The sequence below is a fragment of the Vreelandella hamiltonii genome (assembly GCF_014651775.1).
Lineage (GTDB): Bacteria > Pseudomonadota > Gammaproteobacteria > Pseudomonadales > Halomonadaceae > Vreelandella > Vreelandella hamiltonii.
Genome location: NZ_BMXN01000003.1, coordinates 171,608 through 229,278 on the forward strand (window position 1 = coordinate 171,608; position 57,671 = coordinate 229,278).

Sequence of the window (57,671 nt, forward strand, 5' to 3'; positions counted from 1 at the left end):
CTTGCCCAAGGGCTACCAGACCAGCCAGATGTATCACCCCATCGTGGGCGCTGGCGAGGTGGAAATCACCCTGGACGACGACACCACCAAGCGCATCCGCATCCACCATGCTCACCTGGAAGAAGATGCAGGCAAGTCGCTGCATGAAGACTTCCACGGCATGACCGGCATCGACCTGAACCGCGCAGGCACCCCGCTGCTGGAGATCGTCTCCGAACCGGACATGCGCAACGCCAAGGAAGCGGCGGCCTATCTGAAGGCCATCCACTCCATCGTGACCTACCTGGGCATTTCCGACGGCAACATGGCCGAAGGCTCGATGCGCTGTGATGTCAACGTCTCGGTGCGCCCCAAAGGCCAGGAAGCGTTCGGCACGCGCGCGGAAATCAAGAACGTCAACTCGTTCCGCTTCGTGGAGCGCGCCATCGCCTTCGAAGTCGAGCGTCAGATCGAGCTGATCGAAGATGGCGGCAGCGTGGTGCAGGAAACCCGCCTGTACGACCCTGAGCGCGATGAGACCCGCAGCATGCGCACCAAGGAAGAAGCCAACGATTACCGCTACTTCCCCTGCCCCGACCTGCTGCCCGTGGTCCTCGATGAAGCGTACCTGGAGCATCTGCGCAGCCAGTTGCCGGAACTGCCAGCCGACAAGCGCGCTCGTTTCCAGGACGCGCTGGGGCTATCGGCTTACGATGCCAGCGTACTCTCGGCCAGCCGCGAAATGGCGGAGTTCTTCGAGGAAGTCCACCGGGTGTGCGGCGATGCCAAACAGGCGGCCAACTGGGTTCAGGGCGAGCTGTCCGGTGCATTGAACCGGGAAAACCTGAGCATTCAGAACAGCCCCGTCTCGGCCCAGCAGCTGGGCGAAGTGGTACGCCGCGTGCTCGATGGCACCATCAACGGCAAGGCCGCCAAGCAGGTCTTCCAGGCGCTGTGGAATGGCCAGGGGGAGAGCGCCGACGCCATCATCGATGCCAAAGGACTGAAGCAGGTGACCGATACTGGCGCCATCGAAGGCATGATCGATCAGGTCATCGCCGAGAGCCCGGCCCAGGTCGCTCAGTACCGCGATTCGGAGCCCGAGAAGCGCGGCAAGATGATCGGCTACTTCGTTGGCCAGGTCATGAAGGCCTCTCGCGGCACCGCCAACCCCCAGCAGGTGAACGACCTGCTCAAGACCAAGCTGGACGCTTTGCTGTAACGCGCCCCCAGTGCCAGTGCATCACCATGAGCGGCTGCTTCGGCAGCCGCTTTGCGTGGTGGGGGACTCGCTCAGCTATTTTCAACAGCTACTCTCTACAGCTATTCTCTACAGCTACTTTCTACAACTAGCCTCTACAACCAGCCGCTACAGCTGGCTGGGCTGGGTGAAGCGCTGCAGCTGAGCGCACCCTGCTGCCCAGACGTCGGCCTCCAGCTCGGCAATGGCCGCCGTGGGGAAACCCAGCCCTTGGCTCGGCGAGCCTTCGATCAACAACCCTGCCAACTCGCCCACCAGCGGCATATGGCTGACCAGCATGATGGGACCTTGGGGCTGTTGTGCCATCAGCCACTCGGCCACGTCGCTGGCGGGATCGTCTGGCGTGATGAACGGCAAGGTATTCAAGGGAATGCCCAAGGCATCACGGATATGCTCAGCGGTTTGCTGCGCACGCACATACGGGCTGGCATACAGCACGGGGGTGGCAAGCTCTCCTTCACTGACCCGCGCGGCCAGCCAGCGCGCCATGGCGCCCGCCTCCTGTTCGCCGCGGCGAGTCAGCGCACGCACCGGGTCTGGAAAGCCGGGAGCGGCTTCACCATGCCGCATGATCAGCAGTGGGCTCGCACCACCATGGCGCAGCGCCTGATTTCCCTGGTCACTCATGAACATCTCCTTTGCTGACCGCCACTCGAGGGGGCGATGTCTGTTCCCGATGCGCCTGCTGTACGGCCTCACGGGGCAGAATGAATTCGACGTCGCTGCTTTGCTCACCCAGCATCAGCGTGCGCGCCATTTCCTGGGCGGGCACGCCATCGAACAGCACCCGCTTCAGCCCTTCCGCCAGCGGCATGTAAACGCCCAACTCCTCAGCCTTGGCGCACACCAGCTTGACAGTATTGACCCCTTCCGCGACCTGCCCCAACGCTTCTACCGCAGCTTCCAGGTCACGCCCCTCGCCCAGCGCATACCCCACCCGATAGTTACGCGACAGGTTCGAGGAGCAGGTCACGATCAAGTCACCTACTCCCGCCAACCCCAGAAACGTCATCGGATTGGCCCCCTGGGCCACGGCAAACCGGCTCATCTCCGCCAGAGCACGGGTCATCAGCATGCTGCGGGTGTTTTCACCCATGCCCAGTGCCGCTGCCATGCCTGCGGCGATGGCATAGATATTCTTGAGTGCCCCGCCCAATTCGACGCCGTGCCGGTCATTACTGGCGTAAACGCGGAAATAGCGACACCCCAGCACCTGCTGCACCCTGGTACGCGTCAGGGCATCGGCGCTGGCAATCACGGTCGCGGTCAGCTGTTTATCGGCAATCTCGGAGGCCAGGTTAGGGCCCGCAATCACGCCAATATGGCTAAAGCCGGTCTCCTGCTCCAGCACCTGGCTCATCAGCAGAAAACTCTCCTGCTCGATCCCCTTGGTGGTGCTGACGAGAATCTGCTGGGCGGTCAGCCACGGTTTGGCCGCCTGCACCACGCTGCGAAACGCCTTGGAGGGAATGGCGATCAGCACCAGCTCCGCGCCCACCAGGACGGCTTCCAGGTCAGTGGACGCCTCGACGGCAGGGTTGATCGGATAATCGGGCAGGTAGCGGCCATTACGGTGCTCCTGATTGATCTGCGCCACCAGCGCTTCGTCACGCATCCACTGGCGCACCTGGGCACCGTTGTCTGCCGCAATGCTGGCCAAGGCGGTACCAAAACTCCCCCCGCCCAGCACGGCGACCTTAATCTGTTGCTCATCCGCCATGATGACATCCTGATCGTTTAGCATTCATAGTGATCACCTACTTTATCACCAACGGCCGCCTTCGCCGTTCAAAACAGGCCGAAAAACAAACGGCCCGCCTGGCAGGCCAGGCGGGCCGCATCCCTCAACGGATGGGGATCACGCGGTCAGCACGCTGTTCAGCCGCTTCACGTAAGCCGCCGGGTCGTCCAGGTGGCCACCTTCGGCAATGATCGCCTGATCGAGCAGAATATGCGCCAGCTGGGCAAACAGCTCGCCTTCGCTGCCTTCGAGCCTCGCCACCAGCGCATGATCGGGGTTGAGCTCGAGAATGGGCTTCACTTCGGGCAGTTTCTGCCCCGCGGCCTCCATGATGCGTCGCATCTGATAGCCCATCTCATGCTCCGGCAGCACCACACAGGCAGGCGAGTCGGTCAGGCGGTGAGTGACCTTCACCGACTGCACGTGCTCGCCCAGCGCTTCCTGAACGCGCTTGACCAACGCCTCTTTTGCCTTGGCGGTCTCTTCTTGAGCCTGCTTTTCGGCTTCGTCTTCGACATCGCCCAGGTCCAGCTCGCCTTTGGCCACGTCGGCGAAAGACTTGCCATCGAACTCGGTCAGGTGGCTCATCAGCCACTCGTCGATACGATCGGAAAGTAGCAGCACCTCGATACCTTTCTTGCGGAAGATCTCCAGGTGAGGGCTGTTCTTCGCGGCATTGAAGCTGTCGGCCACCACGTAGTAGATCTTCTTCTGACCTTCCTTCATGCGCTCGACGTATTCGGCCAGAGAATGCTCTTGGGCGGACGTATCGGTATGCGTGGAAGCAAAGCGCAGCAGACCGGCGATTTTCTCGCGGTTGGCGAAGTCTTCACCCGGCCCTTCTTTCAGCACGCTGCCAAAGGTGTTCCAGAACGTCTGGTACTGTTCGCTATCCTTGGAAAGCTTCTTGAGCATGTCCAGGGCACGCTTGGTCAAGGCACCCTTGATCTTGTCGACCTTGGGGTCCTGCTGCAGCAGCTCACGAGAGACGTTCAGCGACAAATCGCGGGTGTCCAGCACGCCCTTGATGAAACGCAGGTAGAGCGGCAGGAACTGTTCGGCGTCATCCATGATGAATACCCGCTGAACGTACAGCTTGACGCCTCGGGAACCGTCACGGTCGAACATGTCGAACGGTGCACGGCCCGGCACGTAGAGCAGGCTGGTGTACTCCAGCTTGCCCTCGACCTTGTTGTGGCTCCAGGTCAGCGGGTCGCTGAAGTCATGGGCCACGTGCTTGTAGAACGCCTTGTATTCGTCGTCCGACACATCGCTCTTGGGACGTGCCCACAGCGCCGTCGCTTCGTTGACGGTTTCCCAGGTGGTGACTTCACTGCCTTCGATCTCGTTGCCCTCGTCGTCACGGGCGGTCTCGACCTTGGGCATGCGCACCGGCACTTCGATGTGATCGGAGTACTTGCGCACCAGGCTTTGCAGGCGATAGTCGTCGGCAAACTCCTTGGCATCTTCTTTCAGGTGCAGAGTGATCTCGGTGCCGTGCACCTCGCGCTCGATATCGGCCACGGTGAACTCACCTTCGCCCCTCGAGCGCCACTCGACGCCTTCCGACGCGGCGGTGCCCGCCTTGCGAGTGCGCACGGCGACTTCGTCTGCCACAATGAAGCCAGAATAGAAACCGACACCGAACTGACCGATCAGCTTGGCATCCTTCTGCTGTTCACCGGAAAGCTGCTTGAGAAACTCGGCGGTGCCTGAACGCGCGATGGTCCCCAGGTTGGCGATGACATCTTCGCGATTCATGCCGATACCGTTGTCACGCAAGGTAATGGTGTTGGCATCACGGTCGTGCTCGATTTCGATGCGCAGCTCGCTGTCACCTTCGTACAGGGCGTCGTTGTCCAGGGCTGCATAGCGCAGCTTGTCGCAGGCATCCGCCGCGTTGGAAATCAGCTCACGCAGGAATATCTCCCGGTTGGAGTACAGGGAGTGGATCATCAGGTTCAGAAGCTGCTTGACTTCGGTTTGAAAGCCAAGGGTTTCTTCGTGGTTCGCCGTGGTCATGCGCTTAGCCCTCATCTATTTCGTGTGGCGTGTCGCCTCTGCCAGCCAGGCAGAGGCGTCAAACAGGATGAAGGCAATATGGGGATAAGTGATGGGATTTCAAGCGCTAGCCAACCAGCCGCGCCGATCAGGCAGCCGTCGACGCTGCCTCGTTCTCGGCCTTCCAGGCGCGATATTCGGCCAGGTGGCGATCCACACGGTTCAACAGCCAACCGACGATCAGCACATCGTCGACCAGGCCAATGATGACCAGGAAATCAGGGATGAGATCAAAGGGCATGACCAGATAGGCCAGTGCCAGAGCCATGGTACCGAAGGCGGCCCAAGGCACCGGCCTGAAACTGCCACGCAGTACGTCGCGGGTCATGGGCAGGAAAAGCGTGAGCGCACGGGCTACTCGTTTGATGGCCCAGGCCCGACCTTTCAAGCGACGAAACAACCACCAGCTAGATAATCGTGCCATCGTCAGGGAATCCTCTCAGGGTACAATGGTCAGAACGTCATTTGGCCAAATAGTTCATGATCGCGACGACCACGCGACGGTGGCCATCACCTACTCGACCGTCATATCAGCCAGTTCCAGTTAAAGAGGGAGTGCCATGCAGGCAACGCCATTTCGTTCTACCCTTCGCACGCTGTGTGCCGCGGCACTGATCGGCCTGCCATCTGCGTCCTGGGCCGCCTCGGACGAGGCCATGCGCGATGCATTGAACGCCGCCCGCCAGCAGCAGTGGCAACAAATCGACCAGAGCGCCATCGACGGGCATATCCTCAGCGGCTATGTGGAGTATCACCGGCTACGCCAGCAGTTGCCCAACGTCTCTGTCAGCCAGGTACTGCAGTTCATCGAGCAGCACGGTGACTCCCCCCTAGGTGAGTGGCTGCGCGGCCAGGCCATTGCCAACTACGGCTATGCGGGCCGTTTCAGCGACCTGCTGGCCGTCGCCGATGGCGAACCCGCCGGTACGGCACGGCAGTGCTACTACTACACGGCACTCCTCGACCGCGCCCCCGAACAGGCACGCACGGCGGGCCTGGCGCTGTGGCGCGTGGGCAGCTCACAGCCCGACGCCTGCAACGCCCTGTTCAGCCGCCTGCGCGCGGATGGCACCATCGATGCCACCGCCATCTGGGAGCGCAAGATGCTGGCTTGGCAAGCAGGCGAGCAGCGCCTGAGCACTTACCTGGGAGGATTGCTCAGCGGCCAGTGGCAAACGGCCATCGATACGGCGGAGCGGGCCAACACAAGCCTCAACAGCCTGACCACGGCCCCCACTTGCCTGGGGCCTGAATGCGCCGCCACGGCAGCGTTCTATCAGGCGGCCATGCAGCGCTATACCCGCGAAGACACGCCCCGTGCCTTTGCCGCCTGGCAACAGATCGCCCCGCGCCTGACGCTGGCGCCCAGCGACCAGCAGGTCATCGAGGAGGAGCTGGCCTTCTACGCCCTGGTGCGCGACGTGCCCGGCACGCTGAGCTGGGTAGACAGCGTGCTGCCTTCCTTGCAGAGCGAACGGGTGCTGGAGCTTCGGGTGCGCCGCGCCCTGGCGGAGCGCCAATGGACCGATGTCATCCATTGGATTGCAGAGATGCCCGCCAGCCAGCAGGAGAGCAGCCGCTGGCAGTACTGGCTGGGACGCGCCAACGAACAGCTGGGTAATCAGGAAGCTGCTCAGGCGCGCTACCAGCAGGCCGCTCTGGACCGTAGCTTCTATGGCTTTGCCGCCGCTGAAAAAATCGGCCAGCCGTACCGACTCAACCACGAGCGCCACCACTTCGACGAAGCCACCCGCGAGGATATCGCGCGACTGCCCGCCGTACAGCGCACGCAAGCGCTGCTGCGCATTGGTGAAGAGGGCCTGGCCAACAGCGAGTGGCTGCATGCCGTGCGCGAAGCGTCGCCTTACCAGGCTCGCGCCCTCGCCGACTACGCTGCCCGGCAGCAGTGGCATGCCCGGCTGGTACAAACCACGATTGCCGGTGAGATGTGGGATGCCCTGGAGTGGCGCTTCCCACCCGCCTACCGGGACAGTTTTCTGCATTGGGGCCGCATGACCGGGGTAGACCCCTTCCTGCTGATGGCGATCACCCGTCGGGAGAGCGCTTACAACCCCGTGGCGCTGTCACCGGCTGGCGCACGCGGCCTGATGCAGCTGATGCCCGGCACCGCCACGCAGGTCAGTCGCCAACTGGGACTCAGCGACCCCGGGCCTTACGGCGTACTCGACCCCGAACTGAACATTCGCCTGGGCAGCACCTACCTGCGTGACAAGCTCGACCGTTACCGTGGCAACCGCCTTGCCGCGACGGCAGCTTACAATGCCGGCCCTGGTCGCGTAGACCAGTGGCTGGGCAGTAACAGCATGGAGTCGTTCGACCTGTTCGTGGAGAGCATCCCCTTCCGCGAAACCCGCGATTACGTGCAGGCCGTGCTGAGCTATCGAGTCATCTTCGAGAGCCTGGCCAACGGCGGTAGCAGCGAAGGCGTCTCGCTATTGAACGACAGCGAGCAGAGCGTTCGCTACGACCGCGCGCTGGTTCAACGCTAAGCCTGTCTCCGCTCCCCTCCCGCGCCCGGTCACACCGGGCGCTGCTCCAGCGCCAGCCGCAGCCCGAACATGACCAGCACCGCCCCCGTGGCCGCATTCAAGGTTTGTGCAAAGCGCGCGCTGGCCAGCCATTTGCTGGCGCCCCCGATCATCAACACCACGCTGATCTGCCACACATTGGCAATCACGAAGTGAATGCTTGCCAGCCACAGCGACTTCAGCAGGGCGGGGTCGGTGGGCGCGATGAACTGCGGCAGGAAGGCCATGTAAAACACCACGGTCTTGGGGTTCAGCACGTTCGACAGCAACCCTTCCTTGATGGGCTGCCAGAGCGGGACAGGCGCAGCGTTCTGCATGACGCCTTTGACGGGCAGCGGCGTTCCTCTACGGGCGGCCATCAAACTGGAAACCCCCAGCCAGATCAGATAGGCCGCACCGGCCAGCTTGAGCGCATTGAATGCCCAAGCCGATTGCAGAAGAATCAGCGAAATGCCCAGTGCCGACACCGTTGCGTGCACGAAGAGGCCGCAGCAGATGGCCACGCTGGTGGCAATACCGTCGCGCAGGCCACCGCGTGCCGTATTGCGGATCACCAGCAGGGTATCCACCCCGGGGCTGACAGAGAGCAGCGTGATAGCCACCAGAAACGGGATGAACTGCGCGTCGATCAAGGTAAAAGGCATGCGTATCAGGCTCGCAAAAGGCGTTGACGGGAAGGTTTTCGGGGCCACTGGACGACCCGGCTATTTGCTTCTAAAGTGAATTTCGCGGGCAAACACCGTGAATGCCCGTCTAATCATCAAGCACGTTAAGGATATGAATGATGGCAACTGGTACTGTCAAGTGGTTCAACGATACGAAAGGTTACGGCTTCATCTCTCCCGATGACGGCGGTGACGATCTCTTTGCCCACTTCTCCGAAATTCAGGCGGAAGGCTTCAAGACCCTGCAGGATGGTCAAAAAGTCAGCTTCGAAGTGACTCAGGGTAAAAAAGGCCTTCAGGCATCCAACATTCGCCCGGTATGACCCAGGCCAATGTAGAAGGCCCGCTCTGGCGGGCCTTCTTTTTTCGCTCTCGCATGACGCTAGCGTTTCAAGAGGTCATGCGATCAGGGGGACGTCGTCCCGTTGCGCGCCCCTGAGTTTTCCAGCCGTTCCCGCTCCAGCTCTTCGAACTGCTCTTCCAGGCGTCGCTGGGCTTCCTCGAAACGGCGCTCGGTGTCCTCGATCAGGGCGTCCACGTCAGTGGCTTCCAGGCCATCGTCCAGACGGGCGCCATTCGTGATGGCGCTATCCGTTTCCCAGTCGCCCGACAAGCGATCGCTCTCCATGGGTTCCAGCTCGGGGCGCTGCTGCTCCACTTCCTGAAACTGCTCTTCGAGCTGGCGCTGGGCCTCTTCGAAGCGGCGCTCGGTTTCGGCAATCACGTCATCCACATCAGAGCGCGTGGTTTCACCTGGCATGGCACTGGCCTCGTCCAGAGCTTCTTCAGGGTCTGCCCCCAGCGTCTCTTCCCCGGCCTGCAGCTCGCTGGCTTCCGGCGCGCCGGGTTCGCTCGCATCACCTTCGCGCATCGCCTCGGCAGCTTCCAACTGCTCGGCGGCCTGGCGCGCTTCAATATCGTCTTCCACTTCCTCCGGGTCCGGCACCTCGTTTTGCAGGTCGTCCTGCGCCGCTGCCGAGGTCGCCGTTCCCTCTTCGTCAGTCACCGTGGCAGGGGGCTCTTCCGGGGCAACGTTGGCTTCTTCCTGGCTGTCGCCACAGGCACTGAGTAACAGCGCCAAGCTGGCCAGCACAGGGATCCAGAGTCGATTCACCATCGCGTATAGCTCCTTAAAAATCGTATTCAATGACTCAATAATGACCGGCTAGTGGCGTTCATTGGCCGACAACAGTGCACACCCTTCGGGCAGCAGTACCTGGAGCGCCAACGGCACTACCTCGGCCGTGAAGCGCTCGTAGCGCTTCGCTTCGCCATCCAGGGTCAGCGGCCAGGGGTCATCGTCCGGCCTGGTGGTCACGGTCAATTGGCTGGCCGTGAAGTAGCGCACGTAGCGCCCATCCGGTGGAAAATGCTGCAGCTCGCCTAACAAGGCAGGCAGTTCCAGCACCGAACGGAAATCCTTGACCAGCAGGACATCCAGGCGCCCATCATCCAACCGGGCCCTGGGTGCCAGTACCTGACCGCCCCCCGATTGACGCCCATTGCCCAGCGCCAGCAGCAGCAGCGAAGCGGCCTGTTCGCTGTCGGCCCAATGCAGCGTGCCGCGATAACTGCGGTGTCGCCACGCCTTGAGCGCGCCCATCAGCGAGTAGGCACCCCCGCCCAACATGCGTTTGAGGGTTTTCGGGGTCGAAGAGGTAATTTCGGCCCCAAAGCCCCCCGTCGTCATGTTGACGTAGTAGCTGATCGACTGCTCACCGTTGGCTTCCGCCGTCATGCGAATCACATCGATGGGCGCCGCCGCGAGCGAGACAGCCGCTTGCAGCGCAGGCCCGGGCTCCAGGGGCAGCCCTACCGACGTGGCGAAATCATTGGCACTGCCCAGAGGAACGATACCCAGCGGGGGGCGGTGGTCATGGGGCAGGCGCATCAATCCATTGACCACCTCGTTGACCGTGCCATCACCGCCACAGGCCACCACGTGGGTCGCCCCCAAAGCCTCTGCGTCGGCCGCAAAGTCGGCGGCATCGCCCCCTTCCCAGGTCGCGCGTACCGTGATGGCAACCCCTGCCTTGCGCTGGGCGGCTACCGCCTCGCGCAGCTCAGGGTTGCCCGCTGATTTTCCGTTGATGATCAGTAGATAGTGCTTGTTCGGATCTGTCACTGGCGCGTTTCCTTTCCCTGGTTAAACCGCAAGAACGATCTTAAGCCAACGCTTTTTCGACCACTTCGTAGACGTTCGCCGAGAGCGGCTCCTGGCGAATGCGCATCAGTTCCTGGCGCATCAGCTGCTGGCGAGCCTCGTCAAAGCGCTGCCAGCGGGTCAACGGCGTGACCAGCCGCGCAGCAATTTCCGGGTTGAGTCGATTCAACTCGATCACCACATCGGCCAGCAATGCATAGCCCTGCCCGTCCAGGCGATGGAAGTTCACTCGGTTCTGAGCAAATGCCCCCACCAGCGCACGCACCTTGTTGGGGTTCTTGATCGAGAAGGCCGGGTGCTGCATCAAGTAGCGTACCCGCTCCAGCACATCCGCCTGAGGCCGGGTAACCTGGATGGTAAACCACTGGTCCATGACCAGCGGGTCGTGGGCCCACTTTTCGCCAAACGTTTTCAGCGCAGGCGCCGCCAGGTCGTCACGGTCGCTGTGCGCCAGCAGCGTCAGGGCGTGCCGCACATCAGTCATGTTGTGTCCCGCGGCAAACTGCGCTTCGCACAGCGCCACGGCCTCGTCATCCTCGATCGACATCAGATAGGAGAGCGCCACGTTTTTGAGGCTGCGCTGGGCAATTTGTTCAGCCGAAGGTGCATAGGCCGCATCACTGAGATTATCCTGATAGACCGCCAGGAACTCCTCACGAAGGGCCAGTGCCAACGACTGGCGAACGAATTCTCGCGCCGCATGGATGGCATCCACATCGACGATCGGCTGCAGCTCGGCAATGTAGGCCTCGGAGGGCAGCGTCAGCATCTCGGCCAGCACGGCCTTGTCCTGCATGGGGCCAGTCAACAGGGTTCTGAAAGCCTCCACCACGCGGCCGTCCATGACCTTTTCGACCCCGTTGCGATGAGCAGCGATCAGATCGTCCAGCGCCAGCATGGCCAGCCGCTGACCAGCATCCCAACGATTGAAGCCATCGCTGTCGTGGGTCAGCAAGAACGCCAGCTCTTCCCGTGAATAGGGGAAGTGCAGCTTCACCGGTGCCGAGAAATCGCGCAACAGCGAAGGTACTGGCGCTTCCGGAACGTCGGTGAACACAAACGTCTGCTCATCGTCGGTCAAGTGCACCACGGCATCCTTGCCCAACGACTCGCCATTCAGCGTCAGGGTCAGGTCGTGGCCCGACTTGGTACCTACCAACCCCATACGCACGGGGATGTGCAGCGGCTGCTTCACCGGCTGGCCGGGCGTCGCCGGGGTACGCTGGCGCAGCGTCAGGCGGTACACGGCATTGGCATAGTCGTATTCGCCGTTGGCGTCTATCTCGGGGGTGCCCGCCTGGGCGTACCAGCGCATGAACTGCTCCAGATCCAGCCCCGATACCTCGGCCATGCAGCCGACGAAGTCTTCGATGGTCACGGCCTGACCGTCGAAGCGCTCGAAGTAGCGGTCGGCACCGAGACGGAACGCCTCCCAGCCCAGCAGGTTGCGCAGCATCCGTACGATTTCAGCACCCTTTTCGTAAATGGTCAGGGTGTAGAAATTGGTGATTTCGATATAGTGGTCTGGGCGTACGGGGTGAGCCGTGGGGCCAGCATCTTCGGCAAACTGCGCCGTGCGGAAAAACGATACGTCCTGAATACGCTTGACCGGCGCCGAGTTGACGTCTGCCGAGAAACACTGGTCCCGGAAGACCGTGAAGCCCTCTTTCAGCGACAGCTGAAACCAGTCCCGGCAGGTAACCCGGTTGCCCGACCAGTTGTGGAAGTATTCGTGGGCCACGATGCCTTCCACGTTCTGGAAAGCCGCATCGGTGGCGGTATCCGGGTGGGTCAACACGGCTGCCGAATTGAAGATGTTCAGCCCCTTGTTCTCCATGGCCCCCATGTTGAAATCGTTCACCGCCACGATCATGAACAGATCCAGGTCATACTCACGCCCGTAGGTCTGCTCATCCCAGGCCATGGAGCGCTTCAGCGATGCCATGGCGTGATCGGTCTTGTTCAGGTTTTCCTGCTCTACCCACAGCTGAAGGGTCACGCGACGACCGCTCAGGGTCGTGAAGTGATCCTCGACCTTGTGCAGATTGCCTGCCACCAGGGCAAACAGGTAGCAGGGTTTGGGATGCGGGTCTTCCCAGGTGACGAAGTGACGCCCGCCAGGCAGCTCGCCACGCTCGACGGGGTTGCCGTTGGCCAGCAGCACCGGCTCGCTTTCGGCATCGCCCACCACCGTGACTCTGTAAGTGGCCATGACGTCGGGGCGGTCAGGATAAAAGGTGATACGCCGAAACCCCTCGGCCTCGCACTGGGTACAGTACATGCCGTTGGATTGATAGAGCCCTTCCAGGGCGGTGTTGGTGCTGGGTGAAATCTCGACCTCACTCTCCAGCACGAACGCCTCGGGCACCTCACCAATGGTGAGCTGGGTATCGCTCAACTGGTACTCGCTCTCTGCCAGCGAGCGACCGTCGAGCTCGAGCGAGCGCAGGGTCAAATGCTCGCCATTGAGCACTAGCGGCGCCTGCGGCGCGGCCTGGGCATGGCGCTCAATGGTCAAACGTGCCTTGACACGGGTCGCGGTGGGGTCAAGATCAAACGTCAGCTCGGTATGGGTGACCTGATAGTCGGGCGGCTGGTAGTCGCTTAAATAGACCGGCTGCGGATCAGACATGATTCGTGACTCCTGTGGGCAATAAAATGAACGCGCCGTGGCAGCCTTCGGCTGCACGACGCGGCTATGCGGTTGTGATCAGTCGCGGAAATTATCGAACTGAAGCGGCAGGTCGGGCCCCTCTTCGCCTCGCAGCAGGGCCATCACGCTTTGCAGGTCGTCGCGCTTCTTGCCCGTCACGCGCACCTTTTCACCCTGAATCTGGGCCTGCACCTTGAGTTTGCTGGCCTTGATACGCTTGACGACGTCCTTGGCTTCGGCCTGGTCGAGCCCCTGCTTGAGCACTACTTCCTGGCGAGCTTTCACTCCGGAAAGCACCGGGTCCTTGACGTCCATGCAGCGCGCATCGATACCCCGTGCGATCAGCCGACTGCGCATCACATCGAGCATCTGCTTGAGCTGAAAGTCGACTTCGGCTTCCAACTGTACCTTGTCGCCTTCCAGTGCAAAACTGGCATCCACGCCTTTAAAATCAAAGCGCGACTGCACTTCGCGGTTCGCCTGATCCACCGCATTGGCGGCTTCGTGTTGATCGAACTCTGACACAATATCAAAAGATGGCATGACCTGTTTCCTATCGAGACATAGCCTCCTATTCTAGAGCAGCAAGGCACTCAGCGGCCAATTCTGTTACCCGAAGTTTTTACCCAGCGTAAATTCGACAGGGCACGACACCCCATCACGAGGAGATTCGATGAGCGATCGCGAGACGCGTCACAAGGCAGCCATGGAAAAACTCAAGGCCCACGTGGACGAGAAAGTCGCCAAGGCCACCGAGCAGCGTGGCCTGCTGCTGGTCAATACGGGCAACGGCAAAGGCAAGACCACGGCTGCCTGGGGCACCGTGACCCGGGCGCTGGGCTACGGCTATAAAGTCGGCGTCGTGCAGTTCATCAAGGGGCTATGGGAGTGTGGCGAGCGCAGTCGCCTGGAAGAAGACCCGCACTTGAGCGTTGCCATCATGGCCACCGGCTTCACCTGGGATACCCAAAACCGCGAGGCCGACACCGCTGCCTGCCAGGCCGTATGGCAGCAGGCCGAGGCCATGCTGAGCGACCCCGACACCTACCTGGTGGTGCTCGATGAAATCACCTACATGCTCAAGTTCGGCTATCTCGACATCGCCACGGTCAAACAGGCCTTGGCCAATCGACCGAGGGAGCAAACCGTCATCATCACGGGGCGCAACGCCCATCGCGAGCTGGTGGCCATGGCCGACACGGTGACAGAAATGCAGGAGGTGCGTCACGCCTTCAATAACGGCCTGCAGGCGCGGCGCGGCATCGACTTTTGAGTGCGCGCCAGGGCTGCAAACAAAACGGGGCGACGTCACCGTCGCCCCGTTTGGCTGGCATCGGCAGGTATTAGCTGTCGAAGGGATTGCGCAGCACGATGGTTTCCACGCGGTCAGGGCCGGTAGAGATGATATCGATGCTAGTGCCTACCTGCTCTTCCAGGTAGCTGATGTAGGCACGGGCGTTGGCGGGAAGATCTTCGACCTTCTTGGCGCCCAGGGTCGACTCTTTCCAACCCGGCAGGTCGTGATAGACCGGCTCGACGGCTTCGTAGCCCTCTGAGTCCACCGGATTGTCGAGCACTTCACCGTCCTTGCTGCGATAGCCGACACAGACGCGAATGTTCTCCAGGCCATCGAGCACATCCAGCTTGGTCAAGCAGATACCCGAGACCGAGTTGATCTGCACGGCGTGGCGCAGGGCCACGGCGTCGAACCAGCCACAGCGACGCGGACGCCCGGTGGTAGCGCCGAACTCATGGCCGCGCTCGGCCAGGTGGCGGCCGTGGTCGTCGAACAGCTCGGTGGGGAACGGGCCAGAGCCTACACGCGTGGTGTACGCCTTGGTGATACCCAGCACGTAATCCAGGTACAGCGGACCCACGCCAGAGCCGGTGGCGGTACCACCGGCCGTGGTGTTGGAGCTGGTCACGTAGGGGTAGGTACCGTGGTCGATATCCAGCAGCGAGCCTTGAGCACCTTCGAACAGAATGTTCTCACCGGCCTTGCGCAGGTCGTGGACCATGCTGACGGTATCGCTGACCATGGGGCGCAGCTCTTCGGCCATCTGCATGGCGCTGTCGAGCACTTCCTGGAAATCCACCGCCGGTTCGCCGTGGTAATTCACCAGTACGAAGTTGTGGTAATCGAGGACTTCGCCCAGCTTGGAGGCAAAACGCTCGCGATGCAGCATATCGCCCAGGCGCAGGCCACGACGGGCAACCTTGTCTTCATAAGCCGGGCCGATACCACGACCGGTAGTGCCGATCTTGGCCACGCCACGGGCCTTTTCACGCGCCTGATCCAGGCGCACGTGGTACGGCAGGATCAGCGGACAGGCTGGCGACAGGCGCAGACGCTCACGCACCGGCACGCCCTTGGCTTCCAGCTCGCGAATCTCCTTGATCAAGGCTTCCGGAGAGAGCACGACGCCATTGCCGATGACGCAGGTCTTGCCCGGACGCAGCACGCCGGACGGAATCAGGTGAAGAACGGTTTTCTCACCATCGATGACCAGCGTGTGGCCAGCATTGTGGCCCCCTTGAAAGCGAACCACGGCAGAAGCGGATTCGGTCAACAGATCGACGATCTTGCCTTTGCCTTCATCGCCCCACTGAGTCCCCAGGACTACGACATTCTTACCCATTATGCACTCGTCTCTTGTGTCAGGGCCGCTGTCTGCCAACGGCCGTCGATAAACTCAAGACGGCGGTCACAGTTGTGCTCCGCCGGCCCAGTACGCTGCCCAGGCAGCGCTTGAATAACGCGTTCACCCTGCTCGCGCAGTGCCACGATGGCAGCATTGAGCGACTCATCCTCCTGGGCTGGCGCCCACACCGCTTTGCGGTCAGGAGACGCTGGCGCCAGGGAGGCCAGCTGTTTCAGATCCATCGAGAAGCCCGTCGCCGGGCGGGCACGCCCAAAGGCACGCCCAGTATCATCATAGCGCCCCCCTTTGGCCAATGCGTAGCCATAACCGGGAACGTAAGCCGCAAACATCATGCCGGTGTGGTACTGATAGCCACGCAGCTCGGCCAGGTCGAAGTACAGGGCCACGTCGAAACGCGCCAACACCCCTTTATACAGCGCTTCCAGCTGATCCAGCGCGGCATTGACCGGCGCCGGTGCGCCCGCAAACCGCTCACGCGCTTCGCTCAGCACCTCGGCATTGCCGTGCAGTTCGCCAAGCGCCATCAGCATCTCCGCCAATACCGGGTCCTTGACGCTGACCGCCACTTGCTCGGCCAACTGGCCAGGCGATTTGAGCGCCAGCGCCTCGAACAGCGCACGCTCCTGCTCTTCGCTGAGCGCAGCGGCTTCGACCAGGCTGCGATAGATACCGATATGCCCCAGCGCCAGGTGGATCTCACTGGCACCGGCGGCATGCAGGCTGGCAAGCGCCAGGTGAATGATTTCGCTGTCGGCTTCGAGCCCCGCATGACCAAACAGCTCGACACCCACCTGCACGGGGCTGCGTCCCCCCTGATGCTGGTCGGCCTTGGCACGCAGCACGTTGGTGCAGTAGCACAGGCGTACCGGCCCCTGACGTTTCAGCGAGTGCGCATCCATTCGCGCCACCTGGGGCGTGACGTCTGCCGAGGCGCCCATCATGCGCCCCGTCAACTGGTCGGTCAGCTTGAAGGTTTGGAGGTCGAGGTCGGTGCCGGTACCGGTCAGCAGCGAGTCGAGAAACTCTACCGGTGGCGGCATTACCTGGTCATAGCCCCAGGCGTGATAAAGATCGAGTAGCGCACGGCGCAGCTCTTCCATGCGGCTTGCCTGAGGCGGCAGCACCTCATCCATGCCGTCAGGCAGTAGCCAGCGGTCAGCGATGGTCATGTGAACAATCCTGCGAGACGATGAAGGCCCGGCCGACGACACCAGGAGGGCATCTTGACCTGCCCGGCCTGATAACGCACGTGAAATGGGGCCACAAAAAAACCGGGCGACGCCCGGTTGATAAAGTCTACCACGTTTGGAGCCCAGTTGAACCCCGCCGGGCGTATCGCCCAGCGGGAAACGAGCCCGCTTCGCTTACTCGTCGCTGTCCGGCATGGCGCTGCGCAGGTAGCGGAAGAAGTCGCTGTCTGGCTCCAGTACCAGCAGGTTGCCGTCGCCAGAGAAGCTCTGACGGTAGGCATTCAGGCTACGCCAGAAGGCGAAGAATTCCTGATCCTGGCTGTAAGCCTGGGAGAAGATCGCGGCGGCTTCGGCATCCCCTTCACCACGCAGGGTCTCGGAGCGCTCGTTGGCTTGCGCCAGCAAGACCTGACGACGACGGTCGGCGTTGGCGCGAATACGCTCGGCCTCTTCCTGACCCTGGGCACGCCACTCGCGCGCTTCACGCTCACGCTCGGAGCGCATCCGCTCGAAAACGGCAGCGGATACGTCTTCCGGCAGGTCGATCCGCTTGATACGAATATCACGAATCGCCACGCCCAGCTCTTCACGCATCAGCTCGTCGAGTTCGCCGGTAGGCCCGGTCATCAGGTCATCACGGCGCTCGGCGATGATTTCCTGAAGATTGAGGCGACCAAACTCGTTACGCAGGCTTTCGTCGACTCGGGGCTGAATCAGGCGTACCGCCATCATCTCGTCACCCGCAGTGGCCTCGTAGTAACGGGTGGGGTTGACCACCTGCCACTTGACGTAGGAGTCGACGATGACCGCTTTCTGCTCGAGGGTCAGATAACGACTGGTATCGGTATCGAGGGTCAGCAGACGCACATCGAACTTGCGCACGGTCTGGGCAATCGGAATCTTGACGTGAAGCCCAGGCTGAATGTTTTCTTCGATGACTTCACCAAAGCGCAGCTTGACGGCACGCTCGGTCTCATCCACCACGTACAGGCTGTTGCTGGCCAGCCAGGCAACTGCGGCCAGGCCACCCACGATCAGCAGGGAACGGTTATTAATCATTTAGCGACCCTCCCTGCGAATGGGCGAATTACTGGACGATGACGAAGCACCACCCTGACTGGTACGCAGCGAATCGAGCACGCGCGGGTCGATGGCGTCACTGCTGTTACCGCTGCTGTCGCTGCTGCTGGAGCTGCTCGAACCACTGCTGCTTCCACTGCGCATCTGATCCAGCGGCAGGTACATCAAGGGCGCATTGTCGCTGATATCCAGCAGCACCTTGGGCGTGTTCCCAAAGACTTCTTCGATGGCATCCAGGTACATACGCTCGCGCATCACTTCCGGTGAGTTCTGGTATTCGGTCAACAGCGCATTGAAGCGGTTGGCCTGACCCTGTGCTTCGGCAACGACCGATTCACGGTAACCCTGCCCCTGCTCTACCACACGCTGAGCCTGACCTTGTGCAGCCGGGATGATCGCGTTGGCATAGGCCATACCTTCGTTGATGGTCCGCTGGCGATCTTCGCGGGCACGGATAACGTCATCGAAAGCATCGATCACCGGCGCGGGCGCCGAGGTGGACTCGATGTTGATCGTCTGCAGACGAATACCGGCACCATAGGCATCCAGATAGGTCTGCAGGCGGCTGGCCACCGAGCTACCGAGAATTTCACGACCAGAGGTCAGAATATCGATCATGTCGGTGCCACCCACCACGTGGCGCAGAGCCGAGTCCAGCGCATTCTCGATGGAGAGTGCCGGGTCGCGCACGTTCAGTACGAAATCACGTGGATTGGCCACCTGATACTGGGCCGAGATTTCGACTTCGACGATGTTTTCGTCTCGGGTCAGCATCGACTGGGTCTGTGCAACGGAACGAACGCGCGTGACGTTCACCATACGCACATCGTCGATCAGCGGCGGATTCCACTGCAGACCGGGACTGACGATGCCCTGGAACTCACCAAAGCGCAGCACGACACCACGCTCGGACTGGTCGACCAGATAGAAGCCGGACGCACCCCAGATGGCCAGCGCCACGATCAGCAGCAGCCCGGGCAGTGCAAACGAATTGCGCGGCTTGCCGCCGCCCTTGTTGCCACCGCTACCGCCACCGCTCTTCTTGCCGCCGCCCAGCATGCCGTTCAGCTTGTCTTGAAACTTCTTGAGCGCTTCATCAAGATCGGGAGGCCCCTGATTGTTACCGCCGTTCCCACCATTGCCTCCGCCGTTGTTGCCGCCGTTATTACCACCGCGGTCACCGCCGTTATTGCTACCACGACGCCCCCCACTGCTCCAGGGGTCGTGCTGGTTGCCACCACCGGGCTCATTCCAGGCCATACTTCGTCTCCACTAAGGTGTTCACCTGCACCGTACCTTACGCTCAGGCAAGGCCGAGTGCTTTTGATATTATTGCTATATCAATCTTGTACCATACTCCCACAACACTGCACCATGGGCAGCTGGGGAGTCGGCACTTGAAGGGCTACCATTCGTCAGATTCGCGTAATGCTTCTGGTAAATAGGTATTGGCGCGCTCGCCCAGCTGCGCCATCAGCTGGTTGAAATCACGCCGCGGCAGGCGCACGTCCAGCACGGAGCGCCCCTGCTCGTCGAAACTCTCTTCGCGGACGGCATTCAGCTCATGCAGGCCAGCGCGCAGCCTGCCCTGCTCTGGCGCCAGGGTCAGCGAGAAACCGATCACGTCATTGGCCAGACGCTCTGACAGCGCTTCGTGCAACAGTTCCAGACCCTGCCCCTGCTGAGCAGATAGCCATACCACGCTCGGCACGCCGTGACCGTCGTACTCGATGCGCGGTGCGCTATCCAGCTTGTCGATCTTGTTCATGACCTTGAGCACCGGCACGCTGTCGGCACCAATTTCCTTGAGCACCTCGTCCACCTGCGCCACGTTCAATTCGCGGTCCGGGTCGGCGGCGTCGATGACGTGGACCAGCAACGTGGCTTCGGAAGCCTCTTGCAGGGTCGCCTGGAACGCCTCCACCAGCTTGTGCGGCAGGTGACGGATGAAACCTACGGTATCGGCCAGCACGACGGGGCCGACATCTTCTATTTCCAACCGTCTGAGCGTCGGATCCAGCGTCGCGAACAGCTGATCGGCGGCATAGACTTCAGCGCTGGTCAGCGCGTTGAATAGCGTCGACTTGCCAGCGTTGGTGTACCCCACCAGCGATACGCTGTGGATCTCGGCTCTGGCCCGAGCGCGGCGATTCTGCTCGCGCTGGCTGCGCACCTTGTCCAGACGCTTGTGGATGGACTTGATGCGGGCACGCAGCAATCGCCGATCGGTCTCCAGCTGTGTTTCGCCGGGACCGCGCAGGCCAATGCCGCCTTTTTGCCGCTCAAGGTGGGTCCATCCACGAATCAGACGGGTAGACATGTATTCGAGCTGGGCAAGCTCGACTTGCAGCTTGCCCTCATGAGTTCGTGCCCGCTGCGCAAAAATATCGAGAATCAGACCGGTGCGATCCAAGACACGACACTTGAGTTCCTTCTCAAGATTACGCTGCTGGGAAGGGCTTAAACTGTGGTTGAAGATCACCAGTTCCGCTTCATGGGCTGCGAGCATCGCCCGCAGCTCCTCCAGCTTCCCGCTCCCGATGAACGTTCGGGAATCGGGTCGCTGGCGGCTAGCTGTGAGCAACGTCGCGGGCTCTGCACCGGCAGAGCGCACAAGCTCCAAGAACTCACCCGGGTCTTCTCGTGCCTGCTCATCATAGAAATCTACGTGAACAAGGACTGCCGTTTCACCGGCTTCAGGGCGTTCAAAAAACAATCAATACCTCGTGGACTCTCTTGCCATCCAGCCGTCTCAGATGTCAGCGTCAGCCGCTGAGGGATCCTGTGCTGGCAGGCGCACATTGCGCGAGGGCACGACGGTGGAAATGGCGTGTTTGTAAACCATCTGACTGACGGTATTGCGCAACAAGATGACAAACTGGTCAAACGATTCAATCTGGCCCTGCAGCTTAATGCCGTTTACCAGGAAAATAGAGACCGGAATGCGCTCCTTGCGCAAAATATTCAGGTACGGGTCTTGAAGGGACTGCCCTTTGGACATGTTGCTCTCCCTAAACTGTCGTTGGGGTTGGTTATCAAATGGCGCGCCCTACTGGTGCTGCGCCGCAATCTTGTTGCCCGAAAGGCCTAGTGTCGATTCGAGCGCCAAAGGCCACTCTAAAACACTCACTCTAAAACACTTGTTACGAAATCACTATCTTACGCTAAGCACCGCTTTCACGCACGAATTTCAGCAGCTTATCCAGCGTATCCGGCTGCTGCGTATCTATCCAGCGCAGCGCTGACCAGCTACGCAGCCACGTCAGCTGCCGCTTGGCCAGTTGACGTGTAGCGATCACTCCCCGGGACACCAGCTCGTCCCGGTCATACTCACCATCCAGATATTCCCATACTTGACGGTAGCCAACACTTTTCATCGAGGGCAAGCCAGCATGAATATCTTTACGCTTTTTGAGGGCGGCGACCTCATCAATCAAGCCCTCATCCAGCATGGCGTCAAATCGCTGGGCAATACGCCGGTGCAATACCGAGCGATCGAGCGGTGACAAGGCTATCGACAGCACCCGCCAGGGAAAGGTTTCCGCTTCCTGCTCAGCCCACAGTTCACTCATCGGCCTGCCACTGGCATGGAACACTTCCAGAGCACGCATCAGCCGCTGCGGGTCGTTGGGGTGAATGCGCGCCGCCGAGACCGGATCCACGCTGGCCAGTTCGCGATGCAGCGCTGCCAGCCCTTGCTCTGCCTGCATGGCCGCCAGCCGCTCACGAATGAGTGGGTCTGCGGCGGGCAGATTGGCCACCCCTTCCACCAGGCGCTTGAAGTAGAGCATGGTACCGCCCACCAACAGGGGGACTTTGCCTGCCGCGCTGATTTGCCGCATCTCGCGCAGCGCATCTTCACGAAAATCAGCGGCGGAATAGGGGTCTGCCGGGTCCCGCAGGTCGATCAGTCGATGGGGGGCGCGGGCCAGCTCGGCAGCACTCGGTTTGGCGCTGCCGACATCCATGCCACGGTACACCATGGCCGAATCGACGCTGATCAGTTCGTGCCCCAGGGTTTCGTGCAGCGCAATGGCCGCATCGGTCTTGCCTGCCGCGGTAGGCCCCATCAAGAAAATCGCCAAAGGGCGCTGGTCAACCATCGGTCTGGCCTGCTTCACGGAATAGGTTCATAGGGGGTGTCTCAAGGCTACTGGCCACGCAAGAACAGACGATCGAGCGCCTTCATGTTCATTTGCGTCCAGGTGGGGCGACCATGGTTACACTGGTCGCTACGCTCGGTGCGCTCCATGTCGCGCAGCAGCGCATTCATTTCATCCAGGGTCAGGCGGCGATTGGCGCGCACGCTGCCATGGCAAGCCATGGTGGAGAGCAGCTCGTGAATGCGCGCCTCTACCTGATGGGTGCGGCCAAAGCGCGACAGCTCCTCCAGCATTTCACGCACCAGTGCCTCGGGGTCTGCCTGGGCCAGCAGGGCTGGCAACTGGCGAACCAGCAGCGTTTCCGGCCCTGCCACGTCCAGCTCGATACCTAGCTGCGCAATGGCCTCGCGCTCGCTTTCGGCCGTCGCCACTTCGCTGCGGCTGGCGGCCAGCGACACCGGCACCAGCAGCGGCTGAGCATCGATCCCCTGCGCGGCAGACCACTGCTGCTTCATGCGCTCATAGACGATACGCTCATGGGCCGCATGCATATCCACCAGCACCAGCCCCTGGGCGTTCTGAGCCAGAATATAAACACCATGCAGCTGACCCAGCGCGAATCCGAGCGGCGGTGCGGCCGTGGCATCCTCCTGGGGCATGACGGGCGGCGCCTCGCGCACCTGATGGGCTTCAGGCATCGTGGCCGTTGGCGGGCTGGGCTGAGGCGTCAGCAGCGTCTCTTCATGGTCGGGGTGAAGCGCCTGATAGCCCTGCATGAACCGCCGCACCCGCTCGGCTCCTGGGTGGCGACCCTCACTCTCCGCCAACGCCATGCCCTGCTGCTGCCAGCGTGGCGCCGGGGCCGCAGGCGGCTCGGCATCAGACGTAATCGACTCGGCTTGCGGGGCTTGGTCAACCTCGGGCTCGGCACCTTCACTGGGCCGAGACACCGCCAGGCAGTGATGCAGGCTGGAGTAGAGAAAATCGTGCACCATGCGCCCATCGCGAAAGCGCACTTCATGCTTGGTGGGGTGAACGTTGACGTCGACCACGTCCGGGTCCAGCTCCAGGTAGAGCACGAAGACCGGATGCCGACCGTTGTAGAGCACGTCTCGGTAGGCCTGACGCACCGCGTGGGCCACCAGCCGGTCGCGCACGACGCGCCCATTGACGAAGAAGTACTGCTGGTCCGCCTGGGAGCGCGAGTGCGTCGGCAGGCCCACCCAGCCACTGAGCCTTAGCCCACCGGCTTCCCGCTCGATGTAGCGGGCATGCTCGATGAAGTTCTTGCCCAGCAGCGAAGCGATGCGCCGCTCTCGCGCGGCGGCGGTATCGCCGGGCGGCAGTTGATGCACCACTTTCTGATTATGGCGCAGCACCCAGCCAATATCGTAACGCGACAAGGCCTGGCGGCGGAACGCTTCTTCCACATGGGCGAATTCGGTCTTCTCGGTGCGCAGGAACTTGCGTCTGGCTGGCGTATTGAAGAACAAATCACGCACCGCCACGCTGGTGCCACGCGGGTGCGGCGCAGGCGTCACTTTGGCCTCCATGCCACGCCCTTCCGCCACTACCCGCCACCCTTGGCGGGGATCGTCTTCAGCATTGGATACCAGCTCCAACCGGGAGACCGAGCTGATGGAGGCCAGCGCCTCCCCACGAAACCCCAGCGAACTGACGCCTTCGAGATCTTCCAGGCTGGTGATCTTGCTGGTGGCATGACGCGCCAGGGCCAGCGGCAGGTCCTGCTCGCCGATACCGATGCCGTCGTCGCGGATCTTGATCAAACGGGCGCCGCCCTGCTCGATATCCACCTCGATGCGCTGGCTGCCCGCATCGATGGCGTTTTCGATCAACTCCTTGGCCACCGACGAAGGCCGCTCGACTACTTCTCCGGCCGCAATCTGGTTCGCCAGACGGGGGTCCAGTACCTGTATCCGCCCAGCGGCAGAAGTCAATTCAGCCAACCTTCACCTCACCTGTTTCCGTTGCTTCGTTTCCATAGCGCCGTTGTCTCGGCCTGCTCGTCATCCGTTTCAAGAGCTGGGAATGCGCAGCACCTGACCCACACGAATCACGTCGCCGTTCAGGTCATTGGCCTGCTTGAGCTGGTTCACCGGCACGCCGTGGCGAATCGCGATGGCCGACAAGGTATCGCCAGACTGGATACGGTATTCGTTGCCCGTGGGGCGGCGCTGATTGTCGCGCTGCCAGGCCAGCAGGCTGGCCGGTGGCGGGTTGCTCTGAAAATGCTCGCGCAGGCCGCTGAAAATCGCCGTCGACAGGCCTTGCTGATGCACCGGGTCGCGTAGCCGTCGCTCTTCGTCGGGATTGGAAATGAAGCCCACCTCGATCAGCAGCGACGGAATGTCCGGCGACTTGAGCACCATGAAACCAGCCTGTTCCACGCGACTCTTGTGGAGGCGGTTCACCCGACCCAACTGCTCCAGCACCTGCCCACCGATGGAGAGCGAGTCGTTGAGCGTGGCCGTCATGGTCAGGTCGAGCAGTACGCCACGCAGCACCTGGTCCTTGTCTCGCAGCGACAGACTGCCGTCGACACCGCCTATCAGGTCAGCGCGGTTTTCGCTGTCGGCCAGCCACTGAGCGGTTTCCGAGGTGGCACCCCGCTGGGAGAGCGCATACACCGAGCTGCCTTGCGGCCGGGGGCTGGTGAAGGCATCCGCATGGATGGAGACGAAGAAATCGGCTTTCTGCTCTCGAGCCAGCTGGGTACGCTGGCGCAGGCCAAGATAGTAGTCACCGTCACGAATCAGCACGGCCTTGAAGCCTTCGGTTCGATTGACATCGGCGGCCAGGCGACGGGCTATCTCCAGCACCACGTCCTTCTCCCGAGTACCGGCAGGCCCGATGGCACCAGGGTCTTCCCCTCCGTGCCCGGCATCGATGGCGATGATGATGTCGCGGCGCGGGTGGGGCTGCGCAGGCTGAACCTCCACCGGCTGGGTGGGTGCTTCTGGCACATCGGCCACCGCACTGGGCACATCTGCCTGCTGGGCCTGGGCACTACGCTGCGCCATGATCTCCTGGTCGCGGATCATCGCCTCGATGGGGTCGATGGGGTTTTCGACGGCACTTTCACCGGGGTACTCCAGATCCACCACCAGCCGATGACCGTACTGGTCGTTGGGCGGCAGGGTAAAATGACGCGGGGAAATATCGCGATTGAGCTCCAGCACCACGCGCAGGCCGCCACCATCTCGGGAGCCCGTGCGCACGGCGGAAATCGCGCTGCCCTCCAGGGGCAGCGTCGAGACATCGGTATCGAGCTGGCTGTCGTCGAGGTCGATGACCAGCCGCGCCGGATTGTCCAGGGTAAACACATTGGCCTGCGCGGCGGCGGTCAAATCGAACACCAGCCGCGCATGATCGGGGGCCGCCCACAGGCGCATGCTCTCGATGGTCGCTGCCTGCAACGATGCACTACTCATCAAGAGCAGCGCGCACCCGGTGGCCAACCTGCCTGCCCAGGCAACCAATGACTGTCTCATGTCCATTGAACCACACCACACTCCTGTTGCTGTTCAGCCGCCAGCGTTTCGAGCTGAGCCAACACCGCAACTCCATGCGGCGTCTCGGCACTTAATGACAGCAGGCGGCCGGGTGACGCCACCTGCAAGCGTATCCACAGATCGGGCGCGGGCAGCCAACCAGCGCCCTGGCTGGGCCACTCCACCAGGCACAAGGCCTGGTCGGACAGCACCTCTCGGCCGCCGATGAACTCCAGCTCTTCCGGGTCGGCAAGGCGGTAAAGATCCAGGTGATAAATCCGCTGCTCGCCTAGCTCGTAGGGCTCCACCAGGGTATACGTGGGACTTTTGACCGCCCCCTGATAACCATAGGCACGCAAGATGCCTCGCGTCAGCGTCGTCTTGCCTGCCCCCAGGTCGCCTTCGAGATACACTCGCCCGCGACCTTCCAGCGCCTTGCCCAACGCTTCTCCAAAGGCAACGTGGGCCATTTCGTCACTTGATTGCACCTGCATGTGGGCTGCCTTCACGGGTTGATAAACGCTCGTGCATAGGATGCCAGATCACTTGCCAACAGGCCACGCTCTCCGCTGGCTTTCGCGGCGGCATCGCCCGCCAGGCCGTGTACCATCACGCCCAGCCAGGCGCTCCACTCCAGGCGATCATGCTGGCCTGCCAAGGCTCCCAGCATGCCGCTCAGCACGTCACCCATGCCGCCGCTGGCCATGCCGGGATTCCCGTATGGGCATACCACCAGCCCACTGGGGCCGACGATCAAACTGCCTGCCCCTTTCAAGATCACCACGCCGCCACGGGCACGCTGCAAGGCCCGCGCCGCCTCGGGGCGATCCGCCTGTACCTCGGCCACCGTGCACCCCAGCAGTCGCGCGGCTTCCCCCGGATGCGGGGTCAGTATCCAGTCATCGCGGCGCACGTCAGGCCAGCGGCTGGCCAGCAGGTTCAGGGCATCGGCATCCACTACTAGCGGCGTCGCCCCCTGCAGTGCACTTTGCAACAGCGCCTGCCCCCAGGCGCCCTGCCCCAGGCCTGGGCCAATCACTACCACATCGGCGGTGTCCGGCAGTCCGGCGGCCTCCGCCCCGCCACGCACGGCTCGGGCCATGACTTCCGGGCAGCGTACCAAACTCGCGGTAATGTGCTCCTCGGCCGTCGCCAGGGTGACCTTGCCCGCGCCTAGCCGCGCCGCGGCCTGGGCGGCCAGCAAGGCGGCCCCACCAAAGCCGGGCGCGCCACCCATGACCAGTACATGCCCCAGGTTGCCCTTGTGGCTGATTCGCGAACGCGGTGCAAAGGCGTCGGCCAGCAGCGCTTCATCCAGCCGCCAGGCCGTGGGCGGGATATCGAAAAAGGCCTGAGCCTTTACGCCCAGCGGGCGAAAATCGATCTCGCCGGTATAGGCTGGCGCGTCGCCGGTATGCAGCCCGATCTTGTCGCCAATGAAGGTAACGGTGCCATCCGCCACCACCGCACTGCCCAGCACGGCCCCGCTATCCGCCGATAGACCCGAGGGAATGTCCAGCGCCAGCACCGGCTGGTGCGCACCATTGATGGCCTCGATGGCCTGGCGGATGTTGCCTTGGGGCTCACCGGCAAGCCCGGTACCCAGCAGGGCATCGACGATCACTTCCCCCACCAGCGTCGTGGCGGGCTGCCACTCGTCGAATCCCACCCCGGCGGCCGATGCCAGCCCTGCCGCCTTGGCAACGTCCCCCGTGAGCGCTTCCAGGGGTTTGCTCGAAAGCCGCTGAACCTTGAGCCCTGCCTGCATGGCCAGAGCCGCCAGCACGTGGCCATCGCCCCCGTTGTTGCCGCTTCCACACAGCACCGTGACGCTGCGGGCCTGGGGCCAGCGCGAGCGAAAACTGTGCCAGGCACTGGAAGCCGCGCGCTGCATCAGTGCGAAGCTGTCGATGCCACTGGCAATGGTGCGTCGATCCAGCTCACGCACCTGGGCCGCCTTGTACAAAGGGCGTAGCGATGAGGTACTCAGTGTGGACACGGTCTCTCCTTAGCGGTTGCCATGCGCCGGGGCGCTGCCGTCGTGGTGACACGGCAGCACCGTGCATGTCGTATGAAAGCGTAATGGGTTAGCATAGCGCGCCTGTCGCGCCAACGTTGATCAACCATGCCACCTTCCTCTGATTTTTCACTCTCTGCCGAGCAACTCCAGCAACTCGCCGAGCGGATCAAGCGCTGGGGGCGCGAGCTGGGCTTTCAGCAGGTCGGCATCACCGACACCGATCTTGCCGTCCACGAGCGCCATCTCGAGCGCTGGCTGGAACAGGGCTATCACGGCGACATGGGCTTCATGGCCAAGCACGGCACCAAGCGCACCCGCCCGGCCGAGCTGGAACCCGGCACACAGCGGGTGATCAGCGTGCGCATGGACTACCTGCCCGCCGACGTTGCCACCACCAAAGTACTGGGGCAGCCCCAGCGTGCCTATGTATCGCGCTATGCCCTGGGGCGCGACTACCACAAACTGATGCGCAAACGGCTGGCCCAGCTGGCGCGGCAGATCGAGCAAGAGGTGGGCACCTTTGGCTTTCGCGCCTTCGTCGACTCGGCCCCGGTCATGGAGCGTGCCCTGGCCCAGAAGGCAGGGCTTGGCTGGTTCGGCAAGAACGCCATGCTGCTCAACCCCCAGGCTGGCTCGCTGTTCTTTCTCGGCGAGCTGTATACCGACCTGCCCCTGCCCGTGGACCCGCCCTTCGAGCGAGAGCACTGCGGCAGCTGCAGCGCCTGCCGCACGGCCTGCCCCACCGGCGCCATCGTCGATGACAAGGTGGTCGATTCGCGCAAATGCGTCTCCTACCTGACCATCGAACTGCACGGCGCGATCCCCGTGGAGTACCGCCGGGCCATGGGCAACCGTGTCTATGGGTGCGATGACTGCCAGCTGGTCTGCCCGTTTACCCGCTTCACACGCCCGACCCAGGAGCAGGATTTTGCCCCGCGCCACGATCTCGACCGCGCCTCGCTCGTCACTCTGTTCGGCTGGAGCGAGGCGGAGTTTCTCGACAAGACTGCCGGGAGCCCGATACGCCGCATCGGCTACGAGCGCTGGCTACGCAACCTGGCGGTGGGCCTGGGCAATGCGCCCTGGAGCCGTGACGTCGAAGCCGCCCTGTGGGCACGCCGCGCCTACCCCAGCGCGCTGGTCCGCGAGCACGTGGTCTGGGCACTGGCAGAGCAGCACCAGAAGCGTGGAGCGCGCATCGCGACGCAAGGCTGAACGTCAGCGCGGATCAACGCTGCTCGTCGCTGCCGGGCGCCACGCGCAGGAAGGTGCTGCGATAGTGGGCAAGCTCGGCAATCGACTCCTTGATGTCGTCCATCGCCAAATGCACGTTGCGCTTCTTGAACCCTTCCAGCGCGCTCGGGTTCCAGCGCTTGGCCAGTTCCTTGACGCTGGACACATCCAGGTTGCGGTAGTGGAAGAAGCTCCACAGGGCGGGCATCTCGCGCTCCAGAAAGCGGCGATCCTGATGGATGCTGTTGCCACACATGGGCGATGAGCCGGGCACCACGTAGCGGCTCAAAAACGCCAGCGTCTGCTGCTCGGCCTCTTCGGTACTCACCTGACTGGCCTTGACCCGCGCCACGAGCCCTGACTCACCGTGGGTTTTCTGGTTCCACTCATCCATGGCGGCCAGCAGGCTGTCCGGCTGCTTGACGGCAATCACCGGCCCTTCGGCCACCACGTTGAGATGCGCATCGGTGATCAGCGTGGCCACTTCGATGATGCGCTCCTTGTCCGGCTCCAGGCCGGTCATCTCCAGATCGATCCATACCAGCAGGTCGCTGCGCGGGGTGACGGCTTGCTCACTCATTCGTCTCATTCCTTGGCCAAAGTCGCTCCAACACGAGCGATGTGCATAAAAGTGTCGCTTATATTGCCTTGCACCGCACCCCGTAGGGGACAGTGGGTGGCTCAGGTGGTTACAATGCCTGCCATTGTAACGATCTTCGGGTGGTCATGAGCAAACGTAAATTAAGCCGTCAGCAGCAGTGGCGCGTCGAAAAAATCCAGGCCGAGCGCGCTCAGCGGGCGGAAAAACGCGACGCGCGGGATGCCGAAAAACTCTCCGCCGGGGAGTATGGTCCCGAACAGCCAGGCCGTGTGATGGCCCACTTCGGCCGCACCCTGGAAGTTCGCGATGCCGACGGCACCCCGGTACGCTGCCATCTGCGCGCCAACCTGGAAGGGCTGGTGACCGGCGACCGGGTGATCTGGCGAGCGGGTCAGGATGGCTCTGGCGTCGTGGTGGCCCGGGAGGAGCGCGACACTATCCTCAAACGCCCGGATGCCAGAGGGCAGCTCAAGCCGGTGGCCGCCAACATCGACCAGCTGCTGATCGTCTTTGCGGTGGAGCCTGCGCCGCACCCCAACCTGATCGACCGCTACCTGGTCGCCGCCGAGGCCACCGGCATCACGCCCGTACTGGTGCTCAACAAGACCGACCTGCTGCCGGAAGGCGGTGGCGAACTTGGCCAGCTGCTGGAGCGTTACCGCCAACTGGGCTATCGGGTGGTGCGTACCACCACGGCCAACCCTGAAGGCCTGAACGCCCTGCGTCAGCAGCTGGAGGGCCGTACCTCGGTGTTCGTCGGCCAGAGCGGGGTAGGCAAATCCTCACTGATCGATCTGCTGCTGCCGGACGAGACCCTGCGCATCGGCGCCCTCTCGGAAGATTCGCGCAAGGGCACTCATACCACCACCACCGCCAGGCTCTACGCCATGCGCAGCGACGAAGTGCACGACGGCGAGCTGATCGACTCCCCCGGCATCCGTGAATTCGGGCTGGTGCACCTCGATGAACAGGAAGTGACCAACGGCTTCATCGAGTTTCACCCCTACCTGGGCCAATGCCGCTTCAGGGATTGCCGCCATCGCAATGAGCCCGGCTGTGCTTTACTGAATGCCGTCGAGGCGGGCAAGATTCACCCAGAGCGCTTTACCAGCTACCGACGCATACTGGATAGCCTGAACACCCAGGCCTGACGGCTGACGCCGATGGCTCAGATTACTTTCATTGCAGGGACAGGGAGCCGACCATGACCAACAGCCACTCTTCCGAAACCAACGTGCTGCCACTGATCGTCGAACCAGAACAGCTCGTCGAGCATCTGGGCGACCCTCAGCTCTTGATCGTCGATGTGCCACTGAATGGCGACAGCTACCGCCAGGGGCACGTGCCCGGCGCCATTTACCTCGACTACCGCTATTTGATGCGCGGCGAGGGCCCGGTCCCCAACGACGTGCCCTCCGTGGCGTTTCTCTCGCAGCTGTTCAGCGCCATGGGCCTGACCCGTGATACCCACGTGGTGGCCTACGATGACGAGGGTGGCGGCTGGGCCGCTCGCCTGCTGTGGACGCTGGAGCTGATTGGCCATACCCGCTACTCCTACCTGAATGGCGGCATTCATGCGTGGCGCGACGCGGGCCTCGAAGAGAGCACCGAGCCCACGGCCCCCACGCCCAGTGACTATCAGGCCGACATTCTCAATCCTCAGGCCGCCATCAGCCGCGACGAGATTCTCGACAAGCTGAACGACAAGCAGTTCGCCATCTGGGATGCCCGTTCGAAGGCCGAGTACGACGGTGAGCGTGGCAACAACAAGCACCTGGGCCACATCCCCGGCGCGGTGAACATGGATTGGGTAGACGCCATGGATCGTCAACGCGCGCTGCGCATTCGCGACTACGCCGAACTGATCACCGAACTGGGCGCACTGGGCCTGACACCGGACATGGAGATCGCCACCCACTGCCAAAGCCACCACCGCAGCAGCTTTACCTGGCTGGTGGGCAAGGCCCTGGGCTTCAACATTCGTGGCTACGCGGGCTCCTGGGGCGAATGGGGCAATCGCGACGATACCCCCATCGAACGCTGATGCCTGCCATGCGCCAACGACACTCAACCGACACCGAGACAAAGACACCACTGTGACCGTTTCTCAAAAAGCCTTTTCGCTACTGCAGTATCCACTGCCCCATCACGCGCTTTCCCGGCTGACGGGCAAGGTCGCCGCGTGCGATCAACCACGGGTCAAGAACGCCGTCATCAAGGCGTTCATCAAACGCTTCGACGTGGACATGAGCCAGGCACTGGAACCGGACCCTACCGCCTACGCCACGTTCAACGACTTCTTCACCCGGGCGCTGAAGCCCGATGCCCGCCCCCTGGGCGACGGCATTCTCAGCCCGGCCGACGGCACCCTTTCGCAGTTTGGCCGCCTGTGCGCAGGCGACATCGTGCAAGCCAAGGGGCATCGCTATTCGGTGCATACATTGCTGGGGGGGGACGATGCGCTGGCCCAGGAGTTCATGGCAGGCAGCTTTGCCACCGTGTACCTCTCCCCACGGGATTACCATCGCGTGCACATGCCGGTGACCGGCACATTGCGCGAAATGATCTACGTGCCGGGGCGGCTGTTCTCCGTCAATCAGGCCACCGCCAACTACGTGCCTGGCCTGTTTGCGCGCAATGAGCGTCTGGTCTGTATCTTCGATACCGAGCACGGCCCGATGGCCATGGTGCTGGTGGGTGCCATGATCGTGGCCGCCATCGAGACCGTCTGGGCAGGCCAGGTGACCCCGCTGGCGGGCACGCCCCAGCGGATGGTCTTCGGCCAGCCCATCGTGATCGAAAAAGGCGCCGAGATGGGCCGCTTCAAGCTGGGCTCCACGGTGGTCACCTGCTTCGCCAAGCCGATCACCTTTGCCGAGCATGAGCTGGGCGCCAAGGTGGCCATGGGCCAATCCCTGGCAACGCCGCAGGCGTCATAGCCAGCGCCCGGCACGGCCAACCTCAACAGGCAGGGGTAGCAAACGCCAGTACTTCCTCCAGCTTCCCCTTGCCCAAGGCCTGCTGTATCAACCGGTCGATGCCCAGCGCGACACCGGAGGCAGCAGGCATTCCATGGGCCAGCGCGGCCAGCAGCCGCTCGTCCACGTCCACTTCGCTCAGCCCCAACCGACGGCGCTCCTCGTTATCGCGGGCAAACCGCTGACGCTGCTCGTCAGCATCGGTCAGCTCATGGTAGCCGTTCGCCAGCTCGACCCCGTTCAGATAGAGCTCGAACCGCGACGCCACCCACTCCCCGTCGCTATCCTGATGGCGCTGCGCGAGTGCCGCCTGGCTGGCCGGATAATCCACCACCACGCTCAGCTCCTGCTGGCCCAGGCGCGGCTCGATGACCATGCCCATGAGCAGATCGAGGCACGTATCACGCCCCTCCTCGGCCAGCGCCTTGGCGGGCATGCTGCCCCGCTCGGCCGCCACCAGCCGCAGGGTGTCCAGCGACGTGGTGAAAGGGTCCACTTCCAGATGCGTATGAAACAGCTCACGGTAGCGGTAGTGCACCACCGGCCCAGGAGCATTGGGCATCACATGGGCGACCAGCGCCGTGGTCTCTTCGATCAGCTGGGCGAGCGAATAGCCCGGCTGATACCACTCCAGCATGGTGAATTCGATATTGTGCCGCGACCCCACCTCACCATCACGAAAGCTCCGAGCCAGCTGAAAGATCGGCCCGCTTCCCGCCGCCAGCAGCCGCTTCATGTGAAATTCTGGCGAGGTTTGTAGCCACAGCTTGCGCTGGCCCTTGTCCGTGCGTGCCCGCGTCGCCAGCGACACGAGGTTGACATCGGTACTGCCCCCTTGCCCGAGGACGGGGGTCTCTACTTCCATGACATCGCGTGATACGAAAAAATTGCGCACTGCCGCAAGCAGGCGCGCACGCTCACGTAGCGTCTCCATGGATGCTGTTGGCTGCCAACTGGCCGTCATTCCCTTCTCCCTGACAACATAAAGCCACGCAGAGTGCGTGGCTTTGCTTACCGCTTGCAAGTGACGCCGATCAAGCGCGTGATACGTACTCACCGGAGCGGGTGTCGATCTTCAACACTTCGCCCTGGTTGATGAACAGCGGTACGCGTACCACGGCACCCGAGGAAAGCGTAGCAGGCTTTGAGCCGCCCTGAGCAGTATCGCCTTTCAGGCCGGGGTCGGTTTCGACGACTTCCAGCTCGATGAAGTTGGGCGGCGTGACCGAGATCGCCTTGTCGTTCCACAGCGTCAGAGTGTAGGGCACCTGCTCCTTGAGCCACTTTTCGGTCTCGCCCAGTGCTTTTTTCTCTACCGCGTACTGCTCGAAAGAGCCGTCGGTCTTCATGAAGTGCCACATGTCACCGTCGGTGTAGAGGTACTCCATCTCCAGATCCATGACGTCAGCGCCTTCCAGCGAGTCGCCAGACTTGAAGGTGCGCTCACCGACACGGCCAGTCATCAGGTTGCGCAGCTTGACGCGGTTGAACGCTTGACCCTTGCCAGGCTTGACCAGCTCGTTCTCGACGATCGAACAAGGATCGCCATCGAGCATTACTTTCAAACCCGCTTTGAATTCATTGGTAGAATAGTTCGCCATACTGCCTCTCAATGGTTCTATGGTGTGTTTCAGTCGGTGACGCGCGCAGCCCTGCTTCGCCGTCGTTAACCTTGTAGCCAAGTGCGCGCATGATAACCCGAAGGAGGGCTTTTTGCAGGAGAACATCATCATTGCCGGTCACTCGATATCCGACGAGGCGCCCGCCTCCTGGCAACGGCAACTATCCCGCGCCATTCGCGACCCGCAAACCCTCTGTCAGCGCCTTGGCCTGGACGCCCAGTGGCAGCAAGAAGCCCAGGCGGGGCATCGCCTGTTCGATATCTGCGTGCCCGAGGCGTATCTGTCACGCATCGCGCCCAACGACCCCGGCGACCCGCTGCTGCGCCAGGTCCTGCCGCTGGCCGAAGAAGCCCTGTCGCCGCCTGGCTATGTCACTGACCCACTGGAAGAAGCCGATCACCGCCCGGCCAAAGGCCTGATCCATAAATACACCAACCGCGTGCTGTTGATCGCCAGCCCGGCCTGCGCCATCAACTGCCGCTACTGCTTTCGCCGCCACTTCCCCTACCAGGAGCACGCGCCTTCGCGAGCCCAATGGCAGGAGGCCCTTGGCTATATCCGCCAGGACAGCGCCATTCGGGAAGTGATTCTCTCCGGCGGCGACCCGCTGGCCGCCAACGACAGGCAATTGAGCTGGCTGGTCGCGCAGCTGGAAGAGATTCCCCACCTGCAGCGACTGCGGCTGCATACGCGCCTGCCGGTGGTCATCCCGGACCGGGTGGATGACCACCTGCTGGGCTGGCTTGGCAACACCCGGCTGCAAAAGGTAATGGTGCTGCACATCAACCACGCCAACGAGATCGACCAGGCCGTGGTCGCAGCCTGCGCGCGCCTCAAACAGGCGGGCGTCACGCTGCTCAATCAGAGCGTCCTGCTGCGCGACATCAACGATGACGTCACGACCCTGGCCACGCTCTCCGAACGACTGTTCGAGGCGGGGATACTGCCCTATTACTTGCACGCCTTCGACCCCGTACAAGGCGCAGCCCACTACGACGTCACCGACGAACGCGCCAAAGCGCTGGTCCAGCAGTTGCTCGAACACCTGCCCGGCTTCCTGATGCCCAGGCTGGTGCGAGAAGTACCGGGCAGGATGAGCAAGACGCCGCTGTAAGCGCTGACAACCGATACAGCGTGGTGCAAGCCCAATGATAACGCACCAAAAAAATGCGCAGACAAAAGCGACGCTGCATGCCCTGTTCGTCAGAAACGTCGCCAAACGCATGATTCACCGTCATTTTTAAGCAAGCGGCCAATATCTTGCTGTGTTCATGGTGTTACACACGGGGTATTGGCCGCTATCGCAGCCGCACAATCGAGTTTCCAATAGATCGCTAGGGTTCCGACACCATCAACGAAACGCCCCTGATGGTTGTGGCTGGTCCGAGAGCGATCGACCTTGCAAGCGCAAGGTTACACGGCGGGATAAAAGCCCGGGAGGATAAGGCACAGTGATGCGCCGATGCCCCCTGAGTTTTTACTTAGCCGCTGGAGGCTCTCATGACCCGTTCCATCCGCACCCCTGGTAAATATCTGCTGGCTCCGCTCTCGGCCGCCCTGCTGGCCACCTCGCTGGCTCCCTCTTTCGTACATGCCCAGGAGCGTGATCAATTCAGCGTCTGCTGGTCCATTTATGCAGGCTGGATGCCTTGGGCCTATGCCGATGTCGAAGGCATCGTCGACAAATGGGCCGAGCAGCACGGCATCGCTATCGACGTGATACAGGTCAACGACTACGTCGAGTCCATCAACCAGTTCACCTCGGGCAACGTCGATGGCTGCGCCATGACCAACATGGACGCTCTGACCATTCCTGCCGCCAGCGGCGTCGACTCCACCGCACTGATCATCAACGACTACTCCAACGGCAATGACGGCATCGTGCTCAAAGGGGGCGGTGAGCTGGCGGATATCGAAGGCCGCCGGGTCAATCTGGTGCAGTTCAGCGTGTCTCACTACTTTCTGGCACGCGCCCTGGAGAGCGTTGGGCTGACCGAGCGCGACATCGAAACGGTCAATACCTCCGACGCCGATATCGTCGGCCTGTTTTCCAGCAGCAGTACCGAAGCCGTAGCCGCCTGGAATCCGCAGCTCAGCACCATCGCCGAGATGCCGGACAGCCAGGTGGTATACACCTCGGCGGAAATCCCCGGTGAAATTCTCGACATGATGGTGGTGCACACCCAAACCCTGGCCGACTACCCCGCCCTGGGTCACGCCCTGGTGGGCGCCTGGTACGAGGTCATGGCGCTTGTCGAGGCCAATGACGAGCACGCGCTGACGATCATGGCCGATGCCGCCGGCACCGATCTGGAGGGTTACCGTGCCCAGCTAGAGGCAACCTACCTGTATACCGACCCCGCCGAAGCCGTGGCGCTGATGGAAAGCCCCGAGCTGTTGGACACCATGGAGCGAGTGGCCGACTTCAGCTTTACCCACGGGCTGTTGGGCGACATGGCACCCAGCGCGGGCGTGGTGGGCATCGAAACGCCCAGCGGTATCTTCGGTGACGAGAGCAACGTGCAGCTGCGCTTCGATCCTTCCTTTACTCAGGCGTACCTCGACGCACAGTAACGAGGCCACGGTATTCGCCCCATGAAGCGGCGGCTCGCCGCTTCTGCCCCTTACTTACCTGGTGGACCCTGCCATGAAGCGCTTGATTAACCTGTCGCCCTCGCGCGGCGGCCGCTGGCTGCTGGGACTGGTGCCGTTTCTGGTACTGGGCATGCTCTACCTGAGCGCCTCCAGTGCTCGCCTGGCTGACAACCCCAACGACCGCCTGCTGCCTTCCCCTGGCAGCATGGCGCAGACCTTTCACCACCTGGCCACGGCCGAGAACGTGCGCACCGGCCAGATCGTATTGTGGACCGACACTTTCGCCAGCCTCGAAAGGCTGCTGATCGGTGTCGGTATCAGCGCGCTGATCGGCCTGGTGGTGGGCATCTTGAGTGGCGGCATTCCGCTGCTGCGCGCCAAGCTCTCGCCGCTGATCACGGTAACGTCGCTGATACCGCCCATGGCCATTCTGCCGATCCTGTTCATCGCCTTTGGCACCGGGGAAGCGGCCAAGATCGCGTTGATCGTGATGGGCGTGACGCCCTTTCTGATTCGTGACCTGCAGGGCCACGCCCTGCGCCTGCCAGACGAACAGTTGATCAAGGCCCAGACCCTGGGCGCCAGCTCCTGGCAAGTGCTGCTGCGCGTGCTGTTGCCTCAATTGACGCCTCGGCTGCTCAATGCCACACGGCTGGCGCTGGGCAGCGCCTGGCTGTTCCTGATTGCAGCAGAAGCAATTGCCGCCCAGGAGGGCCTTGGCTATCGCATCTTTCTGGTGCGCCGCTACCTCTCCATGGACGTGATTCTGCCCTACGTGGCCTGGATCACCCTGCTGGCCTTCGTGCTGGATCAACTGCTGGCCTGGGTATCACGGCTGGCCTTCCCCTGGTATCACGCCGATGAAGGAGACAAATCATGAGCCTGCTCTCCGCCCACCGGTTGGAAAAGCATTATGGCCAGCACGTGGTGCTGGAAAACCTCAACTTCTCCGTCGAGGAAGGCGAGTTCGTGACGCTGGTGGGCGCGTCAGGTTGCGGCAAGACCACCTTCCTGAAAATGCTGCTGGGCACCGAAAAGCGCTCCAAAGGCAGCCTGCTGCTGGATGGCCAGCCCATTCCTGACGAACCCGGCCCCGACCGAGGCGTCGTGTTTCAAAAGTACTCGGTCTTCCCCCACCTGACCGTCCTGGGCAACGTCATGATCGCCGAAGAGCTGCGGACTGCCCCGCTGCTGGGCAAGCGCTTTGGTGCATCCCAGCGGCGCGCCATCGAAGTGGCCACGGCGCGCATCGAGGAGGTGGGCCTGGGCCAGGCGCTGCACAAGTACCCCCACGAGCTCTCCGGCGGCATGCAGCAACGCCTCGCCATTGCCCAGGCGCTGATGATGAAACCTCGGCTACTGCTGCTGGACGAGCCGTTCGGCGCGCTCGACCCCGGCATTCGCCAGGACATGCACGCACTGATCACGCGGCTTTGGCAAGAGCAGTCGCTGACCATTTTCATGATCACCCACGACCTCACGGAAGCCTTCGCCCTCGGCACGCGGCTGTGGGTCTTCGACAAGACTCGCCACGACCCCCAGGCCCCCGAGGCCTATGGCGCCACCATCACCTACGACCTGCCCATCGGCAAACAGGCCAACCGCGCACACTCCGCCCAGGCACTGAGTGACACGCTGGCGGAACGCGGTCTGACCACCCACGTACAGGAGACGCTGTCATGACAACCCACGCGGACTACGCCACGCACCTGCCCGGCGGCCATCACTGGTCCCTGCGCCTGCGCCGCGGCACCACGCTGACCCTGTCAGCCCAGCAGGCCAACAGCAACGTAGGGCTGCTCTGCTACAACCCGGAAAACCTGCTGGAGCGCCTCAACCTGCCGGACACCCTGAAGTGCCAGCATACTTTCAAACTCACCCAGGGCCACTGCCTCTATTCCGACATGGGCCGCATCTTTGCGTCGATCACCCACGACACCCTGGGCTGGCACGATAGCGTGGGCGGCAACCTGATGCCCCACCACCTTCTGGCCAAGGGCTGGCAGCCGGTGAGCTACCAGCAGGCTCACAATGACTGGACCCGCACCGGCCACGATGCCTTTCTCGTCGAGCTGGCGAAATACGGCCTGGGCCGACGCGATCTGGCGGCCAACCTCAACCTGTTTTCACGGGTCGAGAGCGATGACGCAGGCAAGCTGCGCTATGTCGACAACCACTGCCAGCCGGGCAGCCGCGTCACGCTGCGTTTCGAGATGGATACGCTGGTGCTGCTGCACACCTGCCCGCACCCCCTCGACCCCAGCCCGCACTACCCCCGTCGCGGCGTCGATATCGCGCTAGGCACGGCGGAGCCTCCCACCGAGGAAGACCCCTGCTACCGCTCACGGCCCGAAAACGCACGTGGCTTTGCCAACAATCGCCTCTACCACCTCGGCCTCTAAGGGGAACACCATGATCATCGAAAGCACCTTACGCCCTGAAAACGCCGTCCGCCGCACCACCATCGAGGCCGGTGATCACTACATCGGCACCGTGAAACGCGGCCAGACCCTGCGCATTCTGGACCTGGAGGGCAACCAGGCCGCCGACACCCTGTTCTTCAATGCCGACGATACCGCCGAGCGCTACAGCGCCATGGATACCGTGCGCGAACAGGGCGCGGTTTACCTGACGGCGGGCACCCGGCTGATGTCCAGTGAAGGCCGCACCATGCTGACCATCACCGCCGACACCTGTGGCCGCCACGACACCTTGGGCGGTGCCTGCGCCAGCGAAAGCAATACCGTGCGTTACGATCTCGAAAAGCGCCACATGCACTCCTGCCGCGACAACTGGATGCAGGCCATTGCCCGCCATCCCGAGTTCGGGCTGACCAAACGCGACATCACCCACAACATCAACTTTTTCATGAACGTGCCGGTGACGGCCGACGGCGGGCTGACCTTTGCCGACGGTATTTCGGCCCCCGGCAAGTACGTCGAGATGGAAGCCAACATGGATGTCATCGTACTGGTCTCCAACTGCCCTCAGCTCAACAACCCCTGTAACGGCTACAACCCGACGCCCATCGAGCTGCTGGTCTGGGAGTGAGGTCACTTTTCCTCCTGGGGACGACCCCAAGGGGCTGATTCATCTGCGGGACGGCCCGCCCTTCTTTGCAGGCACCACCATGTCCACGACACCGTTATTGTCCAAGGTATTGATTGCCAATCGCGGGGCCATTGCCGCGCGTATCCTGCGAACGCTGAACGCCCTCGGCATCCAGAGCGTCGTGGTATACGCCGACGCCGACCGCGATGCGCCCTACGTGCACCAGGCCGACGAAGCCTATTCGCTGGGTGAAGGCGGCGCCAGCGAGACCTATCTGAACATCGACAAGCTCATCGCCATTGCGCAGCAAAGCGGCGCCCAGGCGGTTCACCCCGGCTACGGCTTCCTGTCGGAAAACACCCGCTTCATCAGCGCCTGCGATACGGCCGGGCTGGTCTTCCTGGGCCCGACCGCCGAGCAGATCCGCCAATTTGGCTTGAAGCACGAAGCCCGCGCGCTGGCCGAACAGGCCGGGGTGCCGCTGGTCCCCGGCTCACCGCTGTTGACCTCGCTGGAAGACGCCAAGGCTCACGCCGAGCGTATCGGCTACCCGGTAATGCTCAAGTCCACCGCTGGCGGTGGCGGCATCGGCATGCAGGTCTGCCACTCCCAGGCAGAGCTGGCACGCGCTTTTGATTCGGTGAAAGGCCTGGGCGAGCGCAACTTCGGCGATGGCGGCGTCTTTCTCGAAGCCTACATCACCCGTGCTCGCCATCTGGAAGTGCAGCTGTTCGGCGATGGCCAAGGGCAGGTGATTGCCCTTGGCGAGCGGGATTGCTCCACCCAGCGTCGCCATCAGAAAGTTCTCGAAGAGTGCCCTGCTCCCAACCTGCCTGATGCCGTGCGGCGCTCCCTGCACGCCACGGCGGTGCAGCTGGGCCAGGCGGTCAACTACCGCAGTGCGGGCACCGTCGAATTCATCTACGATGCCGAACGCGAGGCGTTCTACTTTCTGGAGGTCAATACCCGCCTGCAGGTCGAGCACGGGGTGACCGAACTGGTCTACGGGGTCGATATCGTCGAGTGGATGGTACGCCTCGGTAGCCAGGCACTCCCCCCGCTGGCCAGCCTGGCAGAGGGCCTGCAGCCCCGTGGCCATGCCGTGCAGGCCAGGCTATATGCCGAAGACCCAGCGCACGATTTCCGCCCCAGCGCGGGGCTGCTGACCGAAGTCACCTTCCCCGAGGATCAGGGCCTGCGTATCGACCACGCCCTCGAAGCAGGCCTGGAAGTCACCCCCTTGTTCGACCCCATGCTGGCCAAGGTGATGGTCCATGCCGACACTCGCCAACAGGCCATTGCCCGGCTGGCCACGGCCCTGGAAGATGCCTCGGTATATGGCATTGCCACCAATCGCCGCTGGCTGGCCCATGTGCTGAGGGACGCCCGCTTCGACGCCGCCCAGATCGATACGCACTGGCTCACCCAGCTGGCATGGGCCCCTCCCGCCATGGAAGTTCTCAGCCCGGGCACGCTGACCACCGTGCAGGATTACCCGGGGCGTCAAGGCCACTGGGACGTGGGTGTTCCCCCATCTGGTCCCTTCGACGACTGGTCGTTTCGCTTGGGCAATCGGCTGCTGGGCAACCCCGACGAGGCCGCCGGGCTCGAAATCACCCTGAATGGCCCCACGCTGCGCTTTCATCGCGCCACCCAGATCGTGCTGGCGGGCGCCGAGCTGCCTGCCACCCTCGATGGCACCGCCATCTCCGGCTGGCAGGTCATCGACGTGCCAGCCGGCGCCACCCTGACCCTGGGCAAGGCCGCCGTGGGCGCCCGCGCGTACCTGCTGGCGCGGGGCGGCATCGACTGCCCCCGCTACCTGGGCTCACGCAGCACCTTCACGCTGGGCCAGTTTGGTGGCCACGGTGGTCGTGCCCTGCGCAGTGGCGACATGCTGGACCTGCCCGCGTTTTCAGCTGCGCCCGTCAAGACGCTGGACCCAGCGCTGATCCCCACCTTTGGCGGCCCGGAGGTGACCCGCATTGCGGTTCTCTACGGCCCCCACGGCGCCCCGGACTTCTTTACCGACGAGGATATCGAGCGCTTTTTCGACCATGAGTGGGAAGTCCACTACAACTCCAGCCGCACCGGCGTCAGGCTCATCGGCCCTCGGCCCACCTGGGCACGCGCCGATGGCGGCGAGGCGGGGCTTCACCCCTCCAATATTCATGACAACGCCTACGCCTTCGGCACCATCGACTTCACCGGCGACATGCCGGTCATCCTGGGCCCCGACGGCCCCTCACTGGGCGGCTTCGTCTGCCCGGCCACGGTCGTGCGCGCCGAACGCTGGAAGCTGGGCCAACTGACGGCAGGCGACAAGGTGCGCTTCGTGCCGATCCGCCTGGAAGATGCCCGCGCCCTGGAAGCGCATCAGTTGACGCAGTTGCAGCAGCTGTCCGCCCAGCCCACGCCCGTTTGTGAGGCCGAGCGCGGCTCGCCGCTGCTCCGTGAGGTCGATGCAGCTCAGGCAGGCGAGCGCATCGTCTACCGCCGCGCAGGTGACGACTTCCTGCTGATCGAATTCGGCCCCATGGAGCTGGATATCGCGCTGCGCTTTCGGGTCCACGCCTGGATGCTGTGGCTACGCGAGCACCCGGTGGCGGGGCTGCGCGAGCTGACGCCGGGCATTCGCTCCCTGCAGCTCCACTACGAGCCCCGCGAGCTAAGCCTCGACCAGCTGCTCGACCACCTGCGCCAAGCCGAACAGGCGCTGGTGGATGTCGAGTCGCTGGAAGTGGAGTCCCGCGTGGTGCACCTGCCGCTCTCCTGGGACGACCCCGCCTGTCAGGAAGCGGTGGACAAGTACCAGCGCAGCGTGCGACCCGATGCCCCCTGGTGCCCCAGCAACCTAGACTTCATACGCCGCATCAATGCGCTGGAAAGCGAGCAGCAGGTGCGCGATATCGTCTTCAACGCCCGCTATCTCGTCATGGGGCTAGGGGACGTCTACCTCGGCGCACCGGTCGCCACGCCCCTCGACCCGCGCCAGCGGCTGGTTACCACCAAATACAACCCGGCCCGCACCTGGACCGCCGAAAACTCGGTGGGTATCGGCGGCGCCTACCTGTGCGTCTATGGCATGGAAGGCCCTGGCGGCTACCAGTTCGTGGGGCGCACCCTGCAGATGTGGAACCGCTATCGCACCACGGCCCACTTCGAGAACCCCTGGCTGCTGCGCTTTTTTGATCAACTGCGTTTTCATGAGGTCAGCCACGAGGAGCTGGCGCAAATTCGCCGCGACTTCCCCCATGGTCGTTACGAGTTGTCCATTGAAACGACTCGCTTTCGCTTGGCGGACTACCAAGCCGACATCGACAAACATGCCTCGGCAATTGAGACCTTCCGCTCAAAACGTGAAGCTGCCTTCCAGGCCGAAATGGCCGCCTGGCGTGCCAATGGCCAGTTCACCTTTGAAGACCAGGCCCCGGAAGCCACCGAAGTCACCGCGTTGGATGATCACGAAATAGGCATCGAAAGCCCCGTCACCGGCAGTCTGTGGAAATTGCTGGTGAAAGAAGGTGATCTGGTAACGGCTGGCCAGCCAGTGGCACTGGTGGAGTCGATGAAAATGGAAGTTGAGATCACCGTCCACTGCGCTGGCCGTGTTGCTCGCTTACCCCTTTCTGAGGGCGCTTCCATTGCCCCGGGGCAACCACTTGTGGTGCTCACCAGTGAACAGGAGGTAAACGCATGAGCCAGATCACCGCCGACCAGCGCTTAGCTGACTTTCAAGCAATCCCCGTTATCGACATTAGCGGTTTACTCCATGGTGATGCCGCTGCACGCCAAGCGGTTGCGGATAACCTTGGTCGCGCCGCACGAGACGTGGGGTTCTTTCAAATGGTGGGCCACGGAATCGACCTCCCACTTCGCGAGGGATTGATTACTCAAGCCAAACGCTTCTTTGCCCAACCTGAAGCCATCAAAATGGAGCGCTACATCGGCCTCTATCACCACCACCGAGGCTATGTTCCTCCTGGTGAAGAGTCGCCAGACCCTAACAAGCCGGACATGAAAGAGGCGTTTGATCTTGCCTTTGAACTGCCCAGTGACGACCCAGAGGTGTTGGCAGGTACGCCACTCCTCGGCCCCAACCCCTGGCCCGACCTTGACGGTTTCCGCGAGCCTATCGCCGCCTACTACGAGGCTGCCTACCAAGTGGGCCGGGCACTCATGGGCGGCTTTGCCCGAGCATTGGGTCTTGATGAGCAGCAGCTACTGCGCCACGTCACCAAGCCGCCCAGCCAACTGCGATTGATCCACTATCCGTATAACCCTGATGCCGAAGATGCCCAAGGCATCGGTGCCCATACCGACTACGAGTGCTTCACGCTGCTGCTACCCACTGCACCGGGGCTCGAGGTAATGAATGGTGCAGGCAAATGGATCGATGTCCCCTATCAAGAGGATGCATTAGTCGTCAATATTGGCGACATGCTGGAAATTTGGAGCAACGGCGAATTTGTGGCGACCTCCCACCGAGTGCGCAAAGTTAAACAGGAGCGCTACTCTTTCCCGCTGTTTTTCGCCTGCGATTACCATACTGAAGTGGCACCGCTGCCTGAATTGGTCGAGCGCCACGGCAAAGCTCATTACGCACCGCTCAAAGCGGGCGATCACCTCTACGCCCAAACGATCCAGACCTTCCGCTACCTGCGCGAGCGTTTGGCAAAGGGTGAGATTACGCTTCCCGAAGGTGCGCGGGAAGTGGGTAGCCTGGGCCAGCACGGCAAGCACTCGGCTGCCCAAGACGGGAAGCCCGCCTCATGACCTTACCACTCCCCGCCACACCAACCGAGTTTCGGGGCGTCTGGAAGCGCACGCTCTATGCCGAGCCCGCTCAGCCGCCCTACCAGTACACGGATACCGGCACCCAGGTGGTCTGGCTTCAGGGCGCTCAGTGGCATGCCGACCTGCGCCTTCCCGCCCGTCACGATGCGCTGGCAGGCATCGAGCACCTGGGGGCGTGCAGTCGAGCGCAGCTCGAATGGCTCGCCCACCTGACCGGTTTCGTCGGCATCACCCAGATCGACGGGCCGGTATGCACCTGGCACCGCCTGCAGGACCTGAACCCCAGCCTGGAGAAAGACGTCGGCCAGCTGGCCTGGCTCGATGAACACCTGCTCGAAGAACAGCACCCCCACGGGCGCTACGTCGAACACTGGCAACGCCAATGCACCCCCGACCAACGTGAGCTAGTGCGCACCGACGCCCAAGGGCGGCTACGCTGGTTACAGATCGGTGACCATGCCATGGCCATCACTCCGCGCCCCGCATCAGGCCACCAGGACTCGCTTTACACGCCACTGGAAAAGGCCAGCGACGACGCACTGCGCTGGCGAGCCAGCCTGTGCATGGACTATCTGGAGCGCGATGGGCAAGGGTGGCAGATTCGTCTTTCGACCCACCCCTGGCGCATAGGTCACCCAGCCACGCCAATGAACGACACGCCACTCAAGCTCGACACGACCCAGAACGGCTAGGTAAAACCACTAGCTCAGCACTAGATTAGGAGACCACCATGGCACTCACCCAAGCGCTGGATATCGCCAGCCTGCACAGCGCCTATCGGCAGGGCAACCTGACACCTGCACGACTGGTAGAACACCTGCTCTCCCTGGCCGATACACACGGCCATGACCCTGCCTGGATCACCCGGCTGACGCGTGAGCAATTAGCGCCCTACCTCCAACGTCTGGAAGGCGAATCGCCGGAGACCCTGCCCCTGTACGGCATTCCGTTTGCGATCAAGGACAATATCGACCTGGCGGGCGTTCCGACCACGGCGGGGTGTCCTGCTTTTGCCTACACGCCCAGCGAACACGCTTTCGTCGTGCAGCGGTTGATCGATGCGGGGGCGATCCCCATGGGCAAAACCAACCTGGATCAGTTTGCCACGGGGCTGGTCGGTGAACGGGCGCTGGAGGTTTACGGCACGCCCGCCAATGCCTTCGACCCGACGCGGGTGCCGGGTGGCTCCAGCAGTGGCTCGGCGGTGGTCACGGCGGCAGGCATGGTCAGCTTTGCTCTCGGTACCGATACGGCGGGCTCAGGCCGTGTGCCGGCCTGTTTTCACAACTTGTACGGGGTCAAGCCAAGCCTTGGCCTGCTCAGCACCCGCGGCGTAGTACCCGCCTGCGCAACGCTGGACACCATCAGCCTGTTTACCTTCACCGCCGACGATGCCGCGAAAGTGCTCAGCATTACCGCTGCCTATGATGATCAGTGCGCCTGGTCGCGAAAGCACGATTTTGCCGTGCACGCCAGACGCTATGGAAAGGCCCCTTCCGCGTTCCGCTTTGGCGTACCGCCCGAAACCCAATGGCAAACGGATGCGGCCTACACCCAGGGCATGCACCAGGCCATTGCCCACCTTGAAGCGCTGGGCGGTGAAAAGGTCGAGCTGGACTGCGCGCCCCTGCTGGCGGCGGCGCGCCTGCTTTACGAAGGCCCCTGGGTGGCCGAGCGCTACCACGTGATTCGTGAGCTGATGGCCAGCCACCCCGAAGCCGTTCACCCGGTGACGTTTCAGATCACGCAAGGCGGGGCCACCCCGCTGGCGGTCGATGCCTTCGATGCGCGCTATCAGCTCGCCGAATTCAAGCGTCAGGCCGATGCGCTCATCGCCCAAGTGGATGTGATGCTCAGCCCCACCACGGTGACCCACCCCACCAAGGCAGATGTCGCCGCTGACCCGATTGGCGTGAACTCACGGCTGGGGACCTGGACCAACTTCATGAACCTGCTCGATTACAGCGCCCTGGCGGTACCTGTGGCATTGTCCGAGAGCGGCCTGCCTGCCGGGGTCACCCTGTTCGGCCCAGCGTTTGCCGACCTGATGCTGCTGTCGTTGGCGCGGGCGCTGGAGGCACGCGTGATGCTGCCACTGGGGGCAACCGGCATTGCACATCCGCCACTCGCTGATTTGGCAACCACCGCCCAGGACGGCCACATGGAGATCGTGGTGTGCGGCGCTCACCTGAGCGGCTTACCCCTCAACCACCAACTGACGGAGCGCGGCGGCGTGCTGCACGAAGCGAGCCAGACGGCTCCTTGCTACAAGCTGTTCGCGCTGGCAGGCGGGCCGCCTTCGCGCCCGGCGCTGCTGCGCGATGCGGGGGGCCAGGCCATTGACGTAGAGGTATGGCGGCTGCCCGTCGAGACCGTGGGCAGCTTTCTGGCCGGGATTCCCGCGCCGCTGGGGCTGGGGCAGGTGGAGCTGGCCAGCGGCCGCTGGGCGTGTGGATTCATCTGCACTGCCGGGGCGTTGAACGAAAGCGGTACCGCCAGGGACATTACCGAATTCGGAAGTTGGCGAAAGTGGCTGGCCAGCCACGCCTGACACCGCCCGCCGCTCTGAGCAATGACCTCAGAGCGGCGCTACCCACGCTGCCTCGGCGCGTGTGCAAGCGTCCTGGCGCACAGGCGCGCCACCGGCAGTAGCAGCCAGAGCAAGGGGGAAATCAACCAGCGATATAGCCAGCGAGCCATGATCAGCACCGGCAGCAAGACCAAGCACCACAGCAGCCACTGCCCCAACCAGGTGGGCCAGCCAAGCCAGTTGGCCAGATTGGCGCCGAGCGCGCTCACCAGGCTGGGGTGGCGTACCACCACGTAGGCCGTGCCCGCCACTGCCGCCACGCGCGCCATGCGAGGCAGCGCTGCGAAACGCCCCGTGCTGGCCGCGACGCCCACACGGGCACCCTGCGCCTCCAGCGCGCCGACTCGGCCTGCCCGGGCGGCTCTTCCCGCTCGCAGCACCTTGACCGTGCTGGCCATCACCAGCAGGTCCACCCCTGCCCACCCGAGATCGCTGGCACGCACGCCGTCACCGCTGCGCCACTGGCTCTCCAGTTGACGAATCCCACTGGTGAAAAAGTCGCCCACCCCGGTCACGACACGCTCGCCTTGCAGCCAATTCACCTGGCCTTCACGGTCGATGACGAACTGGTTCAACAGTGCGTGCCCCTCGGCATCGAGGAATGCAATGCCCATCAGCCCGCGCTGCTGGGCCGACCATTGCGCCGGGGCAGGCATCTCTTCATCGCTCCACCATCGGCTCAGCTGCTGATAGCGCTCACCCAGCCAGTGCTGCGCACGCAGCGTGGCGCTGTCGTGATGATGAAAATAGCTGACTGGCAGCACCGCATCGGCACCATAACGCACCAATACGTCTTGCCACTGGGGTGAGAGCCCGTACGCGAGCAGTACCTCCCGGGCGAGGTCGCCATGCTGCATGACAGCCAGCCAGGCGCTCATCCACAGCGCCTGATCGGAAGCGTAGTGCAGCATCAGCGCATTGATCTCAGGAGACTCTTGCTCAAGGGGCAATGCAGGCAGTGCCTTGTGGGCTTCCAGCCGCACCAGCCGTGGCTCGAAGGGCTCGTGGGAGGCAGCCGAGGTCAATATTGCAGCTGCCAAGGCAATCAGCACGAAGACCCACCCAACCCGTGTTACCCATCCTCTGCACATTGACGGCTATCCTGCTGTTCTATGCTGGAATAATCGCTTTGACACTAGGTGGTCTCCCGCCATAAAGGTCACTGCCCCGGGCCTACCCAATCTTCTACACGCAAGCCCGGCACTGCTTTGAACTCGCGCATATTGTTGGTGACCAGTATCAGCCCTCGTGAGCGCGCGTGACCGGCGATCATTTGATCGTAAGGGCCTATGGGCTTGCCCACCTTGGCTTGTTCAGCGCGCAGCTGCCCTGTATGCGATGCCGCTGCCTCGTCGTACATCAACACGTCCAGCCTGGCTGCAAACCCTTCGATGGTGGCTAAATTACGTTCAGGGAAAGCAGATTTTTCTGCACCATACACCAACTCCATCAGTGTGACAGTACTGATGCACAGCTGCCCATGATGCTGTTTGAATGCCTCACGAACCTCTTGCGGACGATTTTTAATCGTGAAAATGCAGATATTGGTATCGAGCATGAACTTGAGCATCAAAACAGGTCTCGTTCCTGTTCGGGGGGCTGCTCACGTGACGACATGAAGTCAGCGCTCACGCCTTCACCCTCAAACCAGCTATCCCAGGCCTCCCCGGCTGGCGATATAACCCGGGTACGACCAATGGCCACGATGTCGACTCGCTTTACACCTTCTGGCAGAGCCAACGCTTTGGGCAGTCGAACCGCCTGGCTTCGATTACTCTGAAAGACTGCGCCTTGTTCCATGATCAGACTCCTGTGCCAGGACCATCGGGAGATACCGTACATGGAACTCATGTTAGCCAACGCAATGGATATGTCAAAGGGATATACACCCTAATGAGCCTACCCAATCCTGTAGCTGGCGATGCACTTCCTCCATGGGCAGATACGCCTGCTCCATGCTGATCTCTGAGTCAGTGCATCTTGTAAACCGTGTTTACTCCAACGTTGCCGCCTAAACGTTTACTGTTGGGAACGAGCCGCATGATAACGATTGATGGCACTCAGCACGCCTTTCATGGAGGCGCTGGTGATGCTCTCGTCGCTGCCGACGCCAAACACGGCCTGGCCGTCGATACGGACTTCGACATAGGCAATGGCTTCCGCATCGGCGCCCTGGCCTCGGGAGTGCTCGTGGTAGTCGATGATCTCCACGTCGTGACCATGGGCGTGTAGCGCTTTGACGAAGGCCGCCAGCGGGCCGTTGCCCTGACCGCTCAGCAGATGGCGTTCGCCCTGCTGCTCCACGACGGCTTCCAGGGTGACCCGAGGGCTATCCGGCTCGGAGGCCAGGCGGTGGTTGACCAGCGCCAGCGGTGCCTGCTGCTCCAGGTACTCTTCCAGGAAGGCCTGATAGATCATCTGGGAAGTGATCTCGCGACCCGTACGGTCCGCCACTTCCTGCACCACCTGGCTGAATTCGATGGAGAGCCTGCGCGGTAGCTCGATGCCGTGCTCCTGCTCCAGCAGGTAGGAGATGCCGCCCTTGCCCGACTGGCTGTTGACGCGAATCACGGCTTCGTAGCTGCGCCCGACATCCATGGGGTCGATGGGCAGGTACGGCACGTCCCAGGGGGCTTCGGGATTGGCGCGACGCTCGGCCATGCCCTTCTTGATGGCATCCTGGTGCGAACCGGAAAACGCCGTGAACACCAGGTCGCCCACGTACGGATGGCGCGGATGAACCGGCAACTGGTTGCAGTACTCCACTTCGCGCATGATCGGCGTGATATTGGAGAAATCGAGCTGGGGGTGCACGCCCTGGGTGTACATGTTCATGGCCAGCGTCACGATATCGACATTGCCGGTACGCTCGCCATTACCGAACAGGGTGCCCTCGATTCGGTCGGCACCCGCCATCAGCGTCAACTCCGCCGCCGCCACGCCGGTGCCGCGGTCGTTGTGCGGGTGCACGCTGACGATCAGCGTATCGCGCTTTTTCACATGGCGGCAGAACCACTCGATCTGGTCGGCGTAATTGTTGGGCGTGGCCACTTCGACCGTGGCCGGCAGGTTGACGATCATCCGGTTGTCCACGCTGGGGCCGAAGGTGTCCATCACGGCTTCGACGATCTCCACGGCGAAAGGCATTTCCGTGGTCGTGAACAGCTCCGGCGAGTACTGGAAGGTCCACTGGGTCTCCGGGTTGGCGGCCATCAGGTCACGTATCTGCGCCGTGGCGTCCACGGCAATTTGCACGCACTCTGCCTTGTCGACGTTGAACACCACCCGTCGAAACATCGGGTCGGTGGCATTGTAGACGTGCACGATGGCACGCTTGGCGCCCTTCAGCGCCTCGAAGGTGCGCTCGATCAGATGCGGCCGTGCCTGGGTCAGCACCTGGATGGTGACGTCGTCGGGAATCTTGTCCTGCTCGATCAACGAGCGCACGAAGTCGAAATCGGTTTGCGACGCAGAAGGAAAGCCCACTTCGATCTCTTTGAAACCGATCTTCAGCAGCATGTCGAACAACCGCTGCTTGCGCTCCTGATCCATGGGGTCGATCAGCGACTGGTTGCCATCGCGCAGGTCGACGCTGCACCAGATGGGCGGCGTGTCGATACGCTGGCCGGGCCACTGACGGTCGGGCAGGTCCACCGCCACGAAAGGGCGATACTTTTTCGAAGGGTCCTTCATCATCATCGTGGCTCTCCTGTTATTCGTCGCGGTCAGGCTTTGCTTGCCCAGGCTGTGCTAGACCAGGCTTTGCTTGCGCGGCCGCCTGCAGGGCGGACTCCATGCGATCCAACTGGCTGCGCAGTGCGCGCACGTCGTCACGCAGGCCCTGTATCTCTGCAGCTTCGCCTTCTCCGCTTTCTAAATCAATCTGTGCGCTCTCTTTCTGCATCACGTCCAGCACGATACCGATCATCATATTCAGGAAAATGAACGCATTCAAAAAGATGAAGGTCAGAAAGTAGATCCAGGCGTAGGGGTACTGCTCCATAGTGGGATACAGCACCGCCGTGGCCCAGCTCTCGAAGGTGGCCACCTGGAACAGCGTCAGCATGGCCAGCGCAATGTTGCCCCACAGCTGCTCATCCACGGTATGGAAGATGAAGCTGCCCACCGCCGCGTAGATATAGAAGATGATGAACATCAGCAGCGCCACGTAGCCCATCCGTGGAATGGACTTGATCAACGCCACCAGCAGCAGGCGCAGCTCGGGAATCATCGACACCAGACGCAGCACCCGGAAGATGCGCAGCAGGCGTGCCAGCAGCACCATCTCAGAGTCGTCCATGGGGATGAGGCTGGCCGTGACGATCAGGAAGTCGAAGATGTTCCAACCCTTCTTGAAGAAGTTGGTCAGATTGCGTTCGGCGGCCATGCGAATCAGCAGTTCCACCAGAAAGAAGATGGTGACGGCGACGTCCAGATAGATCAGCCACTGCTCGAACTGACTGACCTCATCGTAGGTGCGAGCACCGATGGTCAGGGCAGACAGCACGATGATGGCGATCACCACGGTCTCGAACAGCTTGTTGCTGCGCAGCTTTTCAAAGCGCGCCTGCCAGGTAGTAAAGGATGCACTCATGGAACGGGGCTTCTCGGAAACGTTGAATCGGCACACTTTATACCAAAAAGAGCCACCTTCCACCTGCTGGATACAGGGGAGTTTTATTGCTCCGGCTAGTGGTCGATACCACTTTCGGGTAAGCTCCCTGTCGGTTTTTTGGCCTGTAACGAGGTACAACTATGCGGCGCCTGACAAGGCTATCGATACTGTCGCTGACGGCCCTGCTGATAGCGGGCTGTGCTGACCCCAAAATTGATACGAGTTCGATGCCCGCAGCCGTGGTGTCCATCGAGAAAGTCCGCGATTCGCTGCCCACCTACAAACGCGACGAGTTCGACCAGGCGCTGAAGATCATCGCCATGTCGTCTTTCAGCGGTATCAGCGTGCTGCAGCCCGGGCGCATGAACGCGGCTGAAATCGCCGAGTCGGCCAACGCCTACATGCATGGGCTCACCGGCGACCAGGTCATCGAGCGAGCCGACGAGATGCTGCGCCAGCGCCGTGCCCGAGAGCGTGACCAGGCCCTGCGCACCTTGAGCCGCCTGGAAGAAAAAGAGGCCAACGCCGAAGCCGCCCAGCAGCAGCTGGCGCGGGTAAGTATCGACAGGGCGCGCTACTATCTTGCTTCCAGCCCATTCGGAGCGCTGGAGCCGGTCATTGAACTAGAGGTCAGCAACGATTCTGATGCAGCCATTGCCGAGCTGCAGCTGCGCGGCGTACTGCGCAGCGCCAACCGCGACGTTGCCTGGGTAGACGAGACGTTCTACTACGTGATTTCCGGCGGCCTGGCGCCGGGTGAGCGCGCCACCTGGAGCCTGGCACCCAACCGTTTTGGCCCCTGGGGCAACGATCAGATACCCCGGGATGTCCAGCTCACCCTCACGCTGAAGGGCGTGAAGGATGCCCAGGGCCAACGGCTGTGGCACGCGCCTACGCTGACGGAGGCCGAAACCGAACGGCTGGAAGCCCTGCGGGCCGAGTACGGTAGCCTGACGCCCAGCACCGAGAGCCCTTCGAGCTGAACAGGGCGGCCAAACGCCGCCCCGTCAGTCACTGGATAGGATCGAACTGGATGGGGTCGAACTAGACAGGATCGATCAGCTCGGCCTGGGAATAGCCCAGCAGATAGAGCACGCCATCCAGCCCCGCCACGCCTAACGCCTGACGCGCCTCGGCACGCACCAGCGGCTTGGCGCGAAACGCTACGCCCACTCCCGCCTTGGCCAACATCTTCAGGTCGTTGGCCCCGTCACCTACCGCCACCGTCTGCGCCAGGTCGATACCTTCACGCTGGGCAATCTGCTCCAGCAGCAGCGCCTTGCGCTCGGCATCGACGATGGGCTCCTGGACTTCGCCTGTGACCTTGCCCTGCTGAATCACCAGCTCATTGGCGTGGATCTCATCGAAGCCAAGCCGCGCCTGCAGGCCACGGGCAAAATAGGTAAAGCCACCAGAAAGGATGGCAGTGCGGATCCCCTGATGGCGAAGATTGGCCATCAGCCGCTCGACACCGTCCATCAGCGGCAGCTCGGCCGCAATGCTGGCCAACACCGACTCATCCAGCCCCGCCAGCTTGCTCATCCGCTCCCGGAAGCTGGCCTGAAAGTCCAGCTCGCCGCGCATCGCCCGCTCGGTGACTTCAGCCACTTCGTCACCTACCCCGTGGCGGCGCGCCAGCTCATCGATCACCTCGGCCTTGATCAGGGTGGAGTCCATATCGAAACAGACTAGCCTGGGAGCCCCCAGGTGGCGCCGGTCGGGTTGCACCACCACGTCGGCCCCCAGCGTTTCCCCTAGCGCCAGCGCCGCCTGACGCAGCTCCCGCCACTCGGCGGGAGCGCCAGCCAGGTGCAGCTCCAGGCAATCCAGCGGCGCGCCTTCTGCCACCTGGGCCAACGGCGTACGCTGCTGCTCCTGCAGGCCGAACTGCGCCAGCAGTGCCGCCAGGGGCGGCTCCATGTCGGGTGTCCAGCGTGGTGCCAGTACACTCATCACCACATCGGCTACTGCTTCATCACCGCGTGCCATCGGTCACTCCCCTGCTTCTAGTCGTTCAACTTTTTGGAAACCGCGCGGCAATTTGCTGCCCCGACGCCCACGTTCACCCCGGTAATAAGCAAGGTCATCGGCCTTGAGCGTCAGCTTGCGCTTGCCCGCATGGATGATCAGCTCTCCGCCTTCCGGCACAATGGCGATATCACGCAGGAACTCTTCGCGCCGCGCCGCCCGGGGGCCGGGGATATCGAGCATCTTGTTGCCCTTGCCCTTGGCCATCTCGGGCAACTGGTCCAGCGGGAAGAGCAGCAGCCGCCCTTCGTTGGAAACCGACGCCACCCACAGCGATTCGCCTTCCGGCACCTCCACGGGCGCCATGACGCTGCAGCCCTTTGGCACGCTGAGTACCGCCTTGCCCGCCTTGTTCTTGCCGGTCAGCGCCTCCAAGGGCGCGACGAAGCCATAGCCACCATCGCTGGCCAGCAAAAAGCGTCGCGTGGGCGGCGCCAGCATCAAGCCCGCCATCTGGGCGCCCGCCGAGACATTGGCGCGGCCGGTGACCGGCTCGCCCTGCCCTCGGGCGCTGGGCAGGTTGTGCGCTGGCAGCGTGTAGGCACGGCCAGTATCGTCCAGCAGCACCAGCGGCTGATTGGTCTTGCCCCGTGCCGCCAGGCGGAAGCTGTCGCCCGCCTTGTACGATAGCCCTTCAGGGTCGATGTCATGGCCCTTGGCCGCACGGATCCAGCCCTTGTCGGACAGCACCACGGTAATCGGGTCGGCTCCCAGCAGCTCAACTTCCGAGAGCGCTTTCGCTTCGCTGCGCTCGACCAGCGGCGAACGGCGCGCATCGCCGTGCTCCTTGCCCGCCGCGCGAATCTCTTTTTCGATCAGCGTGGTGAGCTTGGCGTCGCTGCCCAGCAGGCCTTGCAGGGTCTTGCGCTCTTTCTCCAGCTCGTCCTGCTCGCCGCGAATCTTCATCTCTTCCAGCTTGGCCAGGTGGCGCAGGCGCAGCTCCAGAATCGCCTCGGCCTGCCGCTCGGAGAGGCCAAAAGCGCTCATCAGGGCAGGTTTGGGCTCGTCCTCTTCGCGGATGATACGAATCACTTCATCGATGTTCAGGTAAGCCGTCAGCAGGCCTTCCAGAATGTGCAGGCGATCTTCCACCTTGCCCAGCCGATGCTCCAGGCGACGGCGCACCGTGGCACGACGAAAGCGCAGCCACTCGCCCAGCATGTCATTCAGCGGCATGACCCGTGGCCGACCGTCCAGGCCAATCACGTTCATGTTCACCCGCACGTTCTTTTCGAGGTCCGTGGTGGCGAACAGGTGGGCCATCAGCGACTCCACGTCCACTCGGCTGGAGCGCGGCTCGATCACCAGGCGGGTGGGCTCTTCATGGGTCGACTCGTCACGCAGGTCGGCCACCATGGGCAGCTTCTTCGCCTGCATCTGCGCGGCGATCTGCTCCAGCACCTTGGCACCGCTGACCTGGTAAGGCAGCGCGGTGATCACCACGTTGGCCTCTTCTCGCACGTAGCGAGCGCGCAGCTTCACCGAGCCACGGCCGCTTTCATAGAGCTTTTGCAGGTCCGCTTTGGGGGTGATGATCTCGGCATCGGTGGGGAAGTCCGGTGCGGGCACGAACGCCATCAGCTCGGCCGTGGTGGCCTTGGGGTTGCGCAGCAGATGGCAGGTGGCATCGACCACTTCCGATACGTTGTGCGGCGGAATGTCCGTGGCCATGCCCACGGCAATGCCGGTGCCGCCATTGAGCAGCACATGGGGCAGACGAGCCGGCAGTACCACCGGCTCCTGCATGGTGCCATCGAAATTGGGCGCCCACTCCACGGTGCCCTGGCCCAGTTCGCTGAGCAGCACGTCGGCGAATTTGGAGAGCTTGGCCTCGGTGTAGCGCATTGCCGCGAAGGATTTGGGGTCGTCCGGGCTACCCCAGTTGCCCTGGCCATCCACCAGCGGGTAGCGGTAGCTGAACGGCTGGGCCATCAGCACCATGGCTTCGTAGCAGGCGCTGTCGCCGTGGGGGTGGAACTTGCCCAGCACGTCGCCCACGGTACGCGCCGACTTCTTGTACTTGGCGTTGGCGTGCAGCGCCAGTTCACGCATGGCATAAATGATGCGCCGCTGCACGGGCTTCATGCCGTCACCGATGTTGGGCAACGCGCGGTCGAGAATGACGTACATCGAGTAGTCGAGGTACGCTTTTTCGGTGTAGTCGCGCAGGGACAGACGCTCGACGTCGCCCTCCGCTACCTGAATATCCATGGTCATCGGAGGTTATACCTCAATGTCTGCGAGGTTGCCGTAATCTTCCAGCCACTTCTTGCGGTCGCTGGCACGTTTTTTTGCCAGCAGCATGTCCATCATCTCCAGCGTGCCGTCCCCCTCGCTCAGCGTGAGCTGCACCAGCCGGCGGGTCTCCACGGCCATGGTGGTTTCACGCAGCTGTAGCGGGCTCATTTCGCCCAGCCCCTTGAAGCGCTGCACGTTGGGGGTGCCGCGCTTGCTGGCCAGTTGCTTGAGAATGGCGGCTTTTTCGCTCTCGTCCAAGGCGTAGTGCACTTCCTTGCCCAGATCGATCCGGTAGAGCGGCGGCATGGCCACGAACACATGGCCTGCATCCACCAGGGCGGGGAAGTGCCTCACGAACAGGGCACACAGCAGCGTGGCGATGTGCAGGCCATCCGAATCGGCATCGGCCAGGATGCAGATCTTGTGGTAGCGCAGCTTTTCCAGGTCGGCACTGCCGGGGTCGGCGCCAATGGCCACCGCAATGTCGTGGACTTCCTGGGAGCCGTAGATATCGTGGGTCTCGACCTCCCAGGTATTCAGAATCTTGCCGCGCAGCGGCAGGATGGCCTGGGTTTCGCGGTTGCGCGCCTGCTTGGCACTACCCCCGGCGGAGTCCCCTTCCACCAGAAACAGCTCGCTCTGGGCCGGGTCCTGGCCCGAACAATCAGCCAGCTTGCCCGGCAGCGCGGGGCCCGAGGTGACCTTCTTGCGCGCCACTTTCTTCGATTTCCGCTGACGCTGCTGGGCAGCGCTGATCACCAGCTCGGCCAACTGTTCGGCCTGCTCCACGTGGTGGTTCAGCCACAGCGAGAACGCGTCTTTCACCACGCCGGACACGAATCCGGCGATGGTACGCGACGATAGCCGCTCCTTGGTCTGCCCGGCAAACTGAGGGTCGAGCATCTTGACCGACAGCACGAAGGACGCGCGCTCCCACAGGTCTTCGGCGGTGAGCTTGATGCCCCTGGGCAGCAGATTGCGGAATTCGCAGAACTCCCTCAGGGCATCCAGCAACCCCGCCCGGAAACCGTTCACATGGGTGCCGCCCTGGGGCGTGGGGATCAGGTTGACGTAGCTCTCCAGCAGCGCTTCGCCACCTTCCGGCAGCCACTGAATCGCCCAGTCCACGCCATGCTCGTCATCATTGAAGTGGCCAACGAAAGGCTCCTTGGGGAGCACCTCGTAGCCATCGGTGGCTTCGGCCAGGTAGTCGCGCAGGCCATCGGCGTACGCCCACTCGGTTTTGGTGCCGTCCGGCTCCACCAGCGTGACCGCCAGCCCCGGACACAGCACCGCCTTGGCCCGCAGCAGGTGCTTCAATCGTGAGAGCGCAAGTTTGGGGCTGTCGAAGTAGCTTTCGTCCGGCCAGAAGCGCACCAGTGTTCCGGTGGCACGCTTGGCGGCCTTGCCGATCTCCTTGAGCTCTTCGACCTTTTCGCCGTGTTCGAAGGCAATGGCGTGGCGCGCGCCGTCACGGGTGACCTCGACCTCCAGCCGCCGCGACAGCGCATTGACCACCGACACGCCCACGCCGTGCAAGCCGCCGGAGAAGCGGTAGCTCGACGAGGAGAATTTACCCCCCGCGTGGAGCTTGGTCAGAATCAGCTCGACCCCCGAGACGCCGTGCTCGGGATGCAGGTCGATGGGCATGCCGCGCCCGTTGTCCTGCACTTCGATGGCGC

General features: G+C 62.6%; 50 protein-coding genes and 1 riboswitch (2 of these 51 running past the window's edge). Of the genes, 19 read left to right on the forward strand and 31 right to left on the reverse strand.

Annotation, left to right across the window (positions count from 1 at the left end):
- Positions 1-1,201, forward strand: partial view of an Asp-tRNA(Asn)/Glu-tRNA(Gln) amidotransferase subunit GatB gene (gatB, locus tag IE091_RS04080; protein ID WP_016913464.1) — the 3' portion only. 254 nt of this gene lie to the left of the window's left edge; 1,201 of the gene's 1,455 nt are visible here — the last part of the coding sequence; its start codon lies beyond the left edge, outside the window; its stop codon occupies positions 1,199-1,201.
- Between the two features lie 147 nt (positions 1,202-1,348).
- On the opposite strand, the gene sixA is transcribed toward gatB, so the two are convergent.
- From sixA to IE091_RS04100, 4 genes are all read right to left on the reverse strand, one after another.
- On the reverse strand, positions 1,349-1,867 hold the full coding sequence (gene sixA, locus IE091_RS04085; RefSeq protein ID WP_052196368.1) for a phosphohistidine phosphatase SixA: 519 nt from the start codon (positions 1,865-1,867) through the stop codon (positions 1,349-1,351).
- Positions 1,860-2,984 (reverse strand): NAD(P)H-dependent glycerol-3-phosphate dehydrogenase, encoded by a 1,125-nt coding sequence (locus IE091_RS04090; RefSeq protein ID WP_422822513.1) that lies wholly within the window; start codon positions 2,982-2,984, stop codon positions 1,860-1,862. Before IE091_RS04090 ends, sixA begins: the two co-directional genes overlap by 8 nt.
- Before the next feature lie 114 nt (positions 2,985-3,098).
- Positions 3,099-5,003 carry a molecular chaperone HtpG gene (gene htpG, locus IE091_RS04095; RefSeq protein WP_144983528.1) on the reverse strand — a complete coding sequence of 635 codons (1,905 nt, stop codon included), beginning with the start codon at positions 5,001-5,003 and terminating at the stop codon, positions 3,099-3,101.
- A gap of 127 nt (positions 5,004-5,130) precedes the next feature.
- Entirely contained in the window at positions 5,131-5,466 is a 336-nt protein-coding gene (locus IE091_RS04100; protein ID WP_016913460.1) for a YkvA family protein, read from the reverse strand.
- A gap of 136 nt (positions 5,467-5,602) precedes the next feature.
- Between IE091_RS04100 and IE091_RS04105 the strand changes: the two genes are divergently transcribed.
- A complete protein-coding gene (locus IE091_RS04105; protein WP_189462885.1) occupies positions 5,603-7,552 on the forward strand; it encodes a transglycosylase SLT domain-containing protein in 1,950 nt (649 codons plus the stop codon).
- A gap of 29 nt (positions 7,553-7,581) precedes the next feature.
- On the opposite strand, the gene IE091_RS04110 is transcribed toward IE091_RS04105, so the two are convergent.
- Positions 7,582-8,235, reverse strand: coding sequence for a LysE family translocator (locus IE091_RS04110; RefSeq protein ID WP_189462886.1), 654 nt, complete (start codon positions 8,233-8,235; stop codon positions 7,582-7,584).
- A gap of 140 nt (positions 8,236-8,375) precedes the next feature.
- On the opposite strand from IE091_RS04110, the gene IE091_RS04115 reads away from it, so the two are divergent.
- A complete protein-coding gene (locus IE091_RS04115) occupies positions 8,376-8,579 on the forward strand; it encodes a cold-shock protein (protein ID WP_016913457.1) in 204 nt (67 codons plus the stop codon).
- Between the two features lie 83 nt (positions 8,580-8,662).
- Here the strand turns inward: IE091_RS04115 and IE091_RS04120 are convergent, their stop codons facing one another.
- The 4 genes from IE091_RS04120 to IE091_RS04135 form a co-directional block, all read right to left on the reverse strand.
- Complete coding sequence (locus IE091_RS04120; protein ID WP_189462887.1) at positions 8,663-9,373, reverse strand: hypothetical protein; 711 nt, start codon at positions 9,371-9,373, stop codon at positions 8,663-8,665.
- A 48-nt stretch (positions 9,374-9,421) separates the two neighbouring features.
- The gene (gene yegS / locus IE091_RS04125) at positions 9,422-10,381 is read right to left on the reverse strand and encodes a lipid kinase YegS (RefSeq protein WP_189462888.1); all 960 of its coding nucleotides are present in this window, start codon (positions 10,379-10,381) and stop codon (positions 9,422-9,424) included.
- 40 nt (positions 10,382-10,421) lie between these two features.
- Complete coding sequence (pepN, locus tag IE091_RS04130; RefSeq protein ID WP_189462889.1) at positions 10,422-13,052, reverse strand: aminopeptidase N; 2,631 nt, start codon at positions 13,050-13,052, stop codon at positions 10,422-10,424.
- A 78-nt stretch (positions 13,053-13,130) separates the two neighbouring features.
- A complete protein-coding gene (locus tag IE091_RS04135; RefSeq protein WP_039177529.1) occupies positions 13,131-13,616 on the reverse strand; it encodes a YajQ family cyclic di-GMP-binding protein in 486 nt (161 codons plus the stop codon).
- 130 nt (positions 13,617-13,746) lie between these two features.
- Here IE091_RS04135 and cobO point away from each other — a divergent pair, with 130 nt between their 5' ends.
- Positions 13,747-14,346, forward strand: a complete 600-nt coding sequence (gene cobO, locus IE091_RS04140) for a cob(I)yrinic acid a,c-diamide adenosyltransferase (RefSeq protein ID WP_189462890.1) — start codon at positions 13,747-13,749, stop codon at positions 14,344-14,346.
- Positions 14,347-14,416: 70 nt separating this feature from the next.
- Here cobO and IE091_RS04145 read toward each other — a convergent pair whose 3' ends face one another.
- The 11 genes from IE091_RS04145 to IE091_RS04195 all read right to left on the reverse strand — a co-directional run bounded on the left by IE091_RS04145 (position 14,417) and on the right by IE091_RS04195 (position 27,620).
- A complete protein-coding gene (locus IE091_RS04145) occupies positions 14,417-15,712 on the reverse strand; it encodes an adenylosuccinate synthase (RefSeq protein ID WP_039177535.1) in 1,296 nt (431 codons plus the stop codon).
- The gene (locus IE091_RS04150; RefSeq protein WP_189462891.1) at positions 15,712-16,905 is read right to left on the reverse strand and encodes an ATP phosphoribosyltransferase regulatory subunit; all 1,194 of its coding nucleotides are present in this window, start codon (positions 16,903-16,905) and stop codon (positions 15,712-15,714) included. The genes IE091_RS04145 and IE091_RS04150 overlap by 1 nt, the downstream gene beginning before the upstream one ends.
- Positions 16,906-17,100: 195 nt before the next feature.
- On the reverse strand, positions 17,101-17,985 hold the full coding sequence (gene hflC / locus IE091_RS04155; protein WP_039177541.1) for a protease modulator HflC: 885 nt from the start codon (positions 17,983-17,985) through the stop codon (positions 17,101-17,103).
- Positions 17,986-19,266 (reverse strand): FtsH protease activity modulator HflK, encoded by a 1,281-nt coding sequence (hflK, locus tag IE091_RS04160; protein ID WP_096923182.1) that lies wholly within the window; start codon positions 19,264-19,266, stop codon positions 17,986-17,988. It abuts the gene before it with no gap.
- A 145-nt stretch (positions 19,267-19,411) separates the two neighbouring features.
- Entirely contained in the window at positions 19,412-20,722 is a 1,311-nt protein-coding gene (hflX, locus tag IE091_RS04165; protein ID WP_039177548.1) for a ribosome rescue GTPase HflX, read from the reverse strand.
- A 36-nt stretch (positions 20,723-20,758) separates the two neighbouring features.
- A complete protein-coding gene (gene hfq / locus IE091_RS04170; RefSeq protein ID WP_016913446.1) occupies positions 20,759-21,007 on the reverse strand; it encodes an RNA chaperone Hfq in 249 nt (82 codons plus the stop codon).
- A gap of 163 nt (positions 21,008-21,170) precedes the next feature.
- Positions 21,171-22,109 (reverse strand): tRNA (adenosine(37)-N6)-dimethylallyltransferase MiaA, encoded by a 939-nt coding sequence (miaA, locus tag IE091_RS04175; protein WP_039177553.1) that lies wholly within the window; start codon positions 22,107-22,109, stop codon positions 21,171-21,173.
- Between the two features lie 47 nt (positions 22,110-22,156).
- Positions 22,157-24,067, reverse strand: coding sequence for a DNA mismatch repair endonuclease MutL (gene mutL / locus IE091_RS04180; RefSeq protein ID WP_189462930.1), 1,911 nt, complete (start codon positions 24,065-24,067; stop codon positions 22,157-22,159).
- A 78-nt stretch (positions 24,068-24,145) separates the two neighbouring features.
- Complete coding sequence (locus IE091_RS04185) at positions 24,146-25,627, reverse strand: N-acetylmuramoyl-L-alanine amidase (protein WP_422822514.1); 1,482 nt, start codon at positions 25,625-25,627, stop codon at positions 24,146-24,148.
- Positions 25,618-26,115 carry a tRNA (adenosine(37)-N6)-threonylcarbamoyltransferase complex ATPase subunit type 1 TsaE gene (gene tsaE, locus IE091_RS04190; RefSeq protein ID WP_039177559.1) on the reverse strand — a complete coding sequence of 166 codons (498 nt, stop codon included), beginning with the start codon at positions 26,113-26,115 and terminating at the stop codon, positions 25,618-25,620. The genes IE091_RS04185 and tsaE overlap by 10 nt, the downstream gene beginning before the upstream one ends.
- A gap of 11 nt (positions 26,116-26,126) precedes the next feature.
- The gene (locus IE091_RS04195; protein ID WP_096923185.1) at positions 26,127-27,620 is read right to left on the reverse strand and encodes an NAD(P)H-hydrate dehydratase; all 1,494 of its coding nucleotides are present in this window, start codon (positions 27,618-27,620) and stop codon (positions 26,127-26,129) included.
- Between the two features lie 126 nt (positions 27,621-27,746).
- On the opposite strand from IE091_RS04195, the gene queG reads away from it, so the two are divergent.
- Positions 27,747-28,856, forward strand: a complete 1,110-nt coding sequence (gene queG / locus IE091_RS04200; protein ID WP_189462892.1) for a tRNA epoxyqueuosine(34) reductase QueG — start codon at positions 27,747-27,749, stop codon at positions 28,854-28,856.
- Positions 28,857-28,869: 13 nt separating this feature from the next.
- Here queG and orn read toward each other — a convergent pair whose 3' ends face one another.
- The gene (orn, locus tag IE091_RS04205) at positions 28,870-29,454 is read right to left on the reverse strand and encodes an oligoribonuclease (RefSeq protein WP_016913439.1); all 585 of its coding nucleotides are present in this window, start codon (positions 29,452-29,454) and stop codon (positions 28,870-28,872) included.
- A gap of 146 nt (positions 29,455-29,600) precedes the next feature.
- On the opposite strand from orn, the gene rsgA reads away from it, so the two are divergent.
- From rsgA to asd, 3 genes are read left to right on the forward strand one after another with little or no spacing between them, the layout of a single operon-like run.
- Positions 29,601-30,626 (forward strand): small ribosomal subunit biogenesis GTPase RsgA, encoded by a 1,026-nt coding sequence (gene rsgA, locus IE091_RS04210; RefSeq protein ID WP_081194276.1) that lies wholly within the window; start codon positions 29,601-29,603, stop codon positions 30,624-30,626.
- Positions 30,627-30,679: 53 nt separating this feature from the next.
- The gene (locus tag IE091_RS04215) at positions 30,680-31,519 is read left to right on the forward strand and encodes a sulfurtransferase (protein WP_081136963.1); all 840 of its coding nucleotides are present in this window, start codon (positions 30,680-30,682) and stop codon (positions 31,517-31,519) included.
- Between the two features lie 52 nt (positions 31,520-31,571).
- Positions 31,572-32,414 carry an archaetidylserine decarboxylase gene (gene asd, locus IE091_RS04220; protein WP_016913436.1) on the forward strand — a complete coding sequence of 281 codons (843 nt, stop codon included), beginning with the start codon at positions 31,572-31,574 and terminating at the stop codon, positions 32,412-32,414.
- Positions 32,415-32,436: 22 nt separating this feature from the next.
- On the opposite strand, the gene epmA is transcribed toward asd, so the two are convergent.
- Both epmA and efp read right to left on the reverse strand, forming a co-directional pair.
- Positions 32,437-33,417, reverse strand: a complete 981-nt coding sequence (epmA, locus tag IE091_RS04225) for an EF-P lysine aminoacylase EpmA (RefSeq protein ID WP_189462893.1) — start codon at positions 33,415-33,417, stop codon at positions 32,437-32,439.
- 70 nt (positions 33,418-33,487) lie between these two features.
- Positions 33,488-34,054 (reverse strand): elongation factor P, encoded by a 567-nt coding sequence (gene efp / locus IE091_RS04230; RefSeq protein WP_016913434.1) that lies wholly within the window; start codon positions 34,052-34,054, stop codon positions 33,488-33,490.
- 112 nt (positions 34,055-34,166) lie between these two features.
- Here efp and epmB point away from each other — a divergent pair, with 112 nt between their 5' ends.
- From epmB to atzF, 10 genes are all read left to right on the forward strand, one after another.
- Complete coding sequence (epmB, locus tag IE091_RS04235) at positions 34,167-35,189, forward strand: EF-P beta-lysylation protein EpmB (RefSeq protein WP_039177581.1); 1,023 nt, start codon at positions 34,167-34,169, stop codon at positions 35,187-35,189.
- Between the two features lie 209 nt (positions 35,190-35,398).
- A riboswitch (guanidine-I (ykkC/yxkD leader) is annotated at positions 35,399-35,517 on the forward strand.
- 58 nt (positions 35,518-35,575) lie between these two features.
- Complete coding sequence (locus IE091_RS04240) at positions 35,576-36,649, forward strand: putative urea ABC transporter substrate-binding protein (RefSeq protein WP_189462894.1); 1,074 nt, start codon at positions 35,576-35,578, stop codon at positions 36,647-36,649.
- A 73-nt stretch (positions 36,650-36,722) separates the two neighbouring features.
- Positions 36,723-37,550, forward strand: coding sequence for an ABC transporter permease (locus tag IE091_RS04245; protein WP_081136957.1), 828 nt, complete (start codon positions 36,723-36,725; stop codon positions 37,548-37,550).
- Complete coding sequence (locus tag IE091_RS04250) at positions 37,547-38,353, forward strand: ABC transporter ATP-binding protein (protein WP_189462895.1); 807 nt, start codon at positions 37,547-37,549, stop codon at positions 38,351-38,353. The genes IE091_RS04245 and IE091_RS04250 overlap by 4 nt, the downstream gene beginning before the upstream one ends.
- Complete coding sequence (locus IE091_RS04255; RefSeq protein WP_016913429.1) at positions 38,350-39,072, forward strand: urea amidolyase associated protein UAAP1; 723 nt, start codon at positions 38,350-38,352, stop codon at positions 39,070-39,072. The genes IE091_RS04250 and IE091_RS04255 overlap by 4 nt, the downstream gene beginning before the upstream one ends.
- Positions 39,073-39,082: 10 nt before the next feature.
- A complete protein-coding gene (locus tag IE091_RS04260) occupies positions 39,083-39,721 on the forward strand; it encodes an urea amidolyase associated protein UAAP2 (protein ID WP_039177591.1) in 639 nt (212 codons plus the stop codon).
- Between the two features lie 79 nt (positions 39,722-39,800).
- On the forward strand, positions 39,801-43,421 hold the full coding sequence (uca, locus tag IE091_RS04265; RefSeq protein WP_189462896.1) for an urea carboxylase: 3,621 nt from the start codon (positions 39,801-39,803) through the stop codon (positions 43,419-43,421).
- Entirely contained in the window at positions 43,418-44,497 is a 1,080-nt protein-coding gene (locus IE091_RS04270) for an isopenicillin N synthase family dioxygenase (RefSeq protein ID WP_052196369.1), read from the forward strand. Before uca ends, IE091_RS04270 begins: the two co-directional genes overlap by 4 nt.
- Entirely contained in the window at positions 44,494-45,210 is a 717-nt protein-coding gene (locus IE091_RS04275; protein WP_189462897.1) for a hypothetical protein, read from the forward strand. The genes IE091_RS04270 and IE091_RS04275 overlap by 4 nt, the downstream gene beginning before the upstream one ends.
- A gap of 38 nt (positions 45,211-45,248) precedes the next feature.
- The gene (atzF, locus tag IE091_RS04280) at positions 45,249-47,069 is read left to right on the forward strand and encodes an allophanate hydrolase (protein ID WP_189462898.1); all 1,821 of its coding nucleotides are present in this window, start codon (positions 45,249-45,251) and stop codon (positions 47,067-47,069) included.
- Positions 47,070-47,107: 38 nt separating this feature from the next.
- On the opposite strand, the gene IE091_RS04285 is transcribed toward atzF, so the two are convergent.
- The 5 genes from IE091_RS04285 to IE091_RS04305 form a co-directional block, all read right to left on the reverse strand.
- Complete coding sequence (locus IE091_RS04285) at positions 47,108-48,160, reverse strand: hypothetical protein (RefSeq protein ID WP_189462899.1); 1,053 nt, start codon at positions 48,158-48,160, stop codon at positions 47,108-47,110.
- 107 nt (positions 48,161-48,267) lie between these two features.
- A complete protein-coding gene (gene vapC, locus IE091_RS04290) occupies positions 48,268-48,678 on the reverse strand; it encodes a type II toxin-antitoxin system tRNA(fMet)-specific endonuclease VapC (RefSeq protein ID WP_189462900.1) in 411 nt (136 codons plus the stop codon).
- Entirely contained in the window at positions 48,678-48,908 is a 231-nt protein-coding gene (gene vapB, locus IE091_RS04295) for a type II toxin-antitoxin system VapB family antitoxin (RefSeq protein WP_039177604.1), read from the reverse strand. Before vapB ends, vapC begins: the two co-directional genes overlap by 1 nt.
- 219 nt (positions 48,909-49,127) lie before the next feature.
- Complete coding sequence (leuA, locus tag IE091_RS04300; RefSeq protein ID WP_189462901.1) at positions 49,128-50,807, reverse strand: 2-isopropylmalate synthase; 1,680 nt, start codon at positions 50,805-50,807, stop codon at positions 49,128-49,130.
- A 13-nt stretch (positions 50,808-50,820) separates the two neighbouring features.
- Complete coding sequence (locus IE091_RS04305; protein ID WP_096923196.1) at positions 50,821-51,702, reverse strand: ion transporter; 882 nt, start codon at positions 51,700-51,702, stop codon at positions 50,821-50,823.
- 161 nt (positions 51,703-51,863) lie between these two features.
- Here IE091_RS04305 and IE091_RS04310 point away from each other — a divergent pair, with 161 nt between their 5' ends.
- Entirely contained in the window at positions 51,864-52,706 is an 843-nt protein-coding gene (locus IE091_RS04310; protein WP_084123757.1) for a DUF6694 family lipoprotein, read from the forward strand.
- 61 nt (positions 52,707-52,767) lie between these two features.
- On the opposite strand, the gene serB is transcribed toward IE091_RS04310, so the two are convergent.
- The 3 genes in view from serB to parE are tightly spaced (at most 6 nt apart) and all read right to left on the reverse strand, a layout consistent with a single transcriptional unit that may run on beyond the window.
- Complete coding sequence (gene serB, locus IE091_RS04315; RefSeq protein WP_039177612.1) at positions 52,768-53,712, reverse strand: phosphoserine phosphatase SerB; 945 nt, start codon at positions 53,710-53,712, stop codon at positions 52,768-52,770.
- Positions 53,713-53,715: 3 nt separating this feature from the next.
- A complete protein-coding gene (gene parC, locus IE091_RS04320) occupies positions 53,716-55,968 on the reverse strand; it encodes a DNA topoisomerase IV subunit A (protein ID WP_016913416.1) in 2,253 nt (750 codons plus the stop codon).
- Positions 55,969-55,974: 6 nt separating this feature from the next.
- Positions 55,975-57,671 carry the 3' portion of a DNA topoisomerase IV subunit B gene (gene parE / locus IE091_RS04325; RefSeq protein WP_096923197.1) on the reverse strand. It continues 199 nt past the right edge of the window, so only the last 1,697 of its 1,896 coding nucleotides appear in the window; its start codon lies off the right edge, out of view — the gene reads right to left on this strand; the stop codon is at positions 55,975-55,977.

Excerpts from the sequence above, each read along its gene's own strand:
- IE091_RS04145 (WP_039177535.1), bottom strand. The coding sequence starts at position 15,712 with ATGGGTAAGAATGTCGTAGTCCTGGGGACTCAGTGGGGCGATGAAGGC.
- vapB (WP_039177604.1), bottom strand. The coding sequence starts at position 48,908 with ATGGAACAAGGCGCAGTCTTTCAGAGTAATCGAAGCCAGGCGGTTCGA.
- epmA (WP_189462893.1), bottom strand. The coding sequence starts at position 33,417 with ATGACGGCCAGTTGGCAGCCAACAGCATCCATGGAGACGCTACGTGAG.
- tsaE (WP_039177559.1), bottom strand. The coding sequence starts at position 26,115 with ATGCAGGTGCAATCAAGTGACGAAATGGCCCACGTTGCCTTTGGAGAA.
- serB (WP_039177612.1), bottom strand. The coding sequence starts at position 53,712 with ATGGCACGCGGTGATGAAGCAGTAGCCGATGTGGTGATGAGTGTACTG.
- rsgA (WP_081194276.1), top strand. The coding sequence starts at position 29,601 with ATGAGCAAACGTAAATTAAGCCGTCAGCAGCAGTGGCGCGTCGAAAAA.
- queG (WP_189462892.1), top strand. The coding sequence starts at position 27,747 with ATGCCACCTTCCTCTGATTTTTCACTCTCTGCCGAGCAACTCCAGCAA.
- IE091_RS04185 (WP_422822514.1), bottom strand. The coding sequence starts at position 25,627 with ATGGACATGAGACAGTCATTGGTTGCCTGGGCAGGCAGGTTGGCCACC.
- vapC (WP_189462900.1), bottom strand. The coding sequence starts at position 48,678 with ATGCTCAAGTTCATGCTCGATACCAATATCTGCATTTTCACGATTAAA.
- IE091_RS04305 (WP_096923196.1), bottom strand. The coding sequence starts at position 51,702 with ATGAGTGCATCCTTTACTACCTGGCAGGCGCGCTTTGAAAAGCTGCGC.
- hfq (WP_016913446.1), bottom strand. The coding sequence starts at position 21,007 with ATGTCCAAAGGGCAGTCCCTTCAAGACCCGTACCTGAATATTTTGCGC.
- efp (WP_016913434.1), bottom strand. The coding sequence starts at position 34,054 with ATGGCGAACTATTCTACCAATGAATTCAAAGCGGGTTTGAAAGTAATG.
- IE091_RS04250 (WP_189462895.1), top strand. The coding sequence starts at position 37,547 with ATGAGCCTGCTCTCCGCCCACCGGTTGGAAAAGCATTATGGCCAGCAC.
- IE091_RS04245 (WP_081136957.1), top strand. The coding sequence starts at position 36,723 with ATGAAGCGCTTGATTAACCTGTCGCCCTCGCGCGGCGGCCGCTGGCTG.
- IE091_RS04215 (WP_081136963.1), top strand. The coding sequence starts at position 30,680 with ATGACCAACAGCCACTCTTCCGAAACCAACGTGCTGCCACTGATCGTC.
- IE091_RS04135 (WP_039177529.1), bottom strand. The coding sequence starts at position 13,616 with ATGCCATCTTTTGATATTGTGTCAGAGTTCGATCAACACGAAGCCGCC.
- atzF (WP_189462898.1), top strand. The coding sequence starts at position 45,249 with ATGGCACTCACCCAAGCGCTGGATATCGCCAGCCTGCACAGCGCCTAT.
- sixA (WP_052196368.1), bottom strand. The coding sequence starts at position 1,867 with ATGAGTGACCAGGGAAATCAGGCGCTGCGCCATGGTGGTGCGAGCCCA.
- hflK (WP_096923182.1), bottom strand. The coding sequence starts at position 19,266 with ATGGCCTGGAATGAGCCCGGTGGTGGCAACCAGCACGACCCCTGGAGC.
- IE091_RS04150 (WP_189462891.1), bottom strand. The coding sequence starts at position 16,905 with ATGACCATCGCTGACCGCTGGCTACTGCCTGACGGCATGGATGAGGTG.
- IE091_RS04100 (WP_016913460.1), bottom strand. The coding sequence starts at position 5,466 with ATGGCACGATTATCTAGCTGGTGGTTGTTTCGTCGCTTGAAAGGTCGG.
- parC (WP_016913416.1), bottom strand. The coding sequence starts at position 55,968 with ATGACCATGGATATTCAGGTAGCGGAGGGCGACGTCGAGCGTCTGTCC.
- htpG (WP_144983528.1), bottom strand. The coding sequence starts at position 5,003 with ATGACCACGGCGAACCACGAAGAAACCCTTGGCTTTCAAACCGAAGTC.
- IE091_RS04310 (WP_084123757.1), top strand. The coding sequence starts at position 51,864 with ATGCGGCGCCTGACAAGGCTATCGATACTGTCGCTGACGGCCCTGCTG.
- IE091_RS04105 (WP_189462885.1), top strand. The coding sequence starts at position 5,603 with ATGCAGGCAACGCCATTTCGTTCTACCCTTCGCACGCTGTGTGCCGCG.
- IE091_RS04260 (WP_039177591.1), top strand. The coding sequence starts at position 39,083 with ATGATCATCGAAAGCACCTTACGCCCTGAAAACGCCGTCCGCCGCACC.
- hflC (WP_039177541.1), bottom strand. The coding sequence starts at position 17,985 with ATGATTAATAACCGTTCCCTGCTGATCGTGGGTGGCCTGGCCGCAGTT.
- IE091_RS04090 (WP_422822513.1), bottom strand. The coding sequence starts at position 2,984 with ATGCTAAACGATCAGGATGTCATCATGGCGGATGAGCAACAGATTAAG.
- IE091_RS04110 (WP_189462886.1), bottom strand. The coding sequence starts at position 8,235 with ATGCCTTTTACCTTGATCGACGCGCAGTTCATCCCGTTTCTGGTGGCT.
- IE091_RS04115 (WP_016913457.1), top strand. The coding sequence starts at position 8,376 with ATGGCAACTGGTACTGTCAAGTGGTTCAACGATACGAAAGGTTACGGC.
- pepN (WP_189462889.1), bottom strand. The coding sequence starts at position 13,052 with ATGTCTGATCCGCAGCCGGTCTATTTAAGCGACTACCAGCCGCCCGAC.
- leuA (WP_189462901.1), bottom strand. The coding sequence starts at position 50,807 with ATGATGATGAAGGACCCTTCGAAAAAGTATCGCCCTTTCGTGGCGGTG.
- cobO (WP_189462890.1), top strand. The coding sequence starts at position 13,747 with ATGAGCGATCGCGAGACGCGTCACAAGGCAGCCATGGAAAAACTCAAG.
- IE091_RS04270 (WP_052196369.1), top strand. The coding sequence starts at position 43,418 with ATGAGCCAGATCACCGCCGACCAGCGCTTAGCTGACTTTCAAGCAATC.
- IE091_RS04240 (WP_189462894.1), top strand. The coding sequence starts at position 35,576 with ATGACCCGTTCCATCCGCACCCCTGGTAAATATCTGCTGGCTCCGCTC.
- IE091_RS04255 (WP_016913429.1), top strand. The coding sequence starts at position 38,350 with ATGACAACCCACGCGGACTACGCCACGCACCTGCCCGGCGGCCATCAC.
- miaA (WP_039177553.1), bottom strand. The coding sequence starts at position 22,109 with ATGGTTGACCAGCGCCCTTTGGCGATTTTCTTGATGGGGCCTACCGCG.
- IE091_RS04120 (WP_189462887.1), bottom strand. The coding sequence starts at position 9,373 with ATGGTGAATCGACTCTGGATCCCTGTGCTGGCCAGCTTGGCGCTGTTA.
- orn (WP_016913439.1), bottom strand. The coding sequence starts at position 29,454 with ATGAGTGAGCAAGCCGTCACCCCGCGCAGCGACCTGCTGGTATGGATC.
- uca (WP_189462896.1), top strand. The coding sequence starts at position 39,801 with ATGTCCACGACACCGTTATTGTCCAAGGTATTGATTGCCAATCGCGGG.
- IE091_RS04275 (WP_189462897.1), top strand. The coding sequence starts at position 44,494 with ATGACCTTACCACTCCCCGCCACACCAACCGAGTTTCGGGGCGTCTGG.